This window comes from Geobacter pickeringii (genome assembly GCF_000817955.1).
In the GTDB taxonomy this organism is placed as follows: Bacteria; Desulfobacterota; Desulfuromonadia; order Geobacterales; family Geobacteraceae; genus Geobacter; species Geobacter pickeringii.
Genome location: NZ_CP009788.1, coordinates 2730367 through 2787351, shown reverse-complemented (window position 1 = coordinate 2787351; position 56985 = coordinate 2730367). Strand labels below are relative to the sequence as shown.

Below are 56985 nucleotides of genomic sequence, written 5' to 3'. Positions count from 1 at the left end.
TCAGGAAGCTCTCCGGGGTTGCGCACGCGGTGATCACCGCCTACGCCATCTACGACAAGGCACGGGACGGCCTCCTCTGCAAGGCGGTGGCGACGAAGGTTTTTTTCAAGCCGCTGCGGGACGAGGAGATCGCCGCCTACGTCGCCACCGGCTGTCCCATGGACAAGGCCGGCGCCTATGCCATCCAGGGGGGGGCGGCGCACATGGTGGCGCGCATCGACGGTTCCTACACCAACGTGGTGGGGCTCCCCCTCTGCGAGGTGGTGGAGGATCTGCGGAAACTGGGAGCGCTCTGAGGCGTCATGTCCATCGCTGACAACCTTGCAATAATCCGTGAAAAGATCGCTGCCGCGGCACGGCGTGCCGGCCGCGATCCGGCGGAGGTGCGGCTGGTGGCGGTCTCCAAGACCAAGCCGGCCGAGGCTGTGGATGAGGCGGCCCGGGCCGGCCAGCGGCTCTTCGGCGAGAACTACGTGCAGGAGTTCACCGCCAAGGCTCCCGCGGTGCGCGAAGCGGTGGAGTGGCACTTCATCGGCCACCTCCAGTCCAACAAGGTCAAATCCCTGGCGGGGCTCGTCTCGATGATCCATTCGGTGGACCGCCTCTCCCTGGCCGAGGAGATCGACCGCCAGTGGGGGAGGCTCGGCGCGGTCTGCGACATCCTCGTCCAGGTCAACATCGCCGGAGAGGCGACCAAGTCGGGCACCTCGGCCGCCGAACTCGTGGCGCTCGTCCGTGCGGTGGCGGCGCTCCCCCACCTGCGTGTCCAGGGGCTCATGACCATGCCCCCCTTCTTCGACGACCCGGAGGGCGCCCGTCCCTACTTCCGCCAGCTGAAGCGCCTCGCCGGCATCGTTGCCGCCGAAGGGATCCCCAACGTCGCCATGGCCGAGCTCTCCATGGGGATGTCAGGAGACTTCGAGGCGGCGGTCGAGGAGGGGGCGACCCTGGTCAGGGTCGGCACCGCCCTCTTCGGCGAGCGGGAGTACCGGCTCTAGCCGCCGGTATCATCATTTCTCTCGCTCCCTCAGCCTGGTCAGGGTTGCGGCCAGCACCTCCCTTACGAAGGCGGGGTTGTGCGCCCCCCGGCTCCCATCGTTTTTGAGCAGAAAATAGTTCCACGCGGCCTTGAGAGCTGTCTGTCCTGTGCCGGTCGCTGCCAGCGGCATTCCCCCCGGCCTGATGCGCGACAGGGGCACGGCATATTTCCCCCCTGACGGATCGGCGACCTCGGCCCCCATTTCCTGTCGAAGCCCCACGAGCTGGAGCGACGCGATGCCGTTCCGCGCCAGCGAGATGTCACTCCCCTCCCTCCCGGCATTCCCCATCGTCACGTTTCCCGCTCTTCCGATCTCCGCCAGGATGGCGCCCTCCACCTCTTCCCTGAGCTTTTCCGTATCGGTCTCCAGGGCGGCCAGCAACTCCTCGCCGTCGAGTTCGCGATGGCAGCGGGAGCATTCCCGCGGCGCCGTTTTGAAGGAATGGCTTACCCCGCCCCGCGGGTATCCCTGCCCGGCTTTCGGCACCGGCTTCACATGGCACCAGATGCAACCATCCTCGATCCGGGCATGGCTGCCCGGTTTTCCCCTCTCCACGAAAAAGGCGTTGATGCCCCTGGTCACGTCGCCCTGGGGGGCGTGGGGAGGGGTGCCGAAGCCGGGGGGGAGCGCCGTGTTTGCACCGATGGCATCATCGGTGCTGTGGCAGATGATGCAGAGGGCCCCCCTTCCCCCCGGTGCATCGCGCAGCGCCGGGGGCTGCATCCGGGTGGCGTCCGGGGCGCGGATCGGCACCTTATCGGTCCCGGAGCGAAAGGAGTTGCCCGCATCGTGGGGGTCGTGGCAGACGATGCAGGTCACCGGATCGACTTTTTCCGGGGTGAGGAAGGGGGTATTGGCGCCGAGGGGGGCGGCGCGCTCCCCCCGGTCGAGCCAGGCGAGGAACCCTTGGGCCGTGTGGCAGCGGCCGCACTCTCCCGCCGGCCGGCCGCCCCGCTCCGGGGCCACGGTCTCGGCGGCCAGGTGGTAGTTGGCGTGGTTGCTGGCGAGCCACTGGCGGTAGCTCGGCTCGATGGATTCGTCGTGGCAGACCCCGCACACCTCGGCATGGTGCGCGATCCGCTCGGGGGCGCCGCTCTTTTTCATGGTCTTATGGGCGGCGCTGTTGTTGGGGCCGTGGCAGTTCTCGCACTGGACATTGGCGCGGCGCGCAACGTCGGGATAGTAGTCGAGCAGGTAGTCGTAGTTGCCGAGCTTGGGGGTGACAAGGGGAGGGGATTTGCCGTGGTCCCAGATGAGCGGTTCCTTCAGAAAGGCTTCATAGGCGGGGACGGCGGAGATGCCGGCGCCGGACGGCGTCCCACCGAAGCCGACGGTATGGCAGGTGAAGCAGCGCTCTTCGTAGCGAAAGACGGTGTTCAGGCACTGTTGGAAGATTTCGGCGTGGCCCGATTTGCGCCAGGCGTTAAACCGCGGCGTCAGCGCGTCGTTGTAATGGCAGAGGCACCCTTCGCGGCCTACCCAGCGGGGGCGCAGCTCTTCATCGCGGGCGCCCACCACCCCCATCCACCGTCCCGCCACAATCATGAGTCGCGGGACTCCTCCTTCGCTCACGGTGTAGGTCCCCTTCATGTCGGGGGTGAAGGAGGGGGTGCGGGTCGCCGCGTCCCGCAGCGTCGCCTGGGATCCGTCGGGGGGGGTCAAGGTCCAGGCGTAGGTTGCCTGCTCCCGGCCGTTGAGCAGGAGCGGCGCCCCGATGGCGACGTTCCGCAGTCCCGGCCCCGGCGCGGCCAGGGGGCGGAGATCGGCGATGATGTCGACGTTGTCGGTGTAGTTTCCCGACGTGGTCTCCGCCGTCACCGAGAAGGCGAGCCGACCGGCCCGCCGCAGGTCCGACGGCACGAGCCCCATCACCATCCAGCGGTCCAGGAGCCTTCCCTCCTGCCCGAGGTGGTAGAGGAGCGTTTCCTTGTATGCCGCCAGGGGAGGGAGGGTAACCCGGACGACGGGGCCGTCGGTGCCGGACAGCCGGCCGGCTACCCCTCCCTCTTCAACCTGCATGGCCCAGCGGATTCCCTTCAGGGTCGAACCGTCCCTCATCGTTACCGTCGCCCTGAGCGTGACCGTGGAGCCGGGTGTCGCGTCAGTCACTGTTCTGCCTGCATCCACGATGACCGGTGCAGTCGGTTCGAGCATCACATCACGCGCCACGGTCTCACCGAGGGTGAGCGGCACGGTGAATTCGGCCGGCCGGTATCCCTGCCGGGCGAACCGCATTCGGTAGGTGCCGTCGGGGAACTCGGCGTAATAGGAGCCGTCCTGATTGGTGACCGGATGCACGCCGCCGGCGGGCTCCACCTCCAGCGCGACCCCCGCCACTCCCCGGCCGGTGACGGCGTCGGTCACCCTGCCGGCGACGCAGGCCCGGACCACTGTCACGGGGCGGAGAAAGCCGGCGGAGCCATGCCGGCTCCCGGGTCCGGTGCAGCCGGTGCACAGGAGAAAGAGGGCTGCGATGAAAATGGCGGCCGGAAGCAGGATCTTTCCCAGTGATGGTGACCATCGCTCGTCCATGAGCAGTTCCCCTTTGTTGGTTCGTCTTGTTGCCGTCAGCTGGCCGTTCCGAGGCACCGGGACGCAGGCGACCCATGCCTTGCCGGAATTGGATACAAGCTTACGGGAAACGCGGGGTTTGGCAAGGGCGCCCGATTGACTGGAATGGTTTCTGTGTTAAGAGGTATTCGTATCGCACCGGCCGAGCAACCGGCTTCAATCATTGTGGTTTCACCGTTCTCAGGGAGGGAGCTGCCAATGGGGATGAATCGCACCGTGTGGAGATGGCTCGCCGCCTTGTGGATGCTGGGGATCTGTTCCCTTCCGGCCGTGCCGGTGTCGGCAGCGGGAGAGGGGGGAGACGGCGCCACCCTCCCCGAGCCCCTCACCCCGGGAAGGCGGATCGAAAGACCCCTGACCGTCGGCGAATCCCATGTCTATGCCCTGGAACTCGGTTCCGCCCAAGCGGTGACGGTGGAATTCGACCGCCGTGGTGTTGCCGCAGTGGTGACGATTTCGGCCCCCGATGGCCAGAAGATCGGGGCCTTCGGCAGCACCACTTCCGGCGAGGGGAAGGAGACAATCTTCTTCGTGACCGAGCAAGGGGGGACCCACCGGCTCACCGTCAAGACGTTTTTCCAGCCGTCGCCGGCGGGGCGCTACCTCATCCGGCTCGCCGATGTCCATGCCGCGTCGGTACAGGAGCTGGGGCGGGTTGCGGCGCAGTACTGCGAGGAGAAACGGTGGCTCGACCGGGGCAACAACTTCCTGGTGGACGAGGCGCTGCGCTCCCTCTCCCGCTGCATGGTCGCCGTGGCCCACCGCCTGGAGGGGGGGCAGCCGAAGGCGGCAACCGTCGCGGGTGAGGCCAATGCCGAGATCGATTACCTGATCGGCCGCTGGCGGTGGGGCGAGTTCGTCTCGGTCGCCTATCAGCAATCGCTGGTGGCCGATTTCAGGATGCTTGCCTCCGCAGCGAAGGAGCCTGACGCCGCCAGGTCCTTTGCCATCGTGGAAGAGGTTGCCGAAGATCTTCGGATAAAGGCCGAGCATTGCCGCAAAAGCAGCCGCGGGCTGGGAGAGGATGTGGCGGTGACGGTCAAGACGTGGCGGGGGAACAGTGAGGAGCCGAACCTGCTCGTCTATTACCAGCTCGGGATCTTCGAGTTCACCCCGTCCCGCGCGCCGGAGAGTTTCCCGCAGAAGAGCAGCCCGACCCGCCATACCCTGCCGGCGGGGCGGTATCTCATGTGGGCGGGCCGACCGGGGCAGGCCGAGCCGCCCAAGGGGAGCGTGCGACGGGTGAGGATCGGCGAGGGGATGCGACAGGTTCCGCTGGATCTGTTTGTCCCCTGATCCCACCGCAGTCATGGAGGTTCCCATGCCGGACAACCCCCCCCTGCAGGAGAATCCGATCCGCCGTGTCGACCAGCTTTGGACGATGGTGCTACCGGTGGCTACGCTGATCATGGAGACGGTCCGCAGCTTCTGGGATACCCCGCCGCCCGACCTGGCCGGCGTCAGCAGCGGCTCGGACCGTGCCCTCTACTCCTTCGCCCAGTTCGTTGTCGCCATCCTGCTCGGCCTGATGGTCCTCCCGATGACGAAATGGTGCTGCCGCAGGGTCCACGCCTGGTTCTGGGGAAAGGTAGCGGCGCTCGCGCTGGTGCTGGCGGTAGTGGCGTTCTTCTCGTACCAGCGCCTGCTGGCCGGCTGGACGGTCAGGCACGGCACCGCGGTTCTCTATGTGGGGACGGAGGTGAGGCCCGAGGTGAAGGAGTTCGTGCGGAAAAACCCCGACATGGGTACCGCCGAGCTCCTTGAAAACGCCGGTTGGCAGCCGGCGCGCATCTGGACCGAGCACTCCCTGCTCCATCGCCGCCTGGTGCTGGCCGGAGTCTACATTCTTTGCACTCCGCTGTTTGCGGCCGCCATCATGGCGGTCGCCCAACTGATGTACTGCGCCGGCGCCCGGGAGTGAGCGACGACACAGCGGGCTTTCTCCCCGCCGGTCGCAGGTGATCCCCCCGCCGCCCCCTATTCTTTCCGTTTCCTTGGTAACCTTTTTGCACTATAATCGGGAACCTGACATCATTTCGGAGGTTACCCCGTTCCCCATGAGATTTCACCTGCTTCTGCCTACCGTTGTTCTTGCACTAGTTTCCGCCCTTCCCGCACTTGCCGCCAAACCTGCACCGCCTGCCGTCCTCAGCCAGGATGCGCCGGTCCTGAGCCGGGGGATGAACGTCCCGATCCTTCTCTATCACCGCCTCGGCCCCACCGTTGCCGACGGCATGACCATCAAGACGACGGTCTTCGAGGAGCACCTGAAGTATCTCCGGGAGAACGGCTACACGGTCATCCCCCTCCGCCAGGTGGTGGACTTCTACCTGAAGAAGGGGCCGGCGCCGGCACCGAAATCGGTGGTGATCGTGGAGGACGACGCCCACAAGTCGGTCTACTCCGACATGCTCCCCCTGGTCAAAAAATACCGCGTGCCGGTGACGGTTTTCGTCTACCCGTCGGCCATCTCCAACGCCAAGTACGCCCTGACCTGGGACCAGATCCGGGAGCTGAAAAAGACCGGGCTCTTTGATTTCCAGTCCCACACCTACTGGCACCCCAATTTCAAGAAGGACCGGAAGAAGCTCAAGCCGGCGGAATTCGAGAAGTTCGTCGACATGCAGCTGAAGAAGTCGAAGGACAAGATCGAGAAGGAACTCGGGGGGAAGGTCGACCTCCTCGCCTGGCCCTTCGGCATCTACGATGACTACCTGCTGAAGAAGGCGGCCGAGGCCGGCTACGTGAGCACCTTCACCATCGAGCGCCGCCACGCGACCCCCGCCGAGAGCGTGACCAGGCTTCCCCGGTATCTCCTGATCAACGCGGACCAGGGGAAGGCCTTCGCCCAGATCCTGGCGGGAACGGCGCCCAAGAGAAATGTCGTCTACTGATCCCCCGAAAAAGCACCCCTGTCCCGACTGCCGGTTCTGCCAGTGGTGCGGGGACGACCGCTGTTCACTCTGCCTCGGGACGCGGACGCGGGGGCGCAAGATGTCGATGGAAGAGCAGATCGCCTTCTACGAGGCGGTGAACAATCCCCACAATGGCACTTCCGCCCCGGAGCTCCAGGGGCACGGGGCGAAACACTCTTGCCGGGATAAGCCGGGGGGCGGTGGCGGATGCTGCCGCAGGGGGGATAAAACCTGATCTCCGGGGGATAACGCAGAAAGGCCGGGAACGACATGTGTCGTCACCCGGCCTTTTCTTTTGGGGGACGGAGTGTCTACTTTTTCCCGAGTTCCACCGAGCGGGCGGTGGCGGCATCCACGGCGGCGACGACCGCGCCCCGGAAGCCGTTTTGCTCCAGAGAGGCGACGCCGGCAATGGTGGTGCCGCCGGGGGAGGTGACCTTCTCCCGGAGGATGGCCGGGTGCTCGCCGCTTTCCATCACGAGCTTCGCCGCGCCGAGGACGGTCTGGGCGGCGAGGCGGGAGGCCACGTCGCGGGGAAGGCCGTTCTTGACCCCGGCGTCGGAGAGGGCCTCGATGAAGGTGAAGACGTAGGCCGGTCCGCTGCCGGAGAGGCCGGTCACGGCGTCCATCAGTTTCTCCTCCACCACGCAACTCGTCCCCACCAGATCGAAGATGGACTGCGCGAAGGCGAGATCGTCGTCGTCGGCATGGGTTCCCCGGCAGAGGGCGGAGGCACCGTGCAGGACGAGGGCCGGCGTGTTGGGCATCACCCGGATCACCCGTGCCGCCGTGCCGCACGCCTCCTCGATGGCGGCGGCCGGTACCCCGGCCATGATGGAGATGAGGAGTTTGCCGTCGAGGGCGCCGGACCCCATCCCCGCCACGACGCCGCGGAAGACCTGGGGCTTGACGGCGAGGATGACGGCGTTGCTGGCGGTCACCACGTCGGTGTTCTCCGCCCGGGCATCGACGCCGTAGCGGCTGCGAAGTTCCTCCCGGCGGGCCGCCACCGGCTCGGCCACGGAGATCTCCTCTGCAGGCACTCCCCCCGCCAGCACCCCCCTGATGATGGCCTCCGCCATATTCCCCCCGCCGATGAATCCGAGTCTCCGGCCTCGTAGCATTGTCTGTCTCCCTCCGTAAGCGCGCCGCGCGCGATTGGTTTTCTTGGTAATAAAACCCTCCCCCCAAAATGTCAAGCCGGATGATGGCGGCTCCCCGTCGGTACGACCCGTTTTTCGATTGCCGGCGGATGCGTTCCGATGCGGTAAACGGCATCCGGGAAATGGTCCGCGAGTGCGTAAAAAAATCGTTGACACCCCGATTTCTTTATATTATAAACCACGCCTTGTGCGCGCGGGATTAAACAGAAAGTTTAGAAATGCTAAACCCGCCGTTTTACAGAATGTTTACAAATGCTAAACTTGCCATATGACATAAAGTTTAGCATTTCTAAACACGGAGGAACCCGTGAAGATCGGCGAGCGGTTGAAGCGGCTCAGGATGATCAATTCCCTTACCCAGGAAGAGCTGGCGAGTCGTGCTGACCTCACCAAGGGGTACATCTCGCAGTTGGAAAACGACGCCACCTCCCCCTCCATCGCCACCCTGAAGGATATCCTCGACGTCTTCGGCGTCAGCATGCAGGAGTTCTTCGGCGACCCCATCGGTGAGGACGTGGTCTACGGCAAGGAGGCGCGGGTCCAGCCCTCGGCCGGAGACGAGAAGATCCAGGTGGAGCTCCTCGTTCCCGGCGCCCAGAACCGCGACATGGACCCGGCGCTGGTGACCCTGGCCCCCGGCGAGGAGATGGATGAGCAGAATTTCCACGAAGGGGAGGAGTTCGGTTTTGTCCTTCTCGGCAAGATCCAGCTCCGGCTGGACGACAAGATCTACACGGTGAAGAAGGACGAGTGCTTCTACTTCACCTCGGACAAGCGGCACGCCGTGAAGAACGTCGGCAAGGGGCCTGCTAAAATATTGTGGGTCGTGACCCCGCCGACGTTCGATTACTAAAATCAACCAAATCCGCCACAGAGCCACAGAGGCACGGAGAAATTCAGATTGCATCGCTTTCCTCTGAGTCTCTGTGCCTCTGTGGCAGGTTTTGTTCTTAAAGGAGAAATCACATGAGCAAGGTACTCATAATCGGAGCAGGCGGGGTCGGCCAGGTCGTTGTCCACAAGTGCGCCCAGCGCCGTGACATCTTCAGCGAGATCACCCTGGCCTCTCGGACCAAGGCCAAGTGCGACGCCATCGCCGCCCAGCTCGGCGGGAGCATCGCCACCGCCCAGGTGGATGCCGACAACGTTCCCGAGCTGGTGGCGCTCATCAAGAAGGAGCAGCCGAAGCTCGTCATCAACGTGGCCCTGCCGTACCAGGACCTGACCATCATGGATGCCTGCCTGGAGACCGGCGTTGACTACCTCGACACCGCCAACTACGAGCCCAAGGACACCGCCAAGTTCGAGTACTCCTGGCAGTGGGCCTACCAGGAGCGCTTCAAGGATGCGGGACTCATGGCGCTCCTCGGCTCCGGCTTCGATCCGGGGGTCACCAACGTCTACACCGCCCTCGCCGCAAAGAAGTACCTGGACGAGGTGCAGGAGATCGACATCATCGACGCCAACGCGGGGAGCCACGGCCAGCCCTTTGCCACCAACTTCAACCCGGAGATCAACATCCGCGAGGTGACCGCCCCGTGCCGCCACTGGGAGAACGGCCAGTGGGTGGAGACCGGCGCCCTGGCCACGAAGCGCTCCTTCGACTTCCCCGACGGCATCGGTCCCATGAACATCTACCGGATGTACCACGAGGAGATGGAGTCCATCGTCAAGCACATCCCGACCATCAGGAAGGCCCAGTTCTGGATGACCTTCTCCGACAACTACCTGAAGCACCTGGAGGTGCTCCAGAACGTCGGCATGACCCGCATCGACGAGGTGGAGTTCCAGGGACAGAAGATCGTGCCGATCCAGTTTCTCAAGGCTCTCCTCCCCGACCCCGGCAGCCTGGGTCCCCTCACCAAGGGGAAGACCTGCATCGGCGTCATCGCCCGTGGTCTCAAGGACGGCAAGCGGAAGCAGGTCTACATCTACAACATCTGCGACCACGAGGCCTGCTACAGGGAGGTCGGCTCCCAGGCCATCAGCTACACCACCGGTGTGCCGGCAGTGGTGGGGGCCATCATGATGCTCACCGGCACGTGGCACGCCCCCGGCGTCTGGAACATGGAGCAGTTCGATCCCGAATTGTTCTTGGAAGTCCTCGGTCCCATGGGACTGCCGGAGGTGGTTGTTGAAGGCGAGTGGCCTGAACTGTAGGAGGAGCGCAATCTTCCGACCATCTCCCCGCCGTCCTCGGGATGCTCGTTGTGCGGCGTAGCGCTGCTACGCCTCCGCCGGCACCCCTGCGGGTGCGAGGATCTGGCCGAAATCTTGTGCTCCGGTGGTTAAGACGTTTTATCCGTGTCTCTGTGCCTCTGTGGCAAAAGGGTTTTGCATTTGACCGGTATTGACATCCCGAAAATCCTGAAGCTCGCCCCATCCCCCGCCTACGTGGTGGACCTGGGGCGGCTGCGCCATAACCTCGCCATCCTGGACGAGGTGCAGCGGCGCAGCGGCGCCAAGATCCTCATGGCGCTGAAGGCGTTCGCCATGTGGAGCGTCTTTCCCGTCATCCGGGAGACGTTGCACGGCGTCTGCGCCAGCTCACCCTGGGAGGCGCGGCTCGGGCGCGAGGAGTTCGGCCGCGAGGTCCACAGCTTTGCCGCCGCCTTCAAGGAGAGTGACGTGGTGGAGCTCCTTGCCGTCTCTAACCACCTGGTCTTCAACTCCTTCAACCAGCTGGAGCGGTTCCGCCCCCTGTGGGAGAAGGAGCGGGGGCGGGTTTCGGTGGGGCTGCGGGTGAACCCCGAGCACTCCGAGGGACATACCGCCATCTACGACCCCTGCGCTCCCAAGTCGCGCCTCGGCATCCCCCGCGCCGAATTCGAGGGGAAGTCGCTGGAAGGAGTCGAGGGGCTCCACTTCCACACCCTCTGCGAGCAGCTCTTCGAGCCCCTGGAGCGGACGGCGAAGGTCTTCGAGGAGAGGTTCGGCCCGTTTCTCCACGATATGAAGTGGCTGAACCTCGGCGGCGGTCACCACATCACCCGCGAGGGGTATGACATCGACGCCCTGGTGGAGCTTGTGAAATACTTCAAGGGGAAGTACGGGGTGGAGGTCTACCTGGAGCCGGGGGAGGCCATCGCCATCGGCACCGGGATCCTCGTGGGAGAGGTGCTGGACGTGGTGCGAAACGAGATGGATATCGCCATCCTCGATGTATCCGCCACCTGCCACATGCCCGACGTGCTGGAGATGCCCTACCGCCCCGGTATCACCGGCGGGTTCGACCCCGGCGCGAAGGCCCACTCCTATCGCCTCGGCGGGCCGTCGTGCCTGGCGGGGGACGTCATCGGCGACTGGTCTTTTGAGCGGCCCCTGAAGCCGGGGGACCGGCTCGCCTTCGAGGACATGTCCCACTACACCATGGTGAAGACCACCACCTTCAACGGCATCCAGCATCCGGCCATCTGCACCTTCGAGCCGGAGACCGGGGAGTTGCGGGTGGTGCGCAAGTTCGGGTACGAGGATTTCAAGGTCAGGCTTTCCTGACCTATTGTTACAACAACCACTGTAAGTAATCGATGTCAGATTCGTGATGATAACGGCGGCGGAGAGGAGTCCGGCCCGCAGGCGTAGCAGCGCTACGTCGAGGAGTTGGACGACGAGCCGACGTAGTTAGCGCGCGAATATGGCATCGCCAGGAGAGTATATGGAACGCTGGTCGATTAATGACTCCGCCAAAATCTACAACCTCCCCAACTGGGGGGCCGATCTCTTCTCCATCAACAAGAAGGGGAACGTCTGCGTTCATCCGTCCCCCACGTCGAAGCATTCCATCGACCTGCGGGCACTGGTGGACGACCTCATCAAGCGCAAGATCAAGCCCCCCATTCTCCTCCGGTTCATGGATGTCCTCCAAGGGCGGATCGCGGCCATCAACCGCGCCTTCAAGTACTCCATCGAGGAGAACGACTACCCGGCCACGTACCAGACCTTCTATCCCATCAAGGTGAACCAGCAGCGCCAGGTGGTGGAGGCCATCGCCAAGTTCGGCAAGCGCTACAACATCGGGCTGGAGGTGGGCTCCAAGCCGGAGCTGGTGATCGGCATCTCCTTCGCGACGGGGAACGGCATCCCCATCATCTGCAACGGGTATAAGGACACCGAGTACATCGAGACCGTCCTCTACGCCACCAAGATCGGCTACGACATCACCATCGTGGTGGAGAAGATGTTCGAGCTGGAGAAGATCATCGCCCTGTCGAAAAAGACCGGCATCAAGCCGAAGCTCGGCATCCGGGTGAAACTCTCCTCTAAGGGGACCGGGAAATGGGCCACCTCCGGCGGGGAGGACGCCAAGTTCGGCCTCCGGATGTCGGAGATCATCGCCGCCATCGGGCTCCTGGAGCAGAACGAGCTCCTGGACCGGGTGAAGCTGATCCACTTCCACATCGGGAGCCAGATCACCAAGATCGACAAGATCAAGAGCGCCCTCATCGAGGGGACCCGGGTCTACGCCGAGATGCGGAAGCTGGGGGTCGGCATCGAGTACGTGGATATCGGCGGCGGCCTCGGGGTCGACTACGACGGCTCCAAGTCCAGCTACTTCTCCAGCGTCAACTACTCCATCGAGGAGTACGCCAACGACGTCATCTACCAGATCAAGAACATCTGCGAGGATGCCGGCGTGGAGTGCCCCAACATCATCTCCGAGTCCGGCCGGGCCACGGCGGCCCACTACTCGGTGCTGGTGACGAACCTCCTCAACACCAACACGGCCAACGTCATGCCCGACTTCGAGGAGACCCTCAACGGCGCCGAGAAGCTGGCCCCCACGGTCAAGAAGCTGGTGGACATCTACAAGAGCATTGACCGCTACTCCCTGCGGGAGGATTACCACGACACGGTGCAGCTCATCCAGGAGGCGGTGAGCCTCTTCAACCTGGGGTACCTCACCCTCAACGAGCGGGCCATGGCCGAGTGGCTCCATGGGAAAATCCTGCGCAAGATCAACGGCATCGTGGAGAAGATCAAGCCGATCCCCGAGGAGCTCCAGAACTTCCAGTTGAGCCTGCGGCAGACCTACTTCGCCAACTTCTCGCTCTTTCAGTCGATTCCCGACTCCTGGGCCATCGACCAGCTCTTCCCCATCGTGCCGATCCAGCGGCTCAACCAGAAGCCCGACGTCATGGCCTCCATCGCCGACATCACCTGCGACTCCGACGGCGAGATCACCAGCTTCGTCGGCGAGAACGGCCGGACCAAGCACCTGCCGCTCCACAAGATCCGCAAGGACGAGGACTACTTCGTCGGCTTCTTCCTCATCGGCGCCTACCAGGAGATCCTGGGGGACATGCACAACCTCTTCGGCGACACCAATGCCGTCCACGTTACCTTCAACAAGAAGACCGGCTACAAGATCGACACGGTCATCAACGGCGACGCCACCTGGGAGAGCCTGAAATACGTCCAGTACAAGGGTCCGGAGATCCTCAAGCACGTCCGCGACAACCTGGAGAAGGACGTGGCCCTGCGCAAGGTCACCATCGAGGAGAGCAGTCACTTCCTGGAGCTCTTGGACAGGACGCTCCTCGGATACACCTATCTGGGGGAGTAGTCGTTCAGGCAGAGGCGATCGCCTGAAGAGCCGCTGGATGGTGGTCGTAGGTGTCTAACCTTGACAGCCTCTGTTACTACTGTTCATTAAACCTGCTTTTGCCATGTGACACCTGTCGCTTGAATTCTCCAGGTGAAATGCCGTAGAGGGCTTTAAAGTGCCGGTTTAGGTGGCTTTGGTCTGCGAAACCCGTCTCTAGTGCCGTGTCTACCAAGGTTCGCCCTTGACATATAAGCTCACGGGCTCTCTCAAGCCGTAAACGCAACAGGTAAGCATAAGGAGTTAGGCCTTTTTCTTTTTTGAAGAAGCGTATCAAATGGTAGGGAGTGCAATCGAATGATTTGGACAGCTCAGAAAGAGATATATTTTCTGATAAATGTGAATGCAATAGATCAATAACTCCGAGGACTCGCATTTTTTCGTTGCCAATGGCAGATTCACACGTTTTTGTAACCGCATGCCTGTCAGTTAATAGACGAAAAGATTCTAGTAAAACAGATTCTTTCTCCAAGGTAGATGTAGAGTGCCGGAGTATGTCGAAAAGCCTGGATAAACCATCGAGGCACTCCGAATCCCTGTAGAAACCGCTTTTAAATTCAACAGAATTGGAGTTTGTCATCCCAAGCTGTTCTGAAACAGTTTGTAGCAGAGCGGGCTGAATATAAAATGTCATTAGATTGCGAGATGAATGATCGATGGTTCGATTAGCATGGACTTCTCCTGGGGCAACAATACTAAAGCATGCCGACTGAAGAATGTTTGTATAACCACGCTGTGAATATTGTTCTCCGCCACTTGTATTGAACCAGATACAGTATGCCTGATGAAAATGGGCAGGAAAATCGAAACCGACATCCCTGCATGATAGTAGTTCAATGCCACTTAGATCCGATGGTCTAAAATAGAGAATCTTAGATTGATTCAATCTGATCGCATTTGTCTTTGCAGTCGACGCTTTTTCCATATCATTCTATAGTGTTTAATCCGAGGTATTGCTTAATTGTATCTAATGCAGCGAGTGCAGCACCACAAACAATCATGAGGCACGCAATTGCAGAGTTCAAGCTTGGCTCGGCTCGCCCGAAAGAGATTAACAGCATAGTAGAGATTAATGGTGCAGCATATGAAAGAGCTCCCAGCATTTTGATGTTTCCGTGCTTAACGCCATAATCCCAGGCAAAAAAAGCGGCGCCAACCGGCCCAATGCCCATCGCTATGACAGCCAGCCATTCTGAAAAATTTAGCTTTACAGTGCTTTCAAATAGCAAATGACAGGTTACTGATAAAAGTGCCGTTACACCGCAAAAACCACCTACCAATTCAGTAGGTGAATTGCCGATTTTTCTTGAAATGACCGAATATGCGGACCAGATCAATGAACATATAAATGCCGCTACATAACCGACAATATACTCTGATTTTAAATTTAACGTATTCCCTTTTAAGATGATGACGGATGCTCCAGCGAACCCAAGAAGCGCTCCAGAGAGATGGAACCAATGTAATTTTTCTCTTGGTAACAATGCGGAAAAAATCACTATGAATAGTGGCCAAAGATAAGAAATAAGGCTCGCATCAACTGCGGGAGCGTTTTTTAGAGCGATAAAATAGAATAAATGAAATCCGAAAAGTCCGCAGACTCCATTCAGCCACACACGCATCGGCTGCCTGAAGCAGCTTGAGTCAGCACCTTTTAGTGCCCAAAAAAGTAGTCCAACCACAAAAGCGATAGTAAATGTCAGAGCCGTCAGTTGAAGCGGTGGGACTTTGTTAGTAAGAGTCGTTAGCAGTGCCAACATTCCCCACATGAGGATTGCACTAAAACCGATCATTGTTGCCTTCACGCGCCCTCCTTTCTGGGAAATGCACCTAGTCTCTACTTATCGGCCAAGTACCAGTCTTTGCAATTTGCTCATACCCATTTATTCCGACTGTCGAGATAATTGCAGCTATCCTGGCAAGGCTCATAGTGTCTCTACACCAACTGCCGTCTGGCGCATCAAGACTGCCGAATTCGTGAGAAAAACCCTCATCTGTATTGTTTATAGTATATTTTCGTAATTCTGAGAAGTGAGGAGCACCAGGAAGTGGTGTGAAAACAAAAGTATTGATATATGTTGCCCCAGCCTGCATCAACATTTTGCCATAGTTAATACTGTTTTCAATATGCCGCTGAGTCTCAAAATAATTTTCATCTGGGTTAATAAAGCCAAGCATTAGTCCGCAGGTTGTTTTAATGTTATATTTTTTGAACAACTGTACAATTTTTTTAGTGTGCGCTTCAAAAGCATTAAGTTTTGGTTTGTTTGATGTATCCAACGATTCAGAATTTGCGGTTTCAACCGCCAAATAAATACTATAGCACTGACTGTCCGCCATCGCTTTAATAAATTTATCAGCAGTGAGTCCTTTTCTGCGGGCTGAAATCGTATTTCTGAACACGCTCTCATTGTTAGCGCTGGAATGTATGATTTCTTCAGACACTTCAGGAAGGAGTGCAATTAGGTTGTATAAACTAACACCGCCTTCTTCCATCCATGGCAAATCAAATTTTTTGAGCTTTTCAAATACGCTTATTGCCCACATTGGGTCGTGGAGGAGGTGGTCATCTTCAAGCATGAACTCCGTTACCCCTTGAGACTTGAGATAGCATAGATATTGTTCGAATACTTGGTCTTTCATGGAGACCCAACCACCCTGAACAGTAGGAATAGTGCAGAAGCTGCACCTTGTATTGCAGCCGAAAGAGGAAAATCCATAGACCAGAAAACCGTGGTCTAGTTGCCGCTCTCCAGCGGAGTGATACCTGCCACTGTAAAGCTTTAAATCGACAAGAGATAAGTCTGGTACGGCAATATCTGTTATATCGGAAAGAAAGCTTCTTTTTTTTGTATGCACGACTTCACCGTTTGCTCTATAAGCTATTCCATTTATTTCTGAAATCTGGCAGGATCGTCTTCCTGTTAAAACATCGAGTAACTCTGGGAATGTTTTGTCTGCTTGACCAAGAATAACAAAATCAACTGGAGCAGTTAGAAGTGTCTCTGATGGAAGTCCGTTTGAGTGAACGCCGCCCATGATTACAGGCACGTCTGAATTAATTTGCTTGACAAGATCAGCGACCTCGCAGGCATTTCCCCATTGGTGGGTATAAGAGCATGTGATGGCAACCACATCGGGATTAAATAATTTTATTTTGTCTTTTAGGGCTTCAGGTGACAGGCCATATAATAAGATCGAACTGCCTTCCGTGCTTGTAAAGTATCCCTTTTCATCTCCCCATCCTTCGTATACTGCATCAATAATTTTTACATCATATCCTGTTTTTTTAGCTGAAGTTCCAATACGGAGAAGCCCCATAGGGATGCCAGCCCTTTTCATCTCTTCCAGGTGCGTGATTCCAACGCCTTTGAGGCTCTTAACTATGGAGCAGCTTTGCTCACGGAAGGTTATATCAGAATTTTTTGTCTCTATATTATCCAAGATAATGTCTAACGGTCGTGAAATGCGTGTGTAATAAGGTACAATTAAAAGAATGCGAGGAATTCTGTTGCCATCACAAGGGCCAGTACGTGATCTTATTATTGAGTCCACAACTAAGCCTGACTCAAGTTGCTTGGCTAGTTGGCAGCGAAGCTGTCTTCTGTTCTTGTCAGGACTAAGAAAGGTATTACGGTGACTATTTGACATGAATTACCTCCCTATATTTCTGATTAGTTTGTTTTTGTATAGAGGGTACATTCAATGGAATTTTGAATTCTTGAATAAAATTGACATGTACATGAGGCTTCATGGTGGTTGGCGCAAGGAGCGTCGCGTGGCCCTGCGCAAGGTCACCATCGAGGAGAGCAGCCACTTCCTGGAGCTCTTGGACAGAACGCTCCTCGGGTACACCTATCTGGGGGAGTAGGAGCAGCGGTTGCGACCGCGTGCAGCTGACGGGAGAAGGCGCCATTTCTTGAGAGACGGCGCCTTTTTCGTTTCAGGAGGCCTGTCGGTCTGCGGAGCGCGGGCAATCTTTCCGTTTGCCGCGATCGGGAGAGTGTGCGATAAAAAGTAGCGGTGCCATTTTGCCACCGCGGCCCCATGCGGTAGACTGGGAAGGCGCTTGTGCGTGGTTCGGCTGTAATGAATGTACCAGGGAGGAGTCGTGGAAAACCTTAACGTAAGCGGTCTCGTGCGCCTGATCGGCGCCGGCGTGAACCTGGTCTACGTGGTGACTGACAACGAACGGCGGACCGAGCAGGTCACCGTCCTGGCCGCCTCCCGGGTGAAGGGGGCGGGGACCCCCTGCGTCTGGACCTGCACCGACGGCCTGGTGCGCGACGGTGTCGCCGTGGAGGGGTCCGACGATCCGGTTGCGGCCCTTGACTTCGCCATCGCCCAGCCGGGGCCGCTGGTATTCATCTTCAAGGATCTTACCTGGTTCTGGGGAGACAACCCCTACATCATCCGGAAGGTGAAGGAGTTTGCCCACCGGGGACGGGGAAAGGTGCTCATCGTGCTCGGCGAGGACGAGACGGTGCCGCCGGCGGTACGGGGGGAGCTCGTGATCCTTCACCAGGGGCTCCCGACCATCGACGAGATCAAGGCGTTCCTGGAGCAGGTGAGGGGGCGCGACCAGTTCCTGGCGCGGTCGTGCGAGGCGGAGCCCGGCCTCATCGACGATCTGGTGGTGGCGGCCCAGGGGCTCGACCTGGCGGACATCGAGCGGGGGATGCGGATGGCGCGCGCCGCCGGCGGCATTGCCGGAAGCGATCTCGTCATGGCGCTGTTCGAGACCAAGCGGACGATCATCCGCAAGAGCGGCATCATGGAGTTCGTCATCAACGATGCCTCCGCCGAGCAGGTGGGGGGGATGGAGAACCTGAAGCAGTGGATGGAGCGGCGGGAGCGGGCCTTCGGCCTCGAAGGGATCTCGTCCGGGGCCAACCTCCCCAAGGGGATCCTGATGATGGGGATCGCCGGCTGCGGCAAGTCGCTCTTCGTCAAGGCGATTGCCTCCTCGTGGCGACTGCCGCTGATCCGGCTCGACATGGCGGCGGTCTACGACGGCAGCTACGGCACCCCGGAGTCGAGCCTGCGCAAGGCGTTCAAGACCGCCGAGGCCATCGCCCCCTGCGTGCTCTGGATCGACGAGATCGAGGCCGGCATCTCCAGCCAGGGATTCAAGGCCGAAGGGGGGTCGGCGTCGCGCATCCTCGGCTCGTTTCTCACCTGGATGCAGGAGAAGCGGGCGCCGGTCTTTGTCGCCGCCACCGCCAACGCCATCGAGATGCTCCCGGCCGAGGTGATCCGCAAGGGGCGCTTCGACGAGATTTTCTACGTGGGGCTTCCCGACCCGAAGGCGCGGGAGGATATCTTCCGCATTCATCTGCAGAAGCAGAAACTCGATGCCGGCGTCATCGACGTGCCGCTCATGGCCGGCTCCACCAAGGGGTTCTCGGGGGCCGAGATCGAGCAGGCGGTGCTCTCGGCCACCTTCGAGGCGCTCACCGAGCGGCGTCCGATGACCCAGCAGGACCTCATGGCGGCCATCAGTCGGACGGTGCCGCTGTCGGTCACCATGGCGGAGCAGATCAAGAAGATCGAGGCGTGGGCCTTCAAGCGGGCGGTGCCGGCGTCGGGGAAATTCTCCTAGGGGGCCGGGGCATTCCATGCTCAAGGGGATTACCGCCAACGTCCTGATTCTGGGGCTCGTCAGCTTCCTCACCGACGTCTCCAGCGAGATGATCTATCCGCTCCTGCCGCTGTTCCTCACTACGGTGCTCGGGGCGGGGCCGGCCTTCCTCGGCATGATCGAGGGGGTGGCGGAATCGACCGCGGCGCTCCTCAAGCTCGCCTCGGGGATCGCCTCCGACCGCGTGCGCAGCCGCAAGTCCCTCGTCCTCTCCGGTTACGCAATCTCATCCCTCGCCCGCCCCCTGGTGGCGGCCGCCACCTCCGCCACGGCGGTCCTCGCCATCCGCTTCGCCGATCGGGTAGGGAAGGGGATCCGGACCTCGCCGCGGGATGCCCTCATCGCCGATTCCACCGACCCTTCCCTGCGGGGGAAGGCCTACGGCTTCCACCGGGCCATGGATCACGCCGGCGCCCTCGTCGGCCCCCTCGTCGCCACCCTCCTGCTGACCTGGTTCGTGAAGGATCTGCGAACCGTCTTCTGGCTCGCCGCCATTCCGGGGGGGCTGGCGGTGCTCCTCATCGTCGTGCGGGTGCGGGAGACCGAACGGCGGCGAAGTTCCAACGGGAGCTTCCTCGGCTTTGTCCCCCGGGGGGTACTCCGTCGCTATCTCTGCGTGCTCCTCATCTTCACCCTCGGCAACTCGTCGGATGCCTTCCTCCTCCTGCGGGCCGGGGAGCTGGGCGTGTCGCCGGCCCGCATTCCGCTTCTCTGGACCTTTTTCCACCTCGTCAAGATGGCCGGTTCCACCCCCTTCGGTTCCCTTTCCGACCGGGTCGGGCGGCGGGGGGTGATCGTTGCCGGCTGGGGGATCTATGCCCTCTCCTATGCCGGTTTCGCCCTGGCGACGACCGAAGCCGCCTGCTGGCTCCTCTTTGCCGTCTACGGACTGTTCTACGCCATGACCGAAGGGGCGGAGAAGGCACTCCTCGCCGATATCGTGACCCCTCAGGAGCGGGGCGGAGCCTTCGGCTGGTACAACTTTGCCGTCGGCATCGGAGCGCTGCCGGCAAGCCTCCTCTTCGGGTTCCTGTGGGAAAAGGCGGGGCGGACGGCTGCCTTCGGCGTGGGGGCATCGCTGGCGGCGGTGGCGGCGCTCCTCCTGCTGACGATCGTCCGGGAAGATCCTCCCCGCCCCGTTTCTTGACAACGAAAGCCAAGCCACTATGATGGAGATGGCGGTGTGGCGCCGCTCGACACCCCAATAACCATCCCCGGAGGAACCATGAAAACCGTTACTGTTCTCGGCCTGCTGTTCATCCTCATCTGTTTCTCCGCCGGAGCGGCCAGCGCCGCCGAAGGGGCGTGGGTGCTCGTCGACGAAGACCCCATGCTCTCCAATTACTATTACGATGAAACCTCCGTGGCGGAGGTGGATGGCGACCTGGTGGCGGTCCGGACGAAGGCCGTCTACACCGAGGATGGCAGGGACGACGCCCTCGACACCATCGGCCATCCGAGGGGGTTCGAAGACCTGAGTTCCACGGCGTTTCTCTACATTATCGACTGCCCCGGCAACATGAGCAGGCTCGAGAAGATCACTCATTACGATAGCAAGGGGAGGGCAATCAAATCGTACGACCTCTCCGGCAGGACCGATTGGGAGCCGATCGACTCCGAAACCCGCATGAGCCTCCTGCACGACGCGGTCTGCGATTAGGCGCACTGCCATTTTATTCCACGTTGCAATCATGATGACCCAATTGCTCATGGCTCATTTTTATCCCTCACCCGGCCTTCGGCCACCCTCTCTCTGGGGGAGAAGGTTTGACTTTTCCCCTCGCCCTTAGGAGAGGGGAAAAGGGGTGAGGGGGAAATTGTCAACTTGAAGGCAATTGGGAAATGAGAGCTCGTCATAATCGGTCAAATAGCTGACAATTTGTTCTGATTGACACTTTTCCGACAAGATTCCCTCCCTGTAAAACTTCCACAAATCCTGCTTCTTCTCCAGCCATGCCCCTCGTTGTAAAAAAAATCATTCAGTCGTTTCGCGGTGTTTTCTAAAAATTTAAAAAATACTAAAGAGTTCCGCCCCGGCTGCCGATAAGTCTTGTAGGTCTGTTGTTTACAGGCCCGATATTTGCTGCATTGGAATGCAGTTGCGTCGCGCACCCGGGTGCGCGGTTTTTTTTGAGAGCCGATGTAAGTAAGCGCTTACACCGGTCGCTGGCGGGAGGCTGGCAATGGCAGGTGACAAGAGGAAGCAGTCGCTCGGGCCGTATGACTCCACCCACGAGAGGATCCTGGAGACCGCCGTTGGCCTCTTCTCCACCAAGGGGTTCCTCGGCGCGTCGACCCGGGAGATCGCCCATGAAGCAGGCGTTGCCGAGGTTACCCTCTTCCGGCACTTTTCCTCGAAGGAGGCGCTTCTCGAGGAGATCCTTTCGCGCTTTTCGGTCCTGCCGGCACTCAAGGCGTATATCCCCAAGGCGCTCGAACTTCCCTACGAAGAGGCCCTTGCCTCCCTGGCGGATCATCTGCTCGACACCCTGACCCAGATCAAGGACTGGGTCAGGATCATGCAGTCCGAGGTGCAGCGTTCGCCAGAGAAGCTCCTGATGATCTACCACACGTTCATTGACGAGCTCTTCGAGGCCTATGCCTCGTTCTTCCGGGAGCTGCAGCAGCGAGGGGCTCTCGGCGAGTTCGATCCCGAATACGCCGCCCGGGCGTTTCACGGAATCGTCTTCTGCTTCTTCAGTCTCGAAGAGGTGCTGCACCGCAAGCATTACAAGTCCACCGACCGGGGGGAGGCGATCCACCAGTTCATGAAGATCTTCACCTTCGGGACGATCAAACAGCCGGCGGAAAGCGTTTAGAAACGCCGGTTTCAGCCGTGGGTCCGCCCACGTCAAGGCAATCACCATCGCGGAAGGAGGTGAAGGGACGGCAACAGCCGCGAGTGATGGATTCAAAGCAGTCTCATGCGATTATTATCTGAAGGGAAGGAGGTCCACTGAATGGGAATCAAAGGGTTCACACGGTTGCTTCTGCTGGCATCCGCGCTGACGGCATCGACCGGATGGGCGGCGGATATCCATGGCAGGAGCTCAACCCAGCTCCTCTGGTTCAACAATGATTTCAAGGACAAGAGACAGGTCGAACTCGGGGAGTACCTGCGTCTTTCGGTGACGAACCTGGACAAGGAGGGGAAGGCGTCCCTCTACGGGTACGGCCGGGCGACGCAAGACCTCAACGCCGGTGAAGGCTTCAACTCCCGGCTCTACTACCTCTACGGGGAGTACCGGGACCTGTGGAACAAGGTCGATATCCGCCTCGGCCGGCAGTTCATCAACCAGGCGGCAGGGTCGGCCATCGTCGACGGCGCCCAGGTCGACCTCAAGAACGTCGGGGCCATCGGGCTCTCCGTCTTCGGCGGCCGCAACGTGATCTTCGGCCTCGATCACGAAGCGGGCCACGGGGGCGATCTCGCCTTTGGCGCGTCTGCCTACCTGCAGGGGTTCCAGCAGACCGACCTGGAGGTGAGCTGGTTCCGCAAGTGGGACCGGTGGGACATCGCCCGCGACGTGCTCGGAGCATCGTTCAAGCAGTATCTCTTCAACAACGTGAAGCTCTACGGCAACACCCGGTATGACCTGGTCAGCCAGAGTTTCAACGAGGTTCTGGCCGGCGCCAAGTACTACCCCCTCAGCAACCTGGTCTTCACCGGCGAGTGGTATCAGAGCTATCCGACCTTCGACACCACCTCGATCTACTCGGTCTTCGCCGTTGACCGCTACCAGGAAGCCGTGTTCCGCGCCGACTACACCATCAACGAGATGATCGGCGTCAACGGCGGGTACACCTCCCAGTGGTTCGAGGAAGGGGGCCGCGGCCACATCTACCACCTTGGCTGCAGCCTGCGTCCGGTGGAACCGCTGCTGATCAACGCCGAGTACGACAACAACCAGGGGACCAACGGCAAGACCAACGGCATCCTCGTCGATGCCTACTATGACCTGACCAAGGCGCTGCAGCTCGCCGGCGGTTTCGGCTACGACGTCTACAAGCGCGACGTGATGAACAACGACGAGATCGCCCGCACCTACTGGCTCGGCGGCAAGTACAAGCTGAACAAGAGCATGGCCGCGTCGCTGCGCGTCGAGAACAACGTGAATGCCCGTTACGAGAGCGATACTCAAGGGCGCTTCGTCTTTGACTACGACTTCTAGAAAGGGGGGAAATCCGTGAAGAAATGGTTAATCGCACTACTGCTCCTGGCGGCGTCGACCTTCTCGGTCCAGATGGCCCTGGCCGACAAGATGTCGCACAAGGAGTATGCTTCCACCCCCATGGCCGAGTGCAATTCCTGCCACAAAGGGGAGGGAGTCGCCCCGAACCACGACACTGACTGGCTCCGTGGGCACCGGGTACTCGCCAGCAAGGCGGGGAGCAACTGTGCCCAGTGCCACGTCCAGCAGTTCTGCCTCGATTGTCACAAGGGGGGGGGAATCGACGCCCAGCTGTCGACCCGCACCTATCGACGCGACTACGTTCCCCAGAGCCACCGGACGGATTTCATCATGATCCATCCGATCAAGGCCCTCGACAATCCCCAGACCTGCACCCGCTGCCATGAGCCTTCGTACTGCAACGAGTGCCACAGCAAGTACCCGAAGGGATCGCTGCGGATCAAATCGCACCTCGGCGGCCAGAGCTTCATCTGGAACAGCGAGCACGCCACCGAGGCCCGCAGGAATCTGCAGTCGTGCCAGACCTGCCACCCGGAAGGCGATGTCTGCATCAAGTGCCACGGCACCACGGCAAAAGGAGGGTCGGGGATCAACCCGCACCCGAGAAACTTCAAGGGCGACAACCTGATCCGCAAGAGCGACCGCTCCTGCCGCAAGTGTCACACCCTCTAACCCCGCAAACTACCAAAGGAGGAAAGCAGATGAATTTGCGCAACCAATTTATACTCCTGCTGGGCGCCACCGCACTGTTTGCCCTTGCCGGCTGCGGCAGCGGCAACCGCGAGACCGCCATCGACCAGCAGACCGCTTCGTATCAGGCCTCGGCCGGGTGTATCGGCTGTCACTCGACGAAGGTCAGCCCCGTTACCGGCGCCCTTATCGTCAACGAGTGGAAGGCCTCTGCCCACAATACCCGCAACGGCGCCAGCTGCCCCGATTGCCACACCACCAACGGCCACCCGACAAGTGGTGCAATTCCCAATATCCCGGGTGATACCGTTTGTCTCAACTGTCACACCGCCACCAGCATGAAGACCTACAGCGCCCACTTCGTCGGCGGCGCCACGTTCAATTCCACCCAGGCTGCCTTCGTGGCCCCCTATGACGCCAACTCCTGCCGGGTATGTCACAATCCCCACGACACCACCACCTTGCTGACCGTAAACAAGCAGTGGGAACAGTCGGGCCACGGTGACGTGACGAAGGACCCCTGGATGCATTACAAGTGGAGATCTCCACTTTATGTAGGTATTGGCTGTGCACGCTGCCACACAGCCGGCGGTTCCCGTGACTATTTCCAGAATAACTTCACCTATAATGCTACCAACATTAAAGCAATCTTCGGCAAGTACACCACCGGCCGTGAGGCGCTTGGCTGCAAGGGGTGCCACACCGATTACAGCTGGAAGCGGATCACCCCCACTGCGACGTTTGCGACGCCGTACACCCCGTCGCTGGGTGCCTCGGCCAGCTTCCCGGCTGGGACGGTCATCGGCGATACCCAGCTCTGCATCCCCTGCCACGCTGGTCTGACCGGCGGCAACGCAGTGGAAACCACTGGTGCAAACCTGGCCAGCACCAGCTTTGCTGCCTTCAACTCCCATTACATGGCTGCCGCCGGCATGATGTATGTAAAAGGCGGATTCACCGGCTTCACTTCCGCCTCCGCAGCACTTGGCAGCAGCACCTACGGAAAGTCGCTTACTTCGACCGATGATGCTGGCGCTATTGGCAGCACCCATCGCAAGCTCGGCACCACTGCCATTAACGGCGACGGTCACAACCCTGCGTTCTTCGTTCCCGGGAATCTCGACAGCAACGGCCCCTGCGTAACCTGCCACATGACGGGCGGGCACAGCCTGGCCATCAACGCGGATGCCTTCAACCGGGTCTGCGTCAACTGCCATACTTCGGAAGGGACCACCACGCTGACCGCCACCAACTTCAAGTCAGCGTTCCTCGATCCGCAGGCAGAAGCCTTCAAGAATGCCCTGAACCTGGCATTGAGCATCCTGCAAACCAAGTATGGCATCGGTTATAACTCGGCGGCCTATCCGTACTTCTACGACCTGACCCTGGATGCGACGGGCAAGACTCCGATCACCGACTGGACCCGTGGCGGTACCGTTGCAAATCCGAAGAAGCTCGTTGGTGCATGCTTCAACATCAACCTCCTGGAGCGTGAGCCGGCAGCCTATGTCCATGCCCGCACCTACACGCGCCGACTCATCTATGACACCATCGACTTCCTTGATGACGGCGTGATGAACTGGTCTGTCAGCGCCACAGCCCTTGCCAAAAACCCCACACTCTACGGCAAAGGCTCTGCGGCTTACACCAACGGCACCCTTACGACCCTTGCCCCCGGCACCACCGAAAGCATGGTCTACCTGATCGGCTGGAGCCGCTCAACGGGTGCCTGGAGCACGCCCCTCGAACGCCCCTAGTCGCAAGCGTTAGAAGTTTGACGCGTGGAGCCCCCGCTTCGTAAGAGGCGGGGGCTTTTTTTATCCTCATCGCCGATTTAAGCCGTCCTGTCATGCCATCCTTCGAATTATTCACTGCTTGCAAATTGGAATATGTACGTTAAGTTTAGTTATTGTTTGGGTTCGCCGCTTGTCAGGAGGATCGATGCCATGCAGTTGCTCTGTTCGCACTTGTCACGGACGATGAGTATATTTCCGCCCTTCATCCCTCTCTCGTCTCCTTCCATCCTCAGCGCCGCTCTCCCTTTGCCCGTTTTCCGCGTCATTGCCGATAGTTTCACATCACCCGACGAAGGAGGTGGATTGACGGTGCCGCTCCCGCAGGAGCCGGCTTGAGTTGTCATCAACTTTGTGAAAGGAGGTCCGATTGATGGTGAGCAAACGTATTGCACAATTGCTCCTTCTGGGATCACTCCTCACCGCATCCAGCGGATGGGGGGCGGATTTCCACGGCAGGAGCTCCACTCAGCTGATCTGGTTCAACGATTTTTACTCGGGACGACAGGTGGAACTGGCGGAGTACCTGCGGCTCTCCGTGACCAAGATCGATCAGGCCGGCAAGTTTTCCCTCTACGGCTACGGGAGGGGCTCGCAGGATCTGACCAACGGTGACGGGCTGAACGGCAGGCTCTATTATCTCTACGCCGACTACCAGGGGCTGTTCGACAAGATCGACATGCGGCTTGGCCGGCAGTTCATGAATAATTCGGCAGGGACGGCCCTCATCGACGGCGCCCAGTTCGAGCTGAAGAACATCGGCGCCATCGGCTTCAACGCCTTCGGCGGCCGCGACGTTGTCTTCGGGGTGAACGGCGAGGCGGGGCACCGGGGCAACTACGTCGCGGGGCTGTCGGCGTACCTGGCGGGGTTCCGGAATACCGACCTCGACGTAAGCTGGTTCCGCAAGTGGGACGACGGCGATGTCTCCCGCGACATCCTCGGCGCCTCGTTCAAGCAGTACCTGTTCAACCGGATGAAGCTCTACGGCAACGCCCGCTACGACACGACGGCGAAGGTGTTCAACGAGGTGCTGGGAGGGGTCAAGTACTTCCCCACCGCCAGCCTCATCTTCACCGGCGAGTGGTACCAGAGCTACCCGACCTTCGATACCACCTCGATCTTCTCGGTCTTCGCGGTGAACCGCTACCAGGAAGGGGTGTTCCGGGTCGACTATACCATCAACGACATGATTGCCGTAAACGGCGGCTACAGCCGGCAGGATTACGGCGACGACGGCATCGCCAACGTGTATGAGCTCGGCTGCCGGCTCCGTCCGATCAGTTCCGTCGAGATCGGACTTGCCTATGACAAGCGCAACGGCTATGGCGGCAAGCTCGACGGCGGCCAGCTTGACGTAACCTGGAATGCCACCAAGAGCCTCCAGCTCTCCGGCGGTCTCACCTATGACGTCTACAGGCGTGACTTCTACCTCGACGGCAGCAGCCGCGAAACCGCCCAGAAATACTGGGTGGGAGGGAAGTACAAGCTCGCGAAGAGCCTGCAGGCGTCTCTTCGGGTCGAAGACGCCATTACAGCCCGAGACGAGAGCGACATTAACGGTCGCTTCGTGCTGGACTACGATTTCTAGAAAGGGGGGATACCTGTGAGAAAATGGCTGTTTGTCATCATGCTGCTGGCCATGGCGGCACTCTATTCACGGCAGGCGATAGCCGAACGCAAGGAGAACCACAAGGATTACGCCTCGTCGTCCCTTGCGGAGTGCAGCAGTTGCCATAAAGGTGAAGGGGTTGCCCCCAACCACGATTCAGACTGGGTGCGGGGACACCGGCTCGTGGCCCAGAAAGCGGAGAAAAACTGCGCCGATTGCCACGATCAGGCGTTCTGTCTCGATTGCCACACCGGCGGCGGCATCGACGCCTCGCCGTCGACCCAGAACTTCCGGCGCGACTACAAGCCGAAGAGCCACCGCAGCGATTTCATCGAGATCCACCCGATCAAGGCGATGGATAACCCGCAGAGCTGCACCCGCTGCCACTCGGAGCAGAAATTCTGCATCGAGTGCCACGAGCGGTTCCGGCCGAACGATCTCCAGTTCCAGTCCCACCGCCGCCAGTTCAGCAATATTCAGCTCTCAAACGTCGGCCCCAAGCACGAGACATTCTCGCCGTCCCAGTGCCAAAGCTGCCATCCGGGAGGCATGCTTCCGACCCATAACTGGTCTGCTGACCATGCGGTGGAAGCGCGCCGGAATCTGCAGGCCTGCCAGACGTGCCACAGCGAGGGCGACGTCTGCCTGAAGTGCCACAGTGCCCGTACCGGCCTCAAGGTAAGTCCCCACCCGCGCAACTGGGATTCGGTCAAGGGGAACTATCGCGACAAGAGCAACGGCAGAAGCTGTGTCAAGTGCCATGACCATTTCTAGCACCAGCGAAAGGAGAGTAGCGTATGCACGGTAACACAGTACGGAAACTGCTGCTGGGCGTGTGCCTCCTTGCCGCGGCCACCATGCTGCACGGCTGCGGCAGCAGCAAGAAAGAAGGCGCCGCGGTGGGGACCGCCCAGGCGACGCCGACCGGGAACCTGCAGGCAAGCGTCCAGAGTGTGAACACCAGCGGTCTGCCGGTGGTCACCTTTACCCTTTTTGACGAAAGCGGGAATCCGCTCGATCCGACCTCCCTTCCCGCCAACAGCGTCCGCTTCACCATTGCGCAGCTCGGCGCCGACGGCTACTACAAGAACTACATCCCCACCGCCGCGCCGACGCAGCCTGGGTACGACTCCGGCGGAACCTTTGCCACCGTGAGCCCCGGAATCTACACCTACACCTTCAAGACCGACATCAAGGACCCGACCAAGACCCTGGGGGGGGTGGCGTTCGATCCGACGCTGACCCACACCGTTGCCGCCCAGATCACCCGGACGGTGACCTCGGTGAGCGGAACCGCGTTCCAACAGGCGGCCAACCCCTATCTGAACTTCCGTCCCGATGGCGCCGCAATAACCGCCACCCGGGAGGTCGTCTCCATTTCGGCCTGCAACGAATGTCACGGCAGCCTCGGTCTCCACGGCGGCGGCCGGCGCGAGATCGCCCTCTGCATCGTCTGCCACTATCCAGGAGTGACCGATCCGCAAACCGGTAACTCCGTCGACATGAAGCTGCTGATCCACAAGATCCACATGGGTGGCAAGCTCCCGAGCGTGGGCCAGGGGGTCGGCTACGCGATCATCGGTTTCGGCAACTCCTTCAACAGCTACTCCACGGTCGGCTATCCGTTCATCTCCGGGGACACCCGGATCACCGGCACGCCGATCGAATGCACCAAGTGCCACAAGCAGGGGAAGGACCTGGTTGGCCGCACCTTCGGCAATGACGTGGACAAGTGGAAGGGTGCCCCGAAGATCGCCAACTGCACCACCTGCCACGACACCACCACCTTCGACGGGAGCGCCACCCTCTCGGTGAACAACCCGCGGCTGGGCGATGCCGCCCCCAACCCTGTCACCATCACCGCCGCTCCCCACTCCGGCGGCATCACGACCGATGCCGCCTGCTCCGGCTGCCACCCCGCAACCCAGGGGAACGATCAGTATACCCTGTCGGTCATCGGCGCCCATACCATACTGGAGAAGTCTCCCGCCTACTTTACCGGCATCAACTTCCAGATCCTCAATGTCACCAACGCCACCGCCGGCAACGCGCCGTCGGTCACCTTCAAGGTCACCAAGGATGACGGCAGCGCTATTACTCCTGCAGCCCCGTCGAGCTTTAGCCTCAAGTTCGGCTACTTCACCCAGCTCGACTACCTGAACAACGGTCTCGTCAACTACGGGCAGCCCCTCAGCCAGGCCACGACCGCCGCCACGGCCAACGGCGACGGCAGCTACACCATCGCCTTTGCCACTCCGATTCCCGCGGCCCTCACGGCGGGGGTGGGAGTGATCGGCCTCGAAGGGCGCATCCCCTACACGACACCGAAGGGGACCTTCAACGTCGGCGGCACCGCGGTCCAGTGGTACTTCAACCTCGCGGACGGCTCCCGGATCGCCGACCCGTCCCTCCAGCGCCGGAAGGTGGTCGCCCTCGAGAAGTGCAACGCCTGCCACACCCGCCTGTCGCTCCACGGGGCCAACCGGGTGAACAGCATCGAGGAGTGCGTCATCTGCCACAACCCCAACGCCACCGATAAGACGAGACGGGTCTCGGCACCGTTCCTCGACGGCCTGGCCGAGCGGACCGTCAACTTCAAGGATATGATCCACTCGATCCACACCGGCAGAGACCTCAATGTCAAGCCGTACGTCGTTTACGGCTTCGGCAATGTCCCCAACGTCTTCTCGCATGTCCGCTATCCGAACGACCGGCGCAACTGCATCGCCTGTCACCTTGAAGGGACCTTCGGACTGCCGCTGCCGGCCAACGCCGTCGGCACCACCACAGCCACCGGGGCGATCGCCAACGATAGCAGCGACGATACCAAGATCAGGCCGATCACCGCGGCATGCACCTCGTGCCACGACGGCGCCACCACCGCGACCCACATCTCCGACAAGGTGGTCAACGGTGCCGAAACCTGCGTCCAGTGCCATCGCACCGGACTGCTCCTCGGACCGGACTTCGCCCATACTCCTGTCCGATAGGGCTCTGCTGCCACACAACACGAACAGCCCCGGAGCGATCCGGGGCTGTTTGCCGTGCTGCGCCGGTTTCGTTGTCTGAGACCGCTCCCCCTGAACAAACCCGTCACCTTGGATTGCCTGACGCTGTCGGAGGAGAATCATGGGCAGGCCACCACGATTTACCCTTTCAGGTTCCGAACTCACCCCCGAAGAAGCGTTCTGGAACCGCCGCACCTTCCTCAAGGCCCTCGGTTTCGCCGGCCTCAACGCCTGGCCGTTTCTGAACGCCTGTACCAACTTCGCCGAGGAACGACGGGAGCTCGGCGGGACCCTCGTGAACCTGAAGACGCTGCCGGCGCGGCCGAATCTGCGGTACACCCTCGACCGCCCCCTCACCGGCCGGGTGGAGGCGGCGAAATACAACAACTTCTATGAGTTCACCTCCGGCAAGAGCGTCTGGAAATCGGTGGACCGGTTCCTCACCCGGCCGTGGCAGGTGGCGGTGACCGGCATGGTGAGAAAGCCGCGGGTTTTTGATGTCGACGAACTGATCCGCACCATGCCGCTGGAGGAGCGGAGCTACCGTCACCGCTGCGTGGAGGCGTGGGCCATGGCGGTCCCCTGGACCGGCTTCCCCCTGGCGGAGCTGGTGCGGCGGGCGGAGCCCCTGGCCGGCGCCACCCACGTCCGGTTCCTCTCGTTTCTCCGCAAGGATCAGGCGCCGAATCAGGGGGGGCTCTTCTCGACGGACCTCTGGCCCTACCACGAGGGGCTGACGCTGGCCGAGGCGACCAACGAACTGGCGTTTCTCGCCGTGGGGGTCTACGGCAGGGAGCTCCCGAAGCAGCACGGCGCGCCGATCCGTCTCGTCACCCCGTGGAAATACGGCTTCAAGGGGATCAAGTCCATCGTCGAGATCAGTTTCACCGACCACCAGCCCCCCACCTTCTGGAGCAGTCTCGGGCCGGAGGAGTACGGCTTCTGGGCCAACGTGAACCCGGAGGTGGACCACCCCCGCTGGTCCCAGAAGAACGAACGGATGCTCGGCACCGACGAGCGCCGGCCCACGGTGATCTTCAACGGCTACGGCGAGTACGTCGCCCATCTCTACCGGCCGCCGCGGCGGGAGTATTTTTACTGACCATTCCCGTCCTCAGCCCATTGCCCTGAGCCCGTTTTATCTGGTAAGATTCCCCGATTCATCTCACCGTCCAGGGAGCAGAGCGTGCGCCATACAGACAGACAGTCCGACAGCAGCCTGAGCCCAGCCCTCGCGTCCGATCCCCGCTTCACCGCGGTGGAGCGAACCCTCAAGCAGTACCAGTACCGCCCGGATGCCTTGATCGAGGTGCTGCACGTGGCCCAGGAGGCCTTCGGCTACCTGAGCGACGAGCTGATGGACCATGTGGCCCGGCAGCTCAAGGTTCCCCTGAGCCGGGTCTACGGAGTGGCCACGTTTTACCATTTCTTCTCCCTGGAGCCCCAGGGTGAGCATTCCTGCGTCGTCTGCACCGGCACCGCCTGCTACGTGAAACGTTCCGGCGAGATCGTGAAACGGCTCGAAGGGGAGTTCGGCGTGAAGGCGGGAAACACCACCGCCGACGGGAAGCTGACCCTCTCCACCGTCCGCTGCCTTGGCAGCTGCGGCCTGGCGCCGGTGGTGGTCCTCGACGGCGAGATCGCCGGCCGCAACACCCCCGACTCGGCCGCCGCCGCCGCACACCACCTCGTTGCGGAGGGGAAGCCGGAGAAAAAGCCGGTGGCCGAACGCCCCCGCCGCCGGGGGAGACGGGGAGGGACGCCGTGATCCCGTCCGATCTGAGAGCCATGGCGGAACAGGAGCGGGAGCGCCAGGAGGGGTTCCGGTGCCGGATCATGGTCTGTGCCGGCACTCCCTGCCTTTCCGCCGGCGCGGACGTGGTGCTGGAGACGCTTCGCCAGGGGATCGCGGAAGGGGGGCTCGACGCGGAGATCGAATCGGTCGCCACCGGCTGCATGGGGCCCTGCAGCCGCGGCCCCCTCGTCAAGGTCCGCTCCCGGGGGAAAGAGATCGTCTACGAACGGGTCACCTCCGAGTCTGCCCGGCAGATCCTCTTCTCCGTCGTCAAGGGGCGGCGCCCGCCGACGGTTTCTCCCCTCCCCCCCGACCTTCCGTTCCTCGCCCGCCAGGAGCGGGTGGTCCTCGCCAACAGCGGCTCCGTCAACCCCGAGCGGATCGAGGAGTACGTGGCGGCCGGCGGCTACGAGGCGCTCTCCCACGCCCTCCATGAAATGACCCCCGACGACGTCTGCCGCGAGGTTTCACTCTCCGGCCTGCGGGGGCGGGGGGGGGCCGGCTATCCGACCGGCGTCAAGTGGAGCCTGGCGCGCAAGGCCCCCGGCGAGCGGAAGTACGTGGTGGCCAACGGGGACGAGGGGGACCCCGGCGCCTACATGGACCGCTCCATCATGGAGTCGGACCCCCACCGGGTCCTGGAGGGGATGGCGCTGGCCGGCTACGCCATCGGCGCCGAGCAGGGATTCATCTACGTCCGGGGGGAGTACCACCTGGCGGGACGGCGGCTGGAAGGGGCGATCCGCGATGCCGAGCGCAAGGGGCTCCTCGGGAGCCGCGTCCTCGGCAGCAACTTCAACTTCCGCATCGACATCCGCACCGGTGCCGGCGCCTTCGTCTGCGGCGAGGAGACCTCCCTCATGGCCTCCATCATGGGGAAGCGGGGGCAGCCGTGGCACCGCCCCCCCTATCCGGCCCAGAAGGGGCTCTGGGGGAACCCGACCCTCATCAACAACGTGGAGACCTTTGCCGCCGTCCCCGCCGTCGTCGGCCGCGGGGCCGAATGGTTCGCCGCCATCGGAACCCCGAAGAGCCGGGGGACCAAGGTCTACGCCCTCTGCGGCCAGGTGGAGATCGCCGGCCTCATCGAAGTCCCCATGGGGACCACCCTGCGGGAGGTGGTCTACGAGATCGGGGGTGGCATCCCGTCGGGGAAGCGGTTCAAGGCGGCCCAGTCAGGGGGGCCTTCGGGGGGATGCATCCCGGCCTCGTACCTCGATACCCCCCTTGACTACGAGAGCATGGAGCGGATCGGCACCATCATGGGGTCGGGGGGATTGATCATCATGGACGAAACGAGCTGCATGCCCGACGTGGCCTCGTTCTTCCTCGATTTCTGCCGGGACGAGAGTTGCGGCAAGTGCGCCCCGTGCCGGGTCGGGACGGTGGAGATGCACCGGCTGCTGCGGCGGATCACCAGCGGCACCGCCACCATGGATGACTTGGTGAAGCTGGAGGAGCTCTGTGAGCTGGTCGGCACCACGAGCCTCTGCGGCCTCGGCATGACCGCCCCCAACCCGGTGCTGAGCACCCTGCGCTACTTCCGCGACGAGTACGTGGACCACATCCGCCAGCGCCGCTGCACCGCCGGGGTCTGCACCATAGCCGAGAACCCGGCCCCCGGCGCCGAGGGAGAGGCGCTGCTGCACGCCATGGGCGTTCCCGGGGAGGTGGAGTGATGCCGGTCATCACACTGACGATCAACGACGAGCTGGTGAGCGGCCGCCGTGGGGAATCGCTCCTGGAGGTGGTGCGCGAACACGGCATAACGCTCCCCACCCTCTGCCACATGGAGGGGCTCAGCGAGCGGGGGGGGTGCCGGCTCTGCATCGTGGAGGTGGAGGGGAGCCCCCGCCCGGTCCCCGCCTGCACCACCATGGCCCGCGAGGGGATGCTGGTCCGGACCCACACCACGCGCCTCATCCGCTACCGCCGGATGATCGTGGAGCTGCTCCTGGCCGAACGCAACCACTACTGCGCGGTCTGCGTCTCCGTGGGGCACTGCGAACTCCAGAACGTCGCCGCCGCCCTGGGGGTGGACCACGTCCGCTACGAATACCTCTCGCCACGGGTCACCATGGACCTCTCCCACGAGCGCTTCGGCATGGACCACAACCGCTGCATCCTCTGCACCCGCTGCGTGCGGGTCTGCGACGAGGTGGAAGGGGTCCGGACCTGGGACATCGCCCACCGGGGGGTGCGCAGCCGCATCATGGCCGACCTGAATTACCCCTGGGGAGAGAGCGAGACCTGCACGAGCTGCGGCAAGTGCGTCCAGGTCTGCCCCACCGGCGCCCTCTTCACCAAGGGAGCGGCGGTGGGGGAGATGGTGAAGGACCCCGGAATGCTGCGGCGGGTGCTGGAAGGGCGCGACCGGAAGGAATGGGAAGGATGAGGCGATGAGCGGAGGGAAAAACGGAAAGATCAGGTTCGCCACGGTCTGGCTCGGCGGCTGCTCCGGCTGCCACATGAGCTTCCTCGACCTGGACGAGCGGCTCGTGGAACTCGCCGAGGCGGCGGAGCTGGTTTTCAGCCCCTTTGTCGACACCAAGGAGTTTCCGGAGGATGTCGACGTGACCCTGGTGGAAGGGGCGGTCACCAACCGCGCCAACCTTGCCATGGCGGAGCGGGTGCGGGAGCGGAGCGGCCGGGTGGTGAGCCTCGGCGACTGCGCCGTCACCGGCAATGTCACGAGCATGCGCAACCTGCTGCCGACCAGCGCGATTCTCGCGCCGTTTCGCTCTGCCGACGGGCGCGCCGGCTCGGCGTTTCTCGATTACACGAGCGTCCCGGAGCTCCTCCCCCGGGCCCTGCCGCTCCACCAGGTGATCCCGGTGGATGGCTACGTCCCCGGCTGCCCCCCCGACGCCGACCGGATCTGGGAGGCGGTCCGAGCGCTGCTGCGCGGCGAGCCGGTGGCCCTTGCCGAGTCGATGCGCACCTTCGGATAGGAGAACCGCTGATTCCGTGAGGCCGGGGAGTCCGATGGAGCGAATGTGCCCTGTTTCGTCGCCAAACCGGACGAATGGAGCGTCAGCGGTCGATCATGTTCGAACCCGTCAGGGTGAGTTGATCGGCCGTAGCGGAATGAGTCCTGGAGAGGCAGAAACAGGGCACTCTGAGCGGAAGCGGCCTCCCCGGCCTCACGAATTCAAGAAAGAGTAGAGCTTATGTCCCGCACCATCACCATCGACCCCGTGACCCGCATCGAGGGTCACGCCACCATCACCATCCGGCTCGACGACGCCGGGGAGGTGGCCGACGCCCGGTTCCACGTTGCCGAGTTCCGCGGCTTCGAGCAGTTCTGCGTCGGCCGGAGCATCTGGGAGATGCCCGGCATCACCGCCCGCATCTGCGGCATCTGTCCGGTGAGCCATTCCATCTCCGCCGCCCGGGCTGGCGACGCCATCCTCGGGGTGAGCCCCCCTCCCGCCGCCGTGCTGCTGCGGCGGATCGCCAACCTGGCCTCCCTCATCCAGAGCCATGCCCTGAGCTTCTTCCACCTCTCCGCCGCCGATCTCCTGATGGGGATGGCCGCGGAGCCGTCCCGCCGAAACCTCATGGGGCTCCTGGCGGACCGTCCCGAGGTGGCCCGCGGCGGGATCAGGCTGCGCCAGATCGGCCAGCGGATCGTGAGCCTGGTGGCGGGGCAGAGCGTCCACCCCTCCTGGGCGGTCCCCGGCGGGGTCCGTGAGCCGCTCCCGCCCTCCCACCGGGAGCAGATAGCCGCTCTTCTCCCCGACGGCCTTGCCATCGTCCGCGCCGCCCTCGGGCTGCTGGAAGAGATCTACGACCGCCACGGCTCCGAGATCAGCGCCTTCGGCGACTTCCCCTCCCTCTTCGCCGGTCTCGTCTCCGAGGTGGAGGGGGAACTGGAGTACTACGACGGGGTGCTCCGTTTCGTCGACGCCGGCGGCACGGTGGTGGAGGAGATCCCCCCCGAGCAGTACGACCTTGCCATTGCCGAGCGGGCCGAGCCGTGGAGCTACATGCTCTTCCCCTACTACCGGAGCCGGGGGGGGGAGGCGGACGGCGGGATGTTCCGCGTGGGCCCCCTGGCGCGCCTCAATATCTGCGACTCCGCCGGTACTCCCGAGGCGGAACGCGAGCTGGTCCGCTTCCGCGATCTGCGGGGGAGAGGCCGGACCGTCACCGGCAGCTTCCACTACCACCATGCGCGGCTCATCGAGATCCTCCACGCCCTGGAGCGGATCGGGGAGATGCTCGACGACCCGGAGCTCCTGGACCTCCACGTCCGCAGCGACGCCGGCATCAACCAGCAGGCCGGAGTCGGCTTCTGCGAGGCCCCCCGTGGCATCCTTTTCCACGACTACGAGGTGGATGCCGACGGCATCGTCCGGCGGTTGAACCTCCTCATCGCCACCGGCCAGAACAACCTGGCCATGAACCGCACCATCCTCCAGATCGCGGGGACCTTCATCAAGGGGGGGAAATTCAGCGAGGGGATCCTGAATCGGATCGAGCACGGCATCCGCGCCTACGACCCGTGCCTCTCCTGCGCCACCCACGCCTATGGCCGGATGCCGCTGCGGCTCTTCCTCCTGGGGCCGGACGGGACGCTGCTCGACGAGGCGGCCCGCCAGTGAGGGGGGGCGCGGTCACCCCTCACCCGGCCCTCAGCCACCCTCTCCCCGGGGGAGAGGGTAAAATTTCTCCCCTCGCCCCGAGGGAGAGGGGCGGGGGTGAGGGGTACGGGCGATCTGGTGACCGTCCAATGGACCTGCCATGGTGCTGCTGATCGGATACGGGAACGTCCTGCGGCGCGACGACGGGGCCGGGGTGGCGCTGGTCCGGGCGGTGGCTGGCGGGGCGGGGGATGGGGTCAGGGTGATCGAGGTGCCGCAGCTTTTCCCCGAGCTGGCGGAGGAGCTTGCCGCTCCCGGCCTGACCGGTGCGATCTTCTGCGATGCCCGGCCGGGCACCGCGCCGGATGGGGAGCCGGTCCGCCTGGGCCGGGTTTCGCCGGCCGTGGGGGGGAGCTCTCTTGGGCATCACGGTTCGCCCGAAGAGATCCTGGCAATTGCCGGCGCGCTCTACGGCGCGGCTCCCCCGGCATGGATCGTGACCGTGGCGGGATACGACTTCGGCCACGGGGAGGGGTTCAGTGCCGCGGTGCGTGACGCCCTTGCCACCGCGGAAGAGATGGTGCGGGCACTGATCGCCACGGAGTGCCGTCCGGGGCGCCCTATCCCTCCAGCACCACCGGCATCCGCTCCACCAGCCTGATCTCCTCCGGCGTCACCAGCGCCCGGTAGGCGAGGGGCTCCACGCCGCTGGCCGCCGCCTGGCGCAGGAGCCGGCCGTACTCCGGGTCGATGGCATCTGCCGGCGCCACCGCGCTGCCGTCCCCCCGCTGCACCACGAAGAAGATCACCCCCCGGTCTCCCTGCCTCACCACCTCCATCAACTCCCGCAGGTGCTTCTGGCCCCGCTCCGTGACGGAATCGGGGAAGAGCGCCCTCCCTCCCTCCACAAGGGTCACATTTTTCACTTCCACCCAGCAGCGCCCCTGCTCCCCCTCCAGCAGGAGATCGATGCGGCTGCGGGTGCCGTAGGGGACCTCGGGGCGAATCGTCCCGTACCCCTGCAGTTCCGCGATGGTGCCGTTTTCGATCGCTTCCCGCACGAGGCGGTTGGGAAGCCCGGTGTTGATGCCGGCCCAGAACCCGTCGCTCCGGACCAGTTCCCAGGTGTAGGCGAGCTTGCGGGCGGGGTTGTCGCTGCGGGAGAGGTAGACCGGGCTGCCGGGGGCGTTGCACCCCTTCATGCTTCCGGAGTTGGGGCAGTGGGCGGTGACGATCGTGCCGTCGTCGAGCTGCACGTCGGCAAGGAACCGCTGGTAGCGGCGGATGAGGGTGCCGGGATAGAGTTGGGCAGGGAGTTTCATGGTTCGCTTGAATGGTGCCGGGGAGTGGCTATCGGGGGACGCTTGAACGGGGGGCTGCTGGCGCAGCCCCCCGGAGAAATGCCTGATGCGGGAAGGACGGTTACTTCATGTCCTTCATGTCCTGCATCTCTTTTTTCCCTTCTTCCTTCATCTGCTCGGCCTTCTCCTTCTTCTGCTTCACCTTGCTCTTGACCTTCTGGTGCTTCTCCTTGGCCTGGGCCTTCTTCTTCTCGGCCTTATCCTTCACCTCGGCTTCCTTGTCCGCAACCTTCTTTTCCTTCTCCGCAACCTTCTCTTTAGCGGCCTTCTCCTTCTTCTGGACCTTTTCCTTTGCCTGGTCCTCTTTCTTCTGGAGCTCGGCGGAAGGAGAGGGGACGGTGACGGTGTAGTCGGCGGCGGCAGCGATGCCGGCGAAGGCGCCGAGGGTGAGGCAGGCGGTCATGGCTACGAGGGTCTTTTTCATGCGGTTTCTCCTTGGGATTGGTCTGTGTGCCCGTGGGGGGCCAACGGCAAGGATATAATGTCGGTGCCGAAAGTCAAGCATTGCCCGCAGGCAACCGGTTTTCGGGACACCGCTCACTGGCGGGAGAGGAGGTGCTGCCCCACCCAGTTCTTGGAGAACTGGAAGGCGGTCCGGCCGCAGCGCTTGGTCTTGTCGTGGGACCATTTGATGGCGTCCTGCTCCAGCTCCTTCGTCCAGGGGATCTCCACCCTGCGGTTGCGGGCCTCGCGCTCGACGCAGAGGCGCACCGCTTCGATGTAGCGGTCCTGGGTGAAGACGTGGAACGGGATCCAGAGGCCGAACCGGTCGGAAAGCGATACCTTCTCCTCCGTCGCCTCGCTCTGCTGGAGCTCGCCGTTGACGTACTTCCCCCCCAGCTTGTCGGTCTCATACTCGGGGAGGAGGTGGCGGCGGTTGGAGGTGACGTAGATCAGGACGTTCTCGGGGGCCGAGTAGACCGAGCCGTCGAGGGCGCTCTTGAGCATCTTGTACCCCAGCTCCCCCACCTCGAAGGTGAGGTCGTCGCAGAGGAGGATGAAGCGGTACGGCTCGTTTTCTACCGCGGCGAAGATCTCGGAGAGGTAGATGAGGTCTTCCTTCTCCACCTGGATCACCCGGAGTCCCTCGGCGGCGTATTCGTTGAGGAGCGCCTTCACCAGTGATGACTTGCCGGTCCCCCGCGATCCCCAGAGGAGGGCGTTGTTGGCCGGCAGCCCCTTCAGGAACTGGCGGGTATTGTTGACCATGATCTCCTTCTGCCGTTCCACCCCCAGCAGTTCGTCGAGCGTGGTGCCGTCGGTCACTCTGACCGGTTCGAGAAAGCCGGAAAAGGAGTGGCGGCGCCAGTTGGCGGCGGAGCATGAGGCCCAGTCGATCGGCTTGACCGCCCGGGGGAGGAGCATTTCGACGGAGCCGAGCACGCGCTCGAGCTGGGCAACGACTTCGGGTTTCAGGTTGATCATGGTTCTCTCTTTCGCGGATTGGATAGGTGCGGCTAATTGCCCGGAACATAAGCGATAAAACGCGGGTTGTCCTGTATACGTTATCCCTTTGTTTCCTGTCAAGCCAAAAGACCCCGGGCGCACGGCACAAAAAAATCCCCGACTGCGGTGCAGCCGGGGACTTCTTTCGCGATCGCGGGGGATTTCTTCGTTACAGGCCCAGCTGCTTGAAGAAATCGTTCCCCTTGTCATCCACTAGGATGAAGGCGGGGAAGTTCTCCACCTCGATCTTCCAGACCGCTTCCATGCCGAGCTCGGGGAAGTCGATGCACTCCACCTTCTTGATGTTCTCCTCGGCGAGGACCGCTGCCGGGCCGCCGATGGAGCCGAGGTAGAACCCGCCGTGCTTCTTGCAGGCGTCGGTGACCTGTTGGCTCCGGTTCCCCTTGGCGATCATGATCATCGAACCGCCATTGGCCTGGAGGAGATCCACGTAGCTGTCCATGCGGCCGGCGGTGGTGGGGCCGAAGGAGCCGGAGGCCTTTCCCTTCGGGGTCTTGGCCGGACCGGCGTAGTAGATCGGGTGGTTCAGGAGGTAGTCGGGGAGCGGCTTGCCGCTGTCGAGAATCTCCTTGAACTTGGCGTGGGCGATGTCGCGGCCGACGACGATGGTGCCGTTCAGGAGCAGCGGCGTGGCCACCGGGTATTTGCTGAGTTCGGCGAGGATCTGCTTCATCGGCTGGTTGAGGTCGATCTTGACGCCGTGCTCATGCTTGCCGCGGTACTGATCGGGGATGAGGCGCCCCGGGTTGCGGTCGAGCTCTTCGACGAAGAGGCCATCGCGGGTAATCTTCGCCTTGACGTTGCGGTCGGCGGAGCAGGAGACCGCCATCCCCACCGGGCAGGAGGCGCCGTGGCGCGGCAGGCGGATGACCCGGATGTCGTGGGCGAAGTACTTGCCGCCGAACTGGGCGCCGATGCCGAGCTTGCAGGCGGCCTGGAGGAGCTTCTCCTCCAGTTCCAGGTCGCGGAAGGCCTGGCCGTACTCGTTCCCCGTCGTCGGGAGATCGTCATAGTATTTGGCGCTGGCGAGCTTCACCGCCTTCATGCAGGCGTCGGCCGAGGTGCCGCCGACGACGACGGCGATGTGGTACGGCGGGCAGGCGGCGGTGCCGAGGTACTTCATCTTGTCGACGAGGAACTTCTCCAGCTTTTCGGGGGTGAGGAGCGCCTTGGTCTCCTGGAAGAGGGAGGTCTTGTTGGCGGAGCCGCCACCCTTGGCCATGAAGAGGAACTTGTAGGCGTCGCCGTCCACGGCCTGGATGTCGATCTGGGCCGGGAGGTTGGTGCCGGTGTTGATCTCTTCGTACATGTCCAGCGCCACGGTCTGGGAGTAGCGGAGGTTTTCCTCGGTGTAGGTCTTGTAGACCCCCTTGGAGAGGTATTCCTCGTCTTTACCGCCGGTCCAGACCTGCTGCCCCTTCTTGGCGATGATGGTGGCGGTGCCGGTATCCTGGCAGACCGGGAGCTCGAACTGGGCGGCGATCTCGGCGTTGCGCAGGAAAGCCAGCGCCACCCCTTTGTCGTTCTGGGACGCCTCCGGGTCGCGGAGGATCTTGGCCACCGATTCGTTGTGCTCGGGACGCAGCAGGAAGGAAACGTCGCGCATCGCCTCGTTGGCGAGGATGGCGAGCGCCTCGGGGCAGACCCGCAGCACATCCTTGCCGGCGAACTGCTCGACGGTCACATGCTTTTCGGAACCCTCGATCTTGCGGTACGTGGTGCTCTCCTTGGCGAGGGGGAAGGGCTCCTGGTAGACGAACGGCTTGGTGGACATCGTCTGCTCTCCTTTCGTGGGGGGATATGACGGAATCGTATACTGTATACGGCGGAATCTTATTTAAAAAATCTCAATTTGTCGAGAGGGAAGTTGCGCGGATTTTTTCATGAAAATACTCAACTTCCGCCGCGCGACGCCGATGAGATATGGAGATTGTTCTCGGGCGGCATTTTCCGCCGGCGCCGCCGGCGGTTGCGGGGAAGGGTATGGTGGAGACGGAGAGAAACGGTCGGCACCCCCTGGATGAGTCGGGGCGTTACGCCGGATACGATCGGATCATGGGGAACATCTCATGGCTTCTGATCGCCCTCGTGTCGCTGAGCATCAAGCTGATGGAGCCGGCCGAGCGGAGTGCCATGGTGCTCGCGATCTCCTGTTTCGCGCTCTTCGCGTACAACGTGGCGGCCCGCTACCTGATCCTGCGGGGGACGTCGAGCCGGGGGAAGACCTTTGTCGACCTGATGATCTTTCTCTGCTTCATCGTTGCGGTTTCCCGGATCACCGGCGGGGTTGACAGTCCCTTCATCCCGCTCATCTACCTGGTGCTGATGGCCGCCTCCCTCACCCAGGGGCGGCGCGCGACCTATTTCATGGCGGGGCTGGCGGTCTCTTCGTACGTCATCCTGAGCCTCCCCGACCGTGCCGGCATCGTCGCCACCCACGCGTCGCTGGCGGAATACCTCCTCCATCTCTTTTCCTTTGTGCTGACCGCCCATCTGGGGGCGATGCTTTCCGGCGAGGCGGAGCACGCCCGGCGGGAAATCGAGAAACTCTCCCTCGCCGATGAGGTGACGGGGCTCAGCAATATGCGGAACTTCTTCCACCTGGCTGATATCCAGGAGAAGCTCGCCATGCGCTACCACCGTCCCTTTACCATCTGCATGCTCGATGCGGACAATCTGAAAAAGATCAACGACGTGCACGGCCACCTTGCCGGGACCGACCTGATTCGTCACACGGCGCGGATGATCGGGCAGAGCATCCGCTGCACCGACATCGTCGCCCGCTATGGCGGGGACGAGTTCGTGGTCATGTACGTGGAGGCCGGCAAGCATGATATCGAGGCGGCGGTGCAGCGGCTCATCGTCCAGATGCGCGAGACCCCCTTCGAGTACGCCGGCAAGAGGCTCACGGCGACCCTCTCGGCGGGGATCGCGTCGTACCCCGATGACGGCGTCGACGTGGCGGATGTCATGACCCGGGCGGACGAGGCGATGTACGCCAGCAAACGGGCGGGGAAAAACATGGTCACGGTCTACCGGGCGGAGCCGGAGAACGGCGGGTCGGGAGAGAAAAGGGGGGGCGTCTCCTTGCGGACCGGTGAATCCTCTGGTACATGTTAGGAGATCGTCACGTCGTTACAACATTGTGCCATTATGCTGAACAGAACCGGAAATCAAGGATAGGGGGAGGAACGGGCCATGAAGATGCAGGAGATCAAGGATATCGCTAAAGAACGGGGGGTGAAGGCCGGCACCATGAAGAAGGTCGATCTGGTGAAGGCCATCCAGCGGGCCGAGGGAAACACCGACTGTTTCGCCGAAGGGAAGGCGGACAGCTGCGGGCAGGACCAGTGCCTCTGGCGCGAGGATTGCGACTGACCCTCGCACGACAGCCTATTTGGATCCCGTGGAAACAGCCGGCTCTCTGCCGGCTGTTTCCGTTTCCGGCGGCAGGATCTCCCGTTTTTCCGCGGCTTCGGCGGAAGGGGCGCCGCGGTCAAAATCGTTGACCCGGCACTCCTCCGCGCGGTATAGTACCCCCTTCCCGCGAGTTACTTCCACCGCTTTTTCCCAAGGCAGGCCATGTCCGCAGTCGATCTGAGAAAAGTTCCCCCCCAGAGCCTGGAGGCCGAGATGTCGATCCTCGGCGGTATCCTCCTCGACAACGAGGCGATCAACCGGGCCCTGGAGACCGTGGAGGCGGAGGACCTCTACCGCGAATCGCACCGCAAGATCTTCCGTGCCATGGTGGATCTCTCCACCCGCAACGAGCCGTGCGACCTCATCACCCTCACCGACATCCTCAAGCGCAAGGGGGAGCTGGAAGAGGTGGGGGGGGGGGCCTATCTGGCGACGCTGGTGGACTACGTCCCCACCGCCGCCAACATCGCCTACTACTGCAAGATCGTAAAGGAGAAGTCGATCACCCGGCGCCTCATCACCGCCGCCACCGACATCGTCACCCGGGGGTACGAGGGGGAGGCCGGGATGGAGGAGCTCCTCGACTCCGCCCAGAAGACGATCTTCGAGATCTCGGACAACAAGCTCCGCCCCGCCTTCACCCCCGTCGGCACCATCCTGAAGGACACCTTCAAGCATATCGAGTCCCTCTACGAGAAGAAGCAGGCGGTCACCGGCACCCCCACCGGCTTCTACGACCTGGACGAGATGACCGCCGGCTTCCAGAAGGGGGATCTCATCATCATCGCCGGCCGCCCCTCCATGGGAAAGACCGCCTTCGCCCTGAACATCGCCCAGTACGCCGCGGCCCACGCTGACTCGCCGGCGCCGGCGGCCATCTTCTCGCTGGAGATGAGCAAGGAGTCCCTCGTGATGCGTCTGCTCTGCTCCGAGTCACGGGTGGATGCGAGCCGGCTGCGGACCGGCCACCTCATCGACACCGACTGGCACAAGCTGACCCACGGCGCCGACAAGCTCTCCAAGGCGAAGATGTTCATCGACGACACCCCGGCGATCCCGGTGATGGAGATGCGGGCCAAGTCCCGGCGCCTCAAGGCGGAGCACGGCCTGGGGCTGATCGTGGTCGACTACCTCCAGCTCATGCGGGGAAGCGCCAACATCGAGTCGCGCCAGCAGGAGATCTCGGAGATCTCCCGCTCTCTCAAGGCCCTGGCCAAGGAGCTGGAGGTGCCGGTGGTGGCGCTCTCCCAGCTCAACCGCTCCCTGGAGAGCCGCACCGACAAGCGTCCGATCATGAGTGACCTGCGGGAGTCGGGAGCCATCGAGCAGGATGCCGACGTGATCATGTTCGTCTACCGCGACGCGGTCTACTGCGACGACTGCAAGAAGCGCGACGGCTCCTGCACCAAGGATCACGACAAGGACGCCGAGATCATCATCGGCAAGCAGCGTAACGGCCCCATCGGCACCGTACGGCTGCTCTTCAACGGCCAGTACACCAAGTTCGAGAACCTGGAGAAGCGTCATGACTACTGATATCCATCCCTCCGCCCGGATCAGCCCCTCCGCAACCATCGCCCCCGGCGTCGAGATCGGCCCCAACGTGGTGGTGGGAGACCACTCCTCCGTCGGCGCCGGCACGCGGATCATGGCCAACGCCGTGGTCGGCCCCTGGACGCAGATCGGCGAGAACAACACGATCCACTACGGCGCCATCGTCGGCCACGATCCGCAGGATTTCGGCTACAAGGGGGAGGAGAGCTGGACCCTCATCGGCAACGGCAACATCATCCGTGAGTACGCCACCATCCATCGCGGCAACCGGCCGGGGACCAAGACGGTGGTCGGCGACAACAACTTCTTCATGGTCCAGTCCCACGTGGCGCACAACTGTGAGGTGGGGAACAACATCATCCTCGCCGGCGGGGCGCTCCTGGCGGGGCACGTCATCGTGGAGGACCGGGCCATCATCTCGGGGAACTGCGTGGTCCACCAGTTCATCCGGATCGGGAAGTTCGCCATGATGCGGGGGCTCTCCCGCACCTCCCGCGACGTCCCGCCGTTCTGCATCATGGACGACACCCACACGGTGAAGGCCCTGAACCTGGTGGGGCTGCGGCGCAACGGCTTCGACCAGGCCCGCATCCGGGCGCTGAAAAACGCCTTCAAGCTCCTCTTCCTCTCCGGGCTCAACATGCAGAACGCCCTGGTCGAGGCGGAGCGCACCCTCACCGTCACCGACGACGTCCGCTACCTCCTCGACTTCATCAAGAGCGCGAAGCGGGGGGTCTGCTTCGGCCGCGGCCTGATCGTGGACGTGGAAGAAAAAGAATAGAACACAAAGGAGCCTATCCGTGACCCAATACAATCCCCTCCCGCAACTTCCCGCCGCCGCCGGCTACGGCAAAGGCGACGTCTTCGTCCTCTTTGGCGAGCTCTTCGGCCGCGGCTACGCCAACGGCATCGTCGACGAGGCGAAAAAGGCCGGCATGACCATCATCGGCGCCACCGTGGGGCGCCGCGACAACAACGGCCCCCTGCGTCCCCTGACCGCCGAGGAGCTGGCCGAGGCCGAGGCGAACCTGGGGGGAACGATCATCAACGTCCCCCTGGAGGCGGGGTTCGATCTGGAGCCCGCTGCCGACGGCCTCACCCCCGCCGACCGGCTCAAGGGGGTGAAGCCCGATTCGGTGGCCGAGACGAAGCTCGACATGGCGGCCATCGGTGAGTCGCGGCTGAAGGGAATCGCCCGCTTTCGCGCCAACCTCGCCTCCTTCGCGGCGGAGCTGGAGAAGCTCGTCCCCGCCGGAGCGAACCTCCTCGTGGCCCACACCATGGCCGGCGGCATCCCCCGGGCCCGCACCCTGATGCCGCTGCTGAACCGGGTCTTCAAGGGGCAGGGGGACCGCTATCTCTCGTCGGAGCTCTTCTGGAAATCCGACGTGGGGCAGCTCTGCTCCCTCTCCTTCGACGAGGTGACAGCCGATACCTTCGATGCCCTGATCGCCGCCACGGCTTCGCTCCGCGACCGGGTGGAAGGTGAGGGGAAGACGGTCGCCTACACCGCCTACGGGTACCACGGCTGCGGGGTTCTGGTGGGGGGCGAGTACCGCTGGCAGTCGTACACCCCGTACCTCCAGGGATGGGCCAAGATCCGCCTCGAACAGGTGGCTGAAAAGGCGTGGCGGGGAGGGGTGAAGGCCACGGTTTACAACTCCCCCGAGATCCAGACCAACTCCAGCGCCCTCTTCCTCGGGGTGGAGATCTCCCTCTATCCGCTCCTCACCGCCCTGAGGAAGGAAGGGGGCGGCCCGGCGGCCGAGGCGATCTGGCAGGCGTGCCAGGGGCTCCTCGCGGAGAGTGAGGCCCTCGACGCACTGGTGGCCAAGGCCGATGCCTACCTCGGCGCGCCGCTCATGGAGCAGTTCAGCCGGTTCGAGGAGTGGCCCCACCACAACACGCCGGAGCAGGCGGCATTCATGCTCACTGCTTCCGACGGGCTCATGGCGATGAGCGCCGATCCGAAGAACGTTGTCTGCGCCGAGCTCTCCCGGTCGGTCTTTCAGGCGGTGGGACGTCTGATGTTCGATTACTCCTGGGAGCCGGAGTCACCGGTCGTCTGGCTGAGCCACGACGTCATCGCGCGGCGGCTCATCGCCTGATCGCCGACCCTTCCGGTCACCTGGCGACATTTTTCGTCTCCGGGAGGAGGGCTGGCCGGCGTGCTCTTCGCGGGAAACCGCGTGTAACGCTGCTGTTACCTGTTTGATGGTGTTTGGCCGGATGCCGGCATGTTGATTGCAAAGATCAACACAAACAACATCACCGAGTGATAGACGATAATACTAAACCATCCGCGAGGATGGGGCGGAAAGCCTACAGGGTCTCACCGAGACAGCCGGGTTGCCGAAATGTCACAGACATTATTCGGCCCCGGCTTTTTTGTTGCCGCCGGTGCCGGCGAAGGAGGCGGACCATGGTGGCGCTCCGCAGGTATTATCGAGGTGTGGTGACGGGGGTTCTGCTGACAGGTGCGTTGCTGGCGGCGGGGGGTGCCGGAGCGGAAGAGGGGGCGTCGGTGGTGACCCTGACCCGTTCCGTTCAGCAGGAGGTGGTGAGCGGCCCCGGAATCCCGGCCCGGGCCCGGGCAAAGGGGCTTGCCGGCATGCTGGCGGCCAACAGCGATGGTGACGTGAGCATGGTGCTGCGCGGCGGGGTGACGGTGGACGTCAGCTATAACGACTATCTCCCCCAGGAGGTTCCGAAGGAGCAGTTGCGGCGGATCACCAGGCAGATCGACCCGCTGGTGAACGGCGTCGCCGTGAAGGTGGCGATTCCGTTCTGAGGTGAACGATTGAAATCCGCACGAAAAAAGCCGCCCCGGCCAGGGCGGCTTTTTTCGTCTCTCTCTGTTAACCGTGCGGTTCAGCGCACCAGTTTCGACAGTTTCTTGAATTCCTCGGTGCCGGCCACGCGCAAAAGCTGGAAGAGCGCCGCTTCGGTGGAGGTGACGACGGCGCCGGCGGCGGCCGCGGCATCGATCCCCACCTTCCAGTTCCCCTTCTTCCGGCTCATGACCGCGTCCTTGACGAGGTGCACGTGGTACCCCCGCTCCCGCAGTTCCAGGATGGTCTGGAGGACGCAGACGTGGGTCTCCATCCCGGTGACGATGATCTGCCGGCGCCCCAGTTCCGCCAGACGGTTCAGGAACGCCTGGTCGCCGCAGCAGCTGAAGGCCATCTTCTCATAGGCGTTTCCGTCGAACTTCTCCCGCAGTTCCGGCACGGTGCAGCCGAGCCCCTTCACGTACTGCTCGGTGACGATGACCGGGATGCCGAGCTCCCGCGCCGCCTCCAGGAGGATGCCGGTGTTGCGGGTCAGCTGGGCGAGCACTTCCTGGTCCATGGCGAGGCAGAGCTTCTCCTGCACGTCGACGACCACCAGCACCGCCTGATTCCTGTCGAGAAAAAACGTCTCCATCACTCCCATCCGTTGATTCCTCCTTTCGATTTGCGGCAATGCGCTCAGTCGCTCTTCCGGAGTTCGATCCCCAGTTCCTGGATCTTCTTCCGGAGCGTGTTGCGGTTGATGCCGAGGATGTCGGCAGCCTTCACCTGGTTGCCGCGGGTCTTTTCGAGGACGAAGCGGACCAGGGGGCGCTCGATCTGGCGCAGGACCAGGTTGTAGATGTCACCGGTCTCCATCTTGTCGAGGTTGGTGAGGCTCACCCGCAGCTTCATGTCGACGAGGGCCTCCAGCGACAGTTCGTCGGTCGCCGCCGGCTCTCCGCCGCGCTGGACCCGGAGCCCCGGGAAATCGGCGGGGGTCAGGAGCGAATCGGAGGAGAGGATCACCGCCCGCTTGATGGTGTTTTCCAGTTCCCGGACGTTCCCCGGCCAGCCGGAGGCGGTAAGGAGCGCCATCGCCTCGGCGGAGCAGGTCCGGCCCGCAACCTCCAGTTCGGCGCAGGTCTTCTTGAGGAAGTACTCCACCAGCAGGGGGATGTCCTCCTTGCGCTCCCGCAGCGGCACGAGATGGAGTGGCACCACGTTGAGGCGGTAGAAGAGGTCCTCCCGGAACTGCTTTTTCCGCGCCAGCTCCTCCAGATCCTGGTTGGTGGCGGCGACGATCCGGACATCCACGGAGATGTTCTGACTCCCGCCGGTGCGGGTCACCTCCTTCTCCTGGAGAACCCGGAGGATCTTCGCCTGGAGGTCCAGCGGCATGTCGCCGATCTCGTCGAGGAAGATGGTGCCGCCGTTGGCCTGCTCGAACTTGCCGAGCTTGCGCTCGGTGGCGCCGGTGAAGGCCCCCTTCTCGAAGCCGAAGAGCTCGCTCTCCAGGAGTTCCTTCGGGATGGCGGCGCAGTTGAGGGCGATGAACGGCTTGCCGATCCGCTTGGAGTTGAAGTGGATCGCCCGGGCGATGAGCTCCTTGCCGGTCCCCGATTCCCCCTGGACGAGGACGGTGATGTCGCTCGGCGCCACCTTACCGATGGTCTTGTAGATCTCCCGCATGGCCGGCGAGTTGCCGATGATGTTCTTCTCCAGGTGGTAGCGATCCTTCAGCTCCTCCTTCAGGACCGACATCTGGGAGGTGATCTCCCGGGCCCTGCTCACCTTCTCGATGATGGCGTCGATCACGTCCAGGTCGAACGGCTTGGTGATGTAGTCGTAGGCGCCGCGTTTCATGGCCTCAACGGCGTTCTTCATGGAGGCCTCGGCGGTCATGATTACCACGAGGAGGTCGTTCTTCAGCTCCCTGACCTGGTCGAGGAGTTCCAGCCCCGAGAGCCCCGGCATCTTGATGTCGAGGATCGCCAGGTCGTAGGGGGCGGACTGGATGAGGCGCAGCGCCTCCTCGCCGTCGCGGGCGAGATCCACGGCAAACCCCTTCTTGCGCAGGGCCTTGGAAAGGACCCAGCGCATGCTCTCTTCGTCATCGGCTACGAGTATTCGGTTCAGTAACATGAAAAACCTCGAAAGTCGGGCAATGGGGCAGGGGCAAAACCGGTCGGTCTTCCCCCGGGCCAGTGCCTACTGGATTAATGGCACCATGACGGTGAAGGTCGTCCCCGTCCCGGGGGCCGACTCCACCTTGATCATCCCCCGGTGTTCGGAGACGATCTTCTGGCAGATGGCGAGGCCGAGCCCCGTCCCCTTCGCCTTGGTGGTGAAAAATGGGGTGAACAGCTGTTCCAGCTGCTCCTTCGGGATGCCGGGACCGTCGTCGCTCACCTCCACGGCCACCAGGCGGGAGCGGCGCTCCCCCTTCTGGGTCATGCTGTAGTCGGAGATGACCCGGCTCGTGATCCGGACGACTCCCCCGTTGTCCACCGCCTCCACGGCGTTCTTGACCAGGTTCAGGAAGAGCTGGGTCAGGAGCGCCTCGTCGACGAGGATCGGGGGGATGCTCGGATCGAACTGCTGCTGGAAGCTGATGGTGCGCCCCTCGGTGGCCCGCTTCTGGAGCGTCACGATGTCGCCGAGGACCTTGTGGAGGTTCGTCGGGGCGAGGGTGAGCCGGCGCGGCGAGGCCAGCGCCAGGAGCTCCTCCACGATCCGGTTGACCCGCTCCACCTCCTTGACCATGATCCGGACGTTGTCGCGGAGTTCGCTCCCCTCCGGAAGCTCCAGATCCAGGAGCTGGGCCGCCCCCTTGATCCCGCCGAGGGGGTTCTTGATCTCGTGGGCAAGCCCCGCCGCCAGGGTCCCGAGGGTCGAGAGCCGGTCGGCGTGGCGCACCGCGTCCTCCAGCTCCCGGATGCTCGTCAGGTCCCGCAGCATCAGGATTGTGCCGGTCATCTCGCCGCTGGCGAGCATGAGGGGGCAGGTGGTGGCGGAGACCGGGGTGAGGTGCTTGGCCTTGCGGATCACGATGTTCTCATGGTCCGAGATGCTCATGCCGGAGGAGGCGGTCTTTTCCACCATCTCCCGGAGGATCTCCACCTCCCGGAAGAGGGTCAAAAAAAGGTTCCCCTGGGCCTGGCGCCGGGAGAGGCCGGTGATCTCCTCGGCCGCCGGGTTCATGAGCGCGACGCGCCCCTCCGTGTCGATGACGATGACTCCGTCGCCGACGCTGTCGATGATGTTGGCGTAGAACTCCCGGGTCATATCTTCCTGGGTCATGGCGCCTCCGGGGCGAAGAAGCGGCGAAGCGCTTCGAGCAGGGCGCCTTTGCCCTCGATGGTGTTGATCTCCTTGCGGAACTGGGCCGCGCCGGGGACGCCGTGGGAGTACCAGGAGAGGTGCTTGCGCATCTCCCGCAGCGCCACCCGCTCGCCGGCCGCCCCGATGAAGAGCTCCAGGTGACGCAGCGCCACCCGGAGCCGTTCGTCGAGGGAAGGCGCCGTCGCCTCCCGGCCTCCCAGGAGGTCGGTGGCCTGACTGAAGATCCACGGATTGCCGAGGGCCCCCCGGGCCACCATTGCCCCGTCGCAGCCGGTCTCTTCCAGCATGGCGGCCACGTCGGCGGCGGTGAAGAGGTCGCCGCTCCCGATGACCGGCACCGCCACGGCCCGCTTCAAATGGGCGATGTGGGTCCAGTCGGCGCGTCCCTCGAACATCTGTGACCGGCTCCGGGGGTGGAGGGTGATGGCGTCGCACCCCTCCTCCTCGGCGATGCGGGCGATCTCCAGGAAATTCGGCTCGCCGCAGTTCCAGCCGCTCCTGATCTTGACGGTGAGGGGGAGGCTGGTTGCCCGCCGCACGGCCCGCACGATGGCCCTGACCTTGGCCGGATCCTGCAGCAGGGCACTTCCGGCGCCGGTGCCGACCACCTTTTTGACCGGGCACCCCATGTTGATGTCGATGAGATCGGCGTCGGCCGCCACGAGCCGTGCCCCCTCGGCCACCGTCTCCGGGTCGTCGCCGAAGAGCTGGACCCCCAGGGGACGGTCGGCGGCACTGCTCCGCACCAGGTCGAAACTTTTCTGGCCGTCGCGCACGAGGCCGTTGACGCTCACCATTTCGGTGAAGCAGAGAGCTGCCCCCTGTTCCCGCGCCAGAAGCCTCATGGGAAGGTTGGTAATGCCCGCCATGGGGGCGAGGATGAGATTGTTTTCCAGGGCTAGGGAGCCGATGGCGAGGGGCTTGAGCATGGGAACCGCGCGTTTTGCGTAAGGGAATTGCTTAAAATTTAGGCATAGTAGCATGGGGGGCGAAAAAGGCAAGAGAAATCTTCCCCGTTCCGTAAACATGAAACGGGCCGGAAAAACAGGAGAATTGACTTTTGAGGCGGGGGGGATTACCCTGCGTGCGACGATCTCGCAGGTAACGGAGGGGATATGGAAATCTTCGGCGGTTTCATGGTGATGATGTCGATTCTCGGGCTGTTTCTGGCCGTGATCTGGTTTGTTATGCCCTTCGTGGTCTTTGCCGTCAAGGGAAAGGTGGAGCGGGCGGTCATCCTCCTGGAGTCGGTGGATCAGCGGCTTGCCCGGCTGGAAGAGCGCCTCGCCGCCGTCGAGGCGGGCGCCGAAGCCGGCCGCGGGGCGGCGGCCCCCCTGCTCCGCCTGCGGATTCTCCCGCATCCGGGGGAGAATGAGACCGCTCCCTCAGGTTCCCGCCACCCGCCTCATGGCCTCCCTGGCCTCTCCTCCCAGCGCATCCCCCAAGGTCCGCTCTACGTAGCGGCAGAAATATTCCACCACCGTCGGATCGAAGTGACTTCCGGCGCAGGCGCGCAGTTCGGCGAGGGCCTCGCCGATGGCGAACCCTTTCTTGTAGGGGCGCTCCGAGACCATGGCGTCGAAGGAGTCGGCCACCGCCACGATCCGGGCCGACAGCGGGATCTCCTCCCCCTTGAGCCCGTGGGGATAGCCGCTGCCGTCGAACCGCTCGTGGTGGTGGAGGATGGCGGGGAGGACGTCCCGCAGCTGCTCGATGGGGGAGAGGATGGCGACCCCCTTCTCGGGGTGGGAGCGCAGCGGCGGGAATTCGTCCTCCGAGAGGATGGCCGGCTTTTCCAGGACCGCCTCGATCACCCCGATCTTGCCGATGTCGTGGAGGAGGCCGCCGAGCCTGACCCGCTCCACCGTCTCCTCCGGCAGCCCCATCTCGGTGGCGATGCGGGCGGAGATGCGCATGACCCGTTCGGAATGCCCCTTGGTCCAGGGGCTCTTGGCGTCGATGGCGTTGGCGAGGCTCGCCACCGTGCTGATGAAGAGGGTGCGCATGTCCTCGTAGAGCCGGGCGTTCTCCAAGGCCACCGCCATCTGGGAGGCGATCTTCTCGATGGTGAAGGTCTCCTGCTGCGCGAATTTCCCGGCCTCGGTGTCGCCGAGGAGGAGGACCCCGGTCACCGCTTCCCGTGCCAGGAGCGGAACGGCGAGGAGCGATCTGACCCCGGCGGAGAGGAGCGTGCGGTCGGCCGCACCGAGGTTCCGCGACTTGGCCAGATAGGCAATGCAGGTGCTCTTGCCGCTCTGACGGGCGCTCCATGCGGCGCTGCGTCCCCGGGGGAGCCGGGTGCCGGCCTGAAATGACGGGGGGACGGGGAGCTCCTCGGCGCGGGAGGCTGTGACCACGAGATCCTCGTTCTCGCTCTGGAGGACCGACACGAACTCGCAGCGGATGATCCGCTCGATCTGCCCGATGGCGGTCTCCATGATCCGCTCGCGGGAGAGCGACGACGATATGGCCTTGTTGATCTCGTCCAGGGTGAGGATCACGTCGATCCGCCCCGCGAGGTCAAGGGCCATGTCGAGGGATTCGTCGAAGATCTGGATGTGGGAGACCACCAGGGCCGCATGCCCCACCAGATCGCGGATGACGGCCACCTCCTCCTGGGAAAATGCCGGGAGTTCGCGGGTGCGGGCCACGAATACCGCTCCGATCACCTGGTTGCGCGCCACCATCGGCACCGCCAGCAGGGTGAGATTGGCGAGGAGGGAGCGGAGGTGGGAGGGGATCAGTTCGGAACTGCCGGGATCGGCCAGGACGAGATGCTGCTTCTTGCGGAGCATCCCCTTGAGGAGGGGGATCTTGTCGGGTGCCAGCGGCATCTCCCGGAAGACCGGGACGAAGCGGGGGGGGAGTCCGTAGCTGCGGGCGGGGGCGAAGTCGCGGCGCTCACGGTCGAAAAAGTAGACGGCGATCCAGCGGCTCCTGACGATCTTCTTGAGCAGTCGGGCGAGCCCTTTCACCACCTCGTCCACGTCGGCCAGACTGCTCAGCCGCTCGCTCCCCTCGATGACCGCATTGAATGTGTTGATCATGACGTTCACCCTTTTCCAGTTTGCCATAATACGGCCATATGTCTTGCCAAAAAAAGGTTTTTTTATTACTATCCCCGAATCCGGCCCGGTGGTGAATGAAAACTCATCCCGGGCCGATTGCGACACAGGCGACTGTTGGCACGGGGATGCGTGCCGAAGATTTTCAGGAGGAATGTGAATGGGGCTTCTGGATGGGAAGAAGGCGATGATTTTCGGCATCGCCAACGAGAAAAGCATCGCGTGGGCCATTGCCCAGGCGTTTCGCCGCGAAGGGGCCGAGCTTGCCGTCACCTATGCCAACGATACGGTGGCCAAGCGGGTGCTCCCCCTGGCCGAGGCCGTCGGGGCGCAGCTCGTGCTCCCCTGCGACGTACGGAGCGACGAGGACCTGAAGAAGGTGTTCGGCGAGGTGGAGAAGGCGTGGGGGGGGCTCGATGTCCTCGTTCACTCGGTCGCCTTCGCCAACAAGGAGGAACTCAAGGGGTCGTTCCTCAATACCACCCGCGAAGGGTTCTCCCTCGCCATGGATATCAGTGCCTACTCCCTGGTCGCCATGGTCAAGGAAGCCTATCCCCTCATGAAGGGACGTGACGCCAGCGTGCTGGCGCTGACCTACTACGGCGGCCAGAAGGTGTTCCCGAACTACAACGTGATGGGGGTAGCGAAGGCGGCACTCGAGATGAGCGTCCGGTACCTGGCCGAATCGGTGGGGTGTGACGGCATCCGCGTGAACGCCATTTCCGCCGGCCCGCTGAAGACCCTGGCCTCGGCGGGGGTTGGCGGATTCAACCAGATCGCCGGCTACGTGGAGCAGAAAGCCCCTCTGCGTCGCAATATCACCCAGGACGAGGTGGCGGGCTCCGCCCTCTATCTCGCCAGTTCGCTGGCGAGCGGCGTCACCGGCGAGATCCATTTCGTCGACAGCGGCTACAATATCATCGGGCTGTAAGAAACCGGCTCCAGGGACCGGGGACCGGTAACGTTCGGACAAGGCGCGAATTGTCCGTTCGGGCGGAGAATAAATATCAAACAACTGCACGGCAACCTCATCGGCCTCAAGCCGAGCCAGACGGCCGCTCTGGAACGACTCTACCGGCGCCGCGTCTCCCCCGACGAGCTCCTCACCCCCGAGCTCGCGGGGCGGATGGTGGAGCTCTCCCGCGAGATCCGGCGGCAGATCGGCGTCCTCATCGACCGCCACGGAGCCGTGGAATACGTCATCGTCGGCGACGAAAAGGGGCTCTTCATCCCCGAGCTCACCGACTACCCCCTGGGGCGCCGGCTCCTGCGGGGGCTGCGCTTCATCCATACCCACCTGAAGGGGGAGTCCTTTTCGGAGGACGACCTCACCGACCTGGCGCTACTGCGCTTCGACATCATGGCGATCATCCAGATCCATCCAGATGACCGCCGGCTCTCCATCCAGACCGCAGCCCTCGTCCCGAACGCCGGTGCCGGCCATCCCTACCGCGTGGAGCCCTCCCTGCCCCTCGCCTCGTTCCGAATGGATTTCGGCTCCTTCGTCTCCACCCTGGAGCAGTCCCTCGAAACGGCGGTCTCCAGCGACGCGCGGGAGGTGAAGGGGGGAGGGGAGCGGGCCATCCTCATCTCGGTTACCAAGCAGGCGCGGGAGGAGGCGGAGGACTCTCTGGAGGAGCTGAAGGAGCTTGCCCGGACCGCCGGCGTCGCCGTGCTCGATACGGTCATCCAGCGCCCCCGGCAGTTCAATCCGCGCTACCTGATGGGGGAGGGGAAGATGCGGGAGGTGGTGATCCGGGCGCTCCAGCTCGGGGCAACGCTCCTCGTCTTCGACCAGGAGTTGCTCCCGGCCCAGGTCCGTTCCATCTCCGAGATGACGGAGCTCAAGGTCATCGACCGGAGCCAGCTGATCCTCGACATCTTCGCCCGGCGGGCAACGAGCCTCGACGGCAAGGTGCAGGTGGAGCTCGCCCAGCTGAAGTACATCCTTCCCCGGCTCACGGGGCGCGGCGTGCAGATGTCCCGTCTCATGGGGGGGATTGGGGGGCGCGGCCCCGGCGAGACGAAGCTGGAGACCGACCGGCGGCGGATCCGCGACCGAATCGCCAAGCTGGAGCGGGAACTGGACGAGCTCTCCCGCGGCCGCCAGCAGCGGCGGCAGCGCCGGGTCCGGGCGGGACTCCCCATCGTCTCCATCGTCGGGTACACCAATGCCGGCAAATCGACCCTCCTCAACGCCCTGACCAGGAGCGAGGTCTTCACCGAGAACCTCCTCTTTGCCACCCTCGACACCTCGACCCGCCGGCTCCGCTTCCCCCGGGAACGGGAGGTGATCATCACCGATACGGTGGGGTTCATCCGCTCCCTCCCCAAGTCGCTCATGGGTGCCTTCAAGGCGACTCTGGAAGAGCTGCAGGACGCCGATCTGCTCCTCCATCTCGTCGACTGCTCCAACCCCCGGCTCGAAGAGCAGATCCACCAGGTGGAGACGATCCTCGAGGAGCTGAAGCTTGCCGACAAGCCGCGCCTCGTGGTCTTCAACAAGTCTGATCTGCTGCCGGAGTTGAAACGGAAAAACCCCCTCGCGATCATGAAGACGCGCCAGCTTGCCCGCCGTTTCCGCGCCATCGAGGTCTCGGCCCGGGAGCCGGCGACCCTGGAACCGCTGCTGCGGGAGATGGAAAACCGCTTCTGGGCCGGCGAGACAACGCCGTGGGAGCCCCTTCCGGAGGATGCCGGCGAGCCGCCGGAAACCCTCTGAACCTTGACAGTCAGCCCCGATTTCTCTATACTGCGAATTCCGTCCGGCACCGACTTCCCACATCCGGCCACCAGCCATGCGCGGAAGGTTCCCCCCATGAAAAAAACGCTTCTCCTGTTCATCATAACGTTCGCAATCTCCACGCCCGCCTTTGCTTCTGACGCCCAGCTCGCACCGCTCAGGGAGCTCACGGCCCACGGCGCCGGTTCGACGCTCCCCGATCTCGCCGGGATCATGCCGCGGGGGGAGAGTGTGTCCACCCGCGTCGCTGCCCTCTCCGCGGAGAGTCGCCGGTCGGGGATTCCCGATTCCGCCGTCTCGGATCTCGTCGCCTCCGACCTGCTGGACGACGTGGCCGAGGAGTTCGAACTGAAGCTTCCGGAACAGGAGCTCCCCGACTCCGACATCCCCCTCACCCTCAACAGCAAGGTCGAGTATTTCGTCGGCTACTTCCAGAGCGCCGGGCGCAAGGCGTTCACCCGCTGGCTCTCCCGTTCCGAGCGCTACATCCCCATGATGCGCGAGGTTCTCCGCAAGAACGGGCTCCCCGAAGACCTCGTCTACCTGGCGATGATCGAGAGCGGCTTCACCCCCCACGCCGTGTCGGTGGCGAGCGCCGTGGGTCCCTGGCAGTTCATCTCGGGGACCGGCAAGCGGTATTCGCTCCGGAT

The 56985-nt window shown here is 62.9% G+C and carries 51 protein-coding genes and 1 riboswitch (2 of these 52 cut by a window edge); of the genes, 37 read left to right on the top strand and 14 right to left on the bottom strand.

Features of this window, described 5'->3' with window-relative positions:
* Together GPICK_RS12540 and GPICK_RS12535 are read left to right on the top strand one after the other, a co-directional pair.
* Positions 1-296 carry the 3' portion of a Maf family nucleotide pyrophosphatase gene (locus GPICK_RS12540; RefSeq protein ID WP_039743739.1) on the top strand. 283 nt of this gene lie to the left of the window's left edge, so 296 of the gene's 579 nt are visible here — the last part of the coding sequence; the start codon falls outside the window, past its left edge; its stop codon occupies positions 294-296.
* Positions 297-302: 6 nt separating this feature from the next.
* Positions 303-998, top strand: coding sequence for a YggS family pyridoxal phosphate-dependent enzyme (locus GPICK_RS12535; protein ID WP_039743736.1), 696 nt, complete (start codon positions 303-305; stop codon positions 996-998).
* 12 nt (positions 999-1010) lie between these two features.
* Here the strand turns inward: GPICK_RS12535 and GPICK_RS12530 are convergent, their stop codons facing one another.
* Positions 1011-3572 (bottom strand): carboxypeptidase-like regulatory domain-containing protein, encoded by a 2562-nt coding sequence (locus tag GPICK_RS12530; protein ID WP_039743735.1) that lies wholly within the window; start codon positions 3570-3572, stop codon positions 1011-1013.
* Positions 3573-3815: 243 nt separating this feature from the next.
* On the opposite strand from GPICK_RS12530, the gene GPICK_RS12525 reads away from it, so the two are divergent.
* From GPICK_RS12525 to GPICK_RS17105, 4 genes are all read left to right on the top strand, one after another.
* Positions 3816-4907, top strand: a complete 1092-nt coding sequence (locus tag GPICK_RS12525; protein ID WP_144400093.1) for a hypothetical protein — start codon at positions 3816-3818, stop codon at positions 4905-4907.
* A 25-nt stretch (positions 4908-4932) separates the two neighbouring features.
* A complete protein-coding gene (locus GPICK_RS12520; RefSeq protein ID WP_039743730.1) occupies positions 4933-5532 on the top strand; it encodes a hypothetical protein in 600 nt (199 codons plus the stop codon).
* A gap of 136 nt (positions 5533-5668) precedes the next feature.
* Positions 5669-6505, top strand: coding sequence for a polysaccharide deacetylase family protein (locus GPICK_RS12515; RefSeq protein WP_039743727.1), 837 nt, complete (start codon positions 5669-5671; stop codon positions 6503-6505).
* Positions 6492-6761 carry a hypothetical protein gene (locus tag GPICK_RS17105; RefSeq protein ID WP_084201436.1) on the top strand — a complete coding sequence of 90 codons (270 nt, stop codon included), beginning with the start codon at positions 6492-6494 and terminating at the stop codon, positions 6759-6761. Before GPICK_RS12515 ends, GPICK_RS17105 begins: the two co-directional genes overlap by 14 nt.
* 76 nt (positions 6762-6837) lie before the next feature.
* Here GPICK_RS17105 and proC read toward each other — a convergent pair whose 3' ends face one another.
* Positions 6838-7650 (bottom strand): pyrroline-5-carboxylate reductase, encoded by an 813-nt coding sequence (proC, locus tag GPICK_RS12510; RefSeq protein WP_039743725.1) that lies wholly within the window; start codon positions 7648-7650, stop codon positions 6838-6840.
* 346 nt (positions 7651-7996) lie between these two features.
* Here proC and GPICK_RS12505 point away from each other — a divergent pair, with 346 nt between their 5' ends.
* From GPICK_RS12505 to speA, 4 genes are all read left to right on the top strand, one after another.
* Positions 7997-8542, top strand: a complete 546-nt coding sequence (locus tag GPICK_RS12505) for a helix-turn-helix domain-containing protein (protein ID WP_039743722.1) — start codon at positions 7997-7999, stop codon at positions 8540-8542.
* A gap of 113 nt (positions 8543-8655) precedes the next feature.
* Entirely contained in the window at positions 8656-9849 is a 1194-nt protein-coding gene (locus GPICK_RS12500; RefSeq protein ID WP_039743720.1) for a saccharopine dehydrogenase family protein, read from the top strand.
* Between the two features lie 180 nt (positions 9850-10029).
* Positions 10030-11184 (top strand): carboxynorspermidine decarboxylase, encoded by a 1155-nt coding sequence (nspC, locus tag GPICK_RS12495; RefSeq protein WP_039743718.1) that lies wholly within the window; start codon positions 10030-10032, stop codon positions 11182-11184.
* Positions 11185-11344: 160 nt separating this feature from the next.
* On the top strand, positions 11345-13252 hold the full coding sequence (gene speA, locus GPICK_RS12490; protein WP_039743716.1) for an arginine decarboxylase: 1908 nt from the start codon (positions 11345-11347) through the stop codon (positions 13250-13252).
* A 76-nt stretch (positions 13253-13328) separates the two neighbouring features.
* Here the strand turns inward: speA and GPICK_RS17100 are convergent, their stop codons facing one another.
* The 3 genes from GPICK_RS17100 to GPICK_RS17090 are packed head-to-tail and all read right to left on the bottom strand — an operon-like array spanning position 13329 to position 16942.
* Positions 13329-14216 (bottom strand): AraC family transcriptional regulator, encoded by an 888-nt coding sequence (locus GPICK_RS17100; protein WP_084201435.1) that lies wholly within the window; start codon positions 14214-14216, stop codon positions 13329-13331.
* Position 14217: 1 nt separating this feature from the next.
* The gene (gene yddG, locus GPICK_RS17095) at positions 14218-15096 is read right to left on the bottom strand and encodes an aromatic amino acid exporter YddG (protein WP_201773197.1); all 879 of its coding nucleotides are present in this window, start codon (positions 15094-15096) and stop codon (positions 14218-14220) included.
* A 25-nt stretch (positions 15097-15121) separates the two neighbouring features.
* Complete coding sequence (locus tag GPICK_RS17090; protein WP_201773196.1) at positions 15122-16942, bottom strand: B12-binding domain-containing radical SAM protein; 1821 nt, start codon at positions 16940-16942, stop codon at positions 15122-15124.
* 85 nt (positions 16943-17027) lie between these two features.
* Here GPICK_RS17090 and GPICK_RS18045 point away from each other — a divergent pair, with 85 nt between their 5' ends.
* From GPICK_RS18045 to GPICK_RS12400, 18 genes are all read left to right on the top strand, one after another.
* Positions 17028-17162 carry a hypothetical protein gene (locus GPICK_RS18045; protein ID WP_269078661.1) on the top strand — a complete coding sequence of 45 codons (135 nt, stop codon included), beginning with the start codon at positions 17028-17030 and terminating at the stop codon, positions 17160-17162.
* Positions 17163-17402: 240 nt separating this feature from the next.
* Complete coding sequence (locus GPICK_RS12480; protein WP_052263426.1) at positions 17403-18893, top strand: AAA family ATPase; 1491 nt, start codon at positions 17403-17405, stop codon at positions 18891-18893.
* A 16-nt stretch (positions 18894-18909) separates the two neighbouring features.
* A complete protein-coding gene (locus tag GPICK_RS12475) occupies positions 18910-20079 on the top strand; it encodes an MFS transporter (RefSeq protein ID WP_039743709.1) in 1170 nt (389 codons plus the stop codon).
* Between the two features lie 78 nt (positions 20080-20157).
* The gene (locus tag GPICK_RS12470; RefSeq protein ID WP_052263425.1) at positions 20158-20592 is read left to right on the top strand and encodes a surface-adhesin E family protein; all 435 of its coding nucleotides are present in this window, start codon (positions 20158-20160) and stop codon (positions 20590-20592) included.
* 523 nt (positions 20593-21115) lie between these two features.
* The gene (locus tag GPICK_RS12465; protein WP_039743707.1) at positions 21116-21751 is read left to right on the top strand and encodes a TetR/AcrR family transcriptional regulator; all 636 of its coding nucleotides are present in this window, start codon (positions 21116-21118) and stop codon (positions 21749-21751) included.
* Positions 21752-21892: 141 nt separating this feature from the next.
* A complete protein-coding gene (locus tag GPICK_RS12460) occupies positions 21893-23104 on the top strand; it encodes a hypothetical protein (protein ID WP_039743705.1) in 1212 nt (403 codons plus the stop codon).
* A 15-nt stretch (positions 23105-23119) separates the two neighbouring features.
* Complete coding sequence (locus tag GPICK_RS12455; RefSeq protein WP_039743703.1) at positions 23120-23797, top strand: hypothetical protein; 678 nt, start codon at positions 23120-23122, stop codon at positions 23795-23797.
* Positions 23798-23826: 29 nt separating this feature from the next.
* Positions 23827-25572 (top strand): hypothetical protein, encoded by a 1746-nt coding sequence (locus GPICK_RS16710; protein WP_052263424.1) that lies wholly within the window; start codon positions 23827-23829, stop codon positions 25570-25572.
* Between the two features lie 409 nt (positions 25573-25981).
* Positions 25982-27199 (top strand): hypothetical protein, encoded by a 1218-nt coding sequence (locus tag GPICK_RS12445; protein WP_039743699.1) that lies wholly within the window; start codon positions 25982-25984, stop codon positions 27197-27199.
* Positions 27200-27214: 15 nt separating this feature from the next.
* Positions 27215-27994 (top strand): cytochrome c, encoded by a 780-nt coding sequence (locus tag GPICK_RS12440; protein ID WP_039743693.1) that lies wholly within the window; start codon positions 27215-27217, stop codon positions 27992-27994.
* 23 nt (positions 27995-28017) lie between these two features.
* Positions 28018-30210 (top strand): OmcA/MtrC family decaheme c-type cytochrome, encoded by a 2193-nt coding sequence (locus tag GPICK_RS12435; RefSeq protein WP_039743690.1) that lies wholly within the window; start codon positions 28018-28020, stop codon positions 30208-30210.
* A 139-nt stretch (positions 30211-30349) separates the two neighbouring features.
* Complete coding sequence (gene msrP, locus GPICK_RS12430) at positions 30350-31330, top strand: protein-methionine-sulfoxide reductase catalytic subunit MsrP (RefSeq protein ID WP_039743684.1); 981 nt, start codon at positions 30350-30352, stop codon at positions 31328-31330.
* Between the two features lie 84 nt (positions 31331-31414).
* Positions 31415-31996 (top strand): bidirectional hydrogenase complex protein HoxE, encoded by a 582-nt coding sequence (gene hoxE, locus GPICK_RS12425; RefSeq protein WP_052263423.1) that lies wholly within the window; start codon positions 31415-31417, stop codon positions 31994-31996.
* Complete coding sequence (locus GPICK_RS12420) at positions 31993-33702, top strand: NuoF family protein (RefSeq protein WP_039743682.1); 1710 nt, start codon at positions 31993-31995, stop codon at positions 33700-33702. The genes hoxE and GPICK_RS12420 overlap by 4 nt, the downstream gene beginning before the upstream one ends.
* Positions 33702-34418: a bidirectional hydrogenase complex protein HoxU gene (gene hoxU, locus GPICK_RS12415; RefSeq protein ID WP_039743677.1), complete on the top strand. Its 717-nt coding sequence runs from the start codon at positions 33702-33704 to the stop codon at positions 34416-34418. Before GPICK_RS12420 ends, hoxU begins: the two co-directional genes overlap by 1 nt.
* A gap of 4 nt (positions 34419-34422) precedes the next feature.
* A complete protein-coding gene (locus tag GPICK_RS12410; protein ID WP_039743674.1) occupies positions 34423-34974 on the top strand; it encodes an NADH-quinone oxidoreductase subunit B family protein in 552 nt (183 codons plus the stop codon).
* A gap of 219 nt (positions 34975-35193) precedes the next feature.
* Positions 35194-36630 carry a Ni/Fe hydrogenase subunit alpha gene (locus GPICK_RS12405; protein ID WP_039743671.1) on the top strand — a complete coding sequence of 479 codons (1437 nt, stop codon included), beginning with the start codon at positions 35194-35196 and terminating at the stop codon, positions 36628-36630.
* A gap of 139 nt (positions 36631-36769) precedes the next feature.
* Positions 36770-37270 carry a hydrogenase maturation protease gene (locus GPICK_RS12400; protein ID WP_084201434.1) on the top strand — a complete coding sequence of 167 codons (501 nt, stop codon included), beginning with the start codon at positions 36770-36772 and terminating at the stop codon, positions 37268-37270.
* On the opposite strand, the gene sfsA is transcribed toward GPICK_RS12400, so the two are convergent.
* From sfsA to GPICK_RS12380, 4 genes are all read right to left on the bottom strand, one after another.
* Positions 37230-37931, bottom strand: a complete 702-nt coding sequence (sfsA, locus tag GPICK_RS12395; RefSeq protein ID WP_039743669.1) for a DNA/RNA nuclease SfsA — start codon at positions 37929-37931, stop codon at positions 37230-37232. The two genes, GPICK_RS12400 and sfsA, sit on opposite strands and share 41 nt — an antisense overlap.
* 100 nt (positions 37932-38031) lie before the next feature.
* Positions 38032-38394 carry a hypothetical protein gene (locus GPICK_RS12390; RefSeq protein ID WP_039743665.1) on the bottom strand — a complete coding sequence of 121 codons (363 nt, stop codon included), beginning with the start codon at positions 38392-38394 and terminating at the stop codon, positions 38032-38034.
* A gap of 113 nt (positions 38395-38507) precedes the next feature.
* Complete coding sequence (locus tag GPICK_RS12385; protein ID WP_039743662.1) at positions 38508-39395, bottom strand: ATP-binding protein; 888 nt, start codon at positions 39393-39395, stop codon at positions 38508-38510.
* A gap of 190 nt (positions 39396-39585) precedes the next feature.
* Positions 39586-41211 carry a fumarate hydratase gene (locus GPICK_RS12380; RefSeq protein ID WP_039743661.1) on the bottom strand — a complete coding sequence of 542 codons (1626 nt, stop codon included), beginning with the start codon at positions 41209-41211 and terminating at the stop codon, positions 39586-39588.
* A gap of 149 nt (positions 41212-41360) precedes the next feature.
* On the opposite strand from GPICK_RS12380, the gene GPICK_RS12375 reads away from it, so the two are divergent.
* The 6 genes from GPICK_RS12375 to GPICK_RS12350 all read left to right on the top strand — a co-directional run bounded on the left by GPICK_RS12375 (position 41361) and on the right by GPICK_RS12350 (position 47202).
* Entirely contained in the window at positions 41361-42557 is a 1197-nt protein-coding gene (locus GPICK_RS12375; protein ID WP_236685557.1) for a GGDEF domain-containing protein, read from the top strand.
* A 78-nt stretch (positions 42558-42635) separates the two neighbouring features.
* Complete coding sequence (locus GPICK_RS12370; RefSeq protein ID WP_039743659.1) at positions 42636-42815, top strand: Rho termination factor N-terminal domain-containing protein; 180 nt, start codon at positions 42636-42638, stop codon at positions 42813-42815.
* Between the two features lie 204 nt (positions 42816-43019).
* Complete coding sequence (gene dnaB / locus GPICK_RS12365; protein ID WP_039743657.1) at positions 43020-44393, top strand: replicative DNA helicase; 1374 nt, start codon at positions 43020-43022, stop codon at positions 44391-44393.
* The gene (gene lpxA / locus GPICK_RS12360; RefSeq protein ID WP_039743656.1) at positions 44383-45192 is read left to right on the top strand and encodes an acyl-ACP--UDP-N-acetylglucosamine O-acyltransferase; all 810 of its coding nucleotides are present in this window, start codon (positions 44383-44385) and stop codon (positions 45190-45192) included. Before dnaB ends, lpxA begins: the two co-directional genes overlap by 11 nt.
* A 19-nt stretch (positions 45193-45211) precedes the next feature.
* Complete coding sequence (locus GPICK_RS12355; RefSeq protein ID WP_039743653.1) at positions 45212-46519, top strand: enoyl ACP reductase FabMG family protein; 1308 nt, start codon at positions 45212-45214, stop codon at positions 46517-46519.
* Positions 46520-46691: 172 nt separating this feature from the next.
* Positions 46692-46768: riboswitch (cyclic di-GMP riboswitch) on the top strand.
* Between the two features lie 65 nt (positions 46769-46833).
* Positions 46834-47202: a hypothetical protein gene (locus tag GPICK_RS12350; protein WP_039743650.1), complete on the top strand. Its 369-nt coding sequence runs from the start codon at positions 46834-46836 to the stop codon at positions 47200-47202.
* Between the two features lie 80 nt (positions 47203-47282).
* Here GPICK_RS12350 and GPICK_RS12345 read toward each other — a convergent pair whose 3' ends face one another.
* The 5 genes from GPICK_RS12345 to GPICK_RS12325 form a co-directional block, all read right to left on the bottom strand.
* Complete coding sequence (locus GPICK_RS12345; RefSeq protein WP_039743647.1) at positions 47283-47846, bottom strand: hydrolase; 564 nt, start codon at positions 47844-47846, stop codon at positions 47283-47285.
* Positions 47847-47881: 35 nt separating this feature from the next.
* Positions 47882-49327 carry a sigma-54-dependent transcriptional regulator gene (locus GPICK_RS12340; protein ID WP_039743645.1) on the bottom strand — a complete coding sequence of 482 codons (1446 nt, stop codon included), beginning with the start codon at positions 49325-49327 and terminating at the stop codon, positions 47882-47884.
* A gap of 66 nt (positions 49328-49393) precedes the next feature.
* Positions 49394-50485 carry a two-component system sensor histidine kinase NtrB gene (locus GPICK_RS12335; RefSeq protein WP_039743643.1) on the bottom strand — a complete coding sequence of 364 codons (1092 nt, stop codon included), beginning with the start codon at positions 50483-50485 and terminating at the stop codon, positions 49394-49396.
* Positions 50482-51456 carry a tRNA dihydrouridine synthase DusB gene (gene dusB / locus GPICK_RS12330; protein ID WP_039745733.1) on the bottom strand — a complete coding sequence of 325 codons (975 nt, stop codon included), beginning with the start codon at positions 51454-51456 and terminating at the stop codon, positions 50482-50484. The genes GPICK_RS12335 and dusB overlap by 4 nt, the downstream gene beginning before the upstream one ends.
* A gap of 456 nt (positions 51457-51912) precedes the next feature.
* On the bottom strand, positions 51913-53601 hold the full coding sequence (locus GPICK_RS12325; RefSeq protein WP_236685556.1) for an HD domain-containing phosphohydrolase: 1689 nt from the start codon (positions 53599-53601) through the stop codon (positions 51913-51915).
* Positions 53602-53752: 151 nt separating this feature from the next.
* Here GPICK_RS12325 and GPICK_RS12320 point away from each other — a divergent pair, with 151 nt between their 5' ends.
* The 3 genes from GPICK_RS12320 to GPICK_RS12310 all read left to right on the top strand — a co-directional run.
* On the top strand, positions 53753-54523 hold the full coding sequence (locus GPICK_RS12320) for an enoyl-ACP reductase FabI (RefSeq protein ID WP_039743639.1): 771 nt from the start codon (positions 53753-53755) through the stop codon (positions 54521-54523).
* A 195-nt stretch (positions 54524-54718) separates the two neighbouring features.
* On the top strand, positions 54719-56314 hold the full coding sequence (gene hflX, locus GPICK_RS12315) for a GTPase HflX (RefSeq protein WP_236685555.1): 1596 nt from the start codon (positions 54719-54721) through the stop codon (positions 56312-56314).
* A 96-nt stretch (positions 56315-56410) separates the two neighbouring features.
* Positions 56411-56985, top strand: the 5' end (the start) of a protein-coding gene (locus GPICK_RS12310; protein ID WP_039743635.1) for a lytic transglycosylase domain-containing protein. It continues 955 nt past the right edge of the window; only the first 575 of its 1530 coding nucleotides appear in the window; it begins with the start codon at positions 56411-56413; the stop codon falls past the right edge of the window.

Coding starts and splice junctions, on each gene's coding strand:
- GPICK_RS12535 (WP_039743736.1), top strand. CDS start 303: ATGTCCATCGCTGACAACCTTGCAATAATCCGTGAAAAGATCGCTGCC.
- GPICK_RS12530 (WP_039743735.1), bottom strand. CDS start 3,572: ATGGACGAGCGATGGTCACCATCACTGGGAAAGATCCTGCTTCCGGCC.
- GPICK_RS12525 (WP_144400093.1), top strand. CDS start 3,816: ATGAATCGCACCGTGTGGAGATGGCTCGCCGCCTTGTGGATGCTGGGG.
- GPICK_RS12520 (WP_039743730.1), top strand. CDS start 4,933: ATGCCGGACAACCCCCCCCTGCAGGAGAATCCGATCCGCCGTGTCGAC.
- GPICK_RS12515 (WP_039743727.1), top strand. CDS start 5,669: ATGAGATTTCACCTGCTTCTGCCTACCGTTGTTCTTGCACTAGTTTCC.
- GPICK_RS17105 (WP_084201436.1), top strand. CDS start 6,492: ATGTCGTCTACTGATCCCCCGAAAAAGCACCCCTGTCCCGACTGCCGG.
- proC (WP_039743725.1), bottom strand. CDS start 7,650: ATGCTACGAGGCCGGAGACTCGGATTCATCGGCGGGGGGAATATGGCG.
- GPICK_RS12500 (WP_039743720.1), top strand. CDS start 8,656: ATGAGCAAGGTACTCATAATCGGAGCAGGCGGGGTCGGCCAGGTCGTT.
- speA (WP_039743716.1), top strand. CDS start 11,345: ATGGAACGCTGGTCGATTAATGACTCCGCCAAAATCTACAACCTCCCC.
- GPICK_RS17100 (WP_084201435.1), bottom strand. CDS start 14,216: ATGGAAAAAGCGTCGACTGCAAAGACAAATGCGATCAGATTGAATCAA.
- GPICK_RS17090 (WP_201773196.1), bottom strand. CDS start 16,942: ATGTCAAATAGTCACCGTAATACCTTTCTTAGTCCTGACAAGAACAGA.
- GPICK_RS18045 (WP_269078661.1), top strand. CDS start 17,028: ATGTACATGAGGCTTCATGGTGGTTGGCGCAAGGAGCGTCGCGTGGCC.
- GPICK_RS12475 (WP_039743709.1), top strand. CDS start 18,910: ATGCTCAAGGGGATTACCGCCAACGTCCTGATTCTGGGGCTCGTCAGC.
- GPICK_RS12470 (WP_052263425.1), top strand. CDS start 20,158: ATGAAAACCGTTACTGTTCTCGGCCTGCTGTTCATCCTCATCTGTTTC.
- GPICK_RS12465 (WP_039743707.1), top strand. CDS start 21,116: ATGGCAGGTGACAAGAGGAAGCAGTCGCTCGGGCCGTATGACTCCACC.
- GPICK_RS12460 (WP_039743705.1), top strand. CDS start 21,893: ATGGGAATCAAAGGGTTCACACGGTTGCTTCTGCTGGCATCCGCGCTG.
- GPICK_RS16710 (WP_052263424.1), top strand. CDS start 23,827: ATGAATTTGCGCAACCAATTTATACTCCTGCTGGGCGCCACCGCACTG.
- GPICK_RS12445 (WP_039743699.1), top strand. CDS start 25,982: ATGGTGAGCAAACGTATTGCACAATTGCTCCTTCTGGGATCACTCCTC.
- GPICK_RS12435 (WP_039743690.1), top strand. CDS start 28,018: ATGCACGGTAACACAGTACGGAAACTGCTGCTGGGCGTGTGCCTCCTT.
- msrP (WP_039743684.1), top strand. CDS start 30,350: ATGGGCAGGCCACCACGATTTACCCTTTCAGGTTCCGAACTCACCCCC.
- hoxU (WP_039743677.1), top strand. CDS start 33,702: ATGCCGGTCATCACACTGACGATCAACGACGAGCTGGTGAGCGGCCGC.
- GPICK_RS12410 (WP_039743674.1), top strand. CDS start 34,423: ATGAGCGGAGGGAAAAACGGAAAGATCAGGTTCGCCACGGTCTGGCTC.
- GPICK_RS12405 (WP_039743671.1), top strand. CDS start 35,194: ATGTCCCGCACCATCACCATCGACCCCGTGACCCGCATCGAGGGTCAC.
- GPICK_RS12400 (WP_084201434.1), top strand. CDS start 36,770: ATGGTGCTGCTGATCGGATACGGGAACGTCCTGCGGCGCGACGACGGG.
- sfsA (WP_039743669.1), bottom strand. CDS start 37,931: ATGAAACTCCCTGCCCAACTCTATCCCGGCACCCTCATCCGCCGCTAC.
- GPICK_RS12390 (WP_039743665.1), bottom strand. CDS start 38,394: ATGAAAAAGACCCTCGTAGCCATGACCGCCTGCCTCACCCTCGGCGCC.
- GPICK_RS12385 (WP_039743662.1), bottom strand. CDS start 39,395: ATGATCAACCTGAAACCCGAAGTCGTTGCCCAGCTCGAGCGCGTGCTC.
- GPICK_RS12380 (WP_039743661.1), bottom strand. CDS start 41,211: ATGTCCACCAAGCCGTTCGTCTACCAGGAGCCCTTCCCCCTCGCCAAG.
- GPICK_RS12375 (WP_236685557.1), top strand. CDS start 41,361: ATGGAGATTGTTCTCGGGCGGCATTTTCCGCCGGCGCCGCCGGCGGTT.
- GPICK_RS12370 (WP_039743659.1), top strand. CDS start 42,636: ATGAAGATGCAGGAGATCAAGGATATCGCTAAAGAACGGGGGGTGAAG.
- dnaB (WP_039743657.1), top strand. CDS start 43,020: ATGTCCGCAGTCGATCTGAGAAAAGTTCCCCCCCAGAGCCTGGAGGCC.
- lpxA (WP_039743656.1), top strand. CDS start 44,383: ATGACTACTGATATCCATCCCTCCGCCCGGATCAGCCCCTCCGCAACC.
- GPICK_RS12350 (WP_039743650.1), top strand. CDS start 46,834: ATGGTGGCGCTCCGCAGGTATTATCGAGGTGTGGTGACGGGGGTTCTG.
- GPICK_RS12345 (WP_039743647.1), bottom strand. CDS start 47,846: ATGGGAGTGATGGAGACGTTTTTTCTCGACAGGAATCAGGCGGTGCTG.
- GPICK_RS12340 (WP_039743645.1), bottom strand. CDS start 49,327: ATGTTACTGAACCGAATACTCGTAGCCGATGACGAAGAGAGCATGCGC.
- GPICK_RS12335 (WP_039743643.1), bottom strand. CDS start 50,485: ATGACCCAGGAAGATATGACCCGGGAGTTCTACGCCAACATCATCGAC.
- dusB (WP_039745733.1), bottom strand. CDS start 51,456: ATGCTCAAGCCCCTCGCCATCGGCTCCCTAGCCCTGGAAAACAATCTC.
- GPICK_RS12325 (WP_236685556.1), bottom strand. CDS start 53,601: ATGGCAAACTGGAAAAGGGTGAACGTCATGATCAACACATTCAATGCG.
- GPICK_RS12320 (WP_039743639.1), top strand. CDS start 53,753: ATGGGGCTTCTGGATGGGAAGAAGGCGATGATTTTCGGCATCGCCAAC.
- hflX (WP_236685555.1), top strand. CDS start 54,719: ATGGTGGAGCTCTCCCGCGAGATCCGGCGGCAGATCGGCGTCCTCATC.